Below are 57,671 nucleotides of genomic sequence, written 5' to 3' on the forward strand. Positions count from 1 at the left end.
CACCGACCAGAACGACCCGCTCCAGTCGAAGCTGCCGGTATTCGACCTCGGTGACATCGGTGAGTTCGGTGGACAGGCCCGCAACGCGCCGCAACGAGGCCCGATCGTCGAGTTGCAGGTCGCCGAGCGTGGGCCCCTTGTGGAAGTTCGGCAGGTGGACCTCTGGGGCGCGGGGCTCACGAACCTTCGAGTCCGGAAAGTCCGAGTCCGGGCTATTCGAGTCTGGGCTGTTCGAGTCCGGGCCGTCAGAAGCGGGATCGTCAGAGTGGAAAGTATTCGGATCGGCTTCGTTCAAGTCGCCTTCGTTCGATTCAGGTTCGTGTTCAGTCATGAGGTCACCATGGTTACATTCGGACATGCGCACTGCATAACGGATTTAGCGCCACCCTGCGTTGAGCATCCCGGCTCCGACCAAGACCGAGGGCCCACGGAGTTCGTTGTCGGTCTCACCGACAGTGACGGTCACCGCGCCACCGGGAACGTTGACGACCACCGCACCGGTGCTCCGGCCGACCGACCGCAGAGCTGCGTTCGCAGCCGCAACGGTGCCGGTGCCACAGCTACGGGTCTCCCCCACGCCGCGTTCGTGCACCCGCATCGACACCTCGCCGACCATGGCATCGTCGTCCGACTCGACCAGCGGTGTCATCAGTTCGATGTTGACACCTTCCGGAAAGTCATTGTGGTCAAAGGTGATCGGCGCCGTGAGATCGATGCTCCTCAGACGTTCGAGAGTGAGGCCCTCGACAACACAGGCCAGATGAGGGTTGCCGACATTGACCGACAACCCCGAATACGTCTGGTCTCCGATGGTGGCCTTGCTTTCGACGCCGCTACGGGCCCGGCCCATCAGGACACTGACGTCGGCCGTGGATTCGGACAGACGGTGGACGGTCACTTCGCGGCCACCTGCGCGCGAGCCGACCGTGAAGGTCCGCCCGGTCACCAGATCGTGTGCGGCGAGGTAATGCGCAAAAACCCGCACCCCGTTGCCACACATCTCCGCAACCGAGCCGTCACCGTTGCGGTAATCCATGAACCAGTCATCCGCGGCGACGCCGGTTGGCAGCGCCTCGAGGACACCTGCGCCGAGAAGCGCGCCTGCGGTGGCGACACGGAGCACACCATCAGCACCGATACCGCGGTGGCGATCACAGAGTGCCGACACGAAATCGGGTGTCAGATCCAGTTGCACGCCGGCATCGGGCAACAGCACGAAGTCGTTCTCCGTACCGTGCCCCTTCACAAAATCAACACGCCCGAACATTTCGTCAAGACTACCCGTCCCGGGGTCTGTCCGGTTCTCACCTACCTGCGGCGCGTAACGCCTGACCGAGCAGATCTGGGGTCGCCGCATCGAGCCAGTGCACCCGCGGGTCGCGACGAAACCATGACCGCTGCCTGCGCACGTACCGGCGGGTCCCGATGAACGTCAGTTCCTGCGCGTGCGCGAGATCGTGATCGCCGTCCAGGGCGGCGATGACCTGTGAATATCCGATGGCCCGCGACGCGGTGACACCCTCACGCAGGCCCTGCGACAACAACGCCTGCACCTCGTCGACAAACCCCTGCGAAAACATCTGTTCGGTCCGCAGCGCGATGCGGGCGTCAAGCTCTTCGGTGTCTCGATCAAGCGCGATGATGGTTGTGCCCCAACGTGGTTCACCGATTGTCGGCGCGGACGCGGCAAACGGCTGCCCGGTCAGCTCCACCACCTCCAATGCGCGCACGATGCGCCTGCCATCGGTATCGAGGATGTTGTGGGCGGCTTCGGGATCGACCGTACGGAGCCGATCGTGCAGCGCCAACGAACCCACCCGCTCCAGTTCGGCCTCATAGCGCCCACGGATCTCCGGATCGGTGGCCGGGAACTTCCAGTCGTCGAGCAATGCCTGGATGTACATCATCGACCCACCGACCACGACCGGTGTGCGACCTTGCGCCAGGAGCGATTCGACGTCGGCCCGCGCCGCCTGCTGATAACGCGCCACGGTCGCGGTCTCGGTGACATCGAGGACGTCGATCTGATGGTGAACGATGCCGCGGCGCTCGCCTGTAGGCACCTTTGCGGTGCCGATGTCCATCCCCTTGTACTGCTGCATCGCGTCGATGTTCACGATGTCGCCACCAAGCTCTTCCGCGACGTCGAGGGCCAGATCAGATTTGCCGCTTGCCGTGGGTCCGATCACGGCAATCGGGGTCACCATGCGTGGCCCCCTGGCGTCAGATCCCCCGGTGTCAGATCCCATAGGGCAACGCTGTAGCCGACCCCGAACGGCGCTCCGGCATAACGCAATTCGGGGGTGACCTCGAAACCCTGCGTCGCTGCGGCGGCGACCTGCCACGGGCCCCGACCATCCGCTCCGAAGAGCTCGCACTGCGGCTGCGCCAAGGCGGCGAGTGCAGCACGGTCCCCCGAACCGAGGGCACCGTCGATGGTGTCCTGGAACTCGGCGGACCCATCGGCGGCGCCACCGGGAGCCTTGGGGCCGAGCGTATTGGCGCCATCGGCCACCACCAGCAGCCCCACCGGGTACGGTCGCGTCGCCAGATGGCGGGCCAGCGCCTGCCCCTGCTGCGCGCAGGCCGACGCACCACTCGAGCTGAACACCAATTCGGTGGTCAGCCGGACCTCCGGATCGACCTGATTGCGAAGCCATCCGCCGATCAACAACGAAAGATCCATCTCGGGGTCTGCCGGGCCGCTTGCCTCGGAAACCAGATCGACTTGAACGTCCACCCCGAAGCCGACAAAGCTACCTCTCGGCGCGATCGGCTTCGCCGGATCCCCTGCTCCGACAATCACCCAATCGCGGCACCGAACGGCCAGATCTGCACATACCTGCAGCGTCGCGGCCCGAACAGGCACCAACTCCGGCACCTGCGACCCGGACAGTTCGGGCACCAGAGCGGGCGCGGAGGGCACAAAGGCAGCAGCGATCAACACCTTCGCAACGCTAGTCGACCGGCCGCAGGGCACACTGCCGAGCCATCGCAACCCGGGATCCGCCGGTCATTTGTCGGCGAGTGTCCCCACCCGTGCCGGTGACCTGCTTCAATGGGTGTGGGCGGTGGAGGTGAATCACCGTCGGCATCAGATGTGACTGGCAGCCGTGTCGCGCGGCAGGGATAAGGAATGACATGACCGACCACACGCCGCAGCCGGCAGCCACCGACAACCCCACCCCGTCTCCGGGCCCGAAACCGGGCCCCAAGCCAGGCCCCCGGCCCGGTCCGCGGCCCGGCCATCATCCGCCGGCCCACCCTCATCCCGCACCCGTCGAGCCCGGCAGGCAGGCTTCCGACCCGTCCGAGTTCGGACGGATCGACGAAGACGGTGCGGTGTGGCTGAAGAACTCCGCCGGAGAGCACCAGATCGCCTCCTGGCAGGCCGGCACCGCTGCCGAAGGTCTGGCCCACTTCGGACGCCGCTTCGACGACCTGGTCGTCGAGGTCGAACTGCTCGAGGAGCGACTCGACGCAGGCACCGGCGATCCGCGTAAGACCAAGATCGGCGCCGCGGCACTGCTCGAATCACTTCCGACCGCAGCGGTCATCGGTGATGTCGACGCCGTCGCGGTTCGCCTGCAGGCCATCATCGATTGGGCCGAAGGCGCTGCCGAAAAGGTCAAGCACGAACGTGACGAATCCCGGGCCAAGGCCGTCGCCCGCAAAAACGAACTGGCCGAAGAGGCCGAGACCATCGGCGCCGAATCCACGCAGTGGAAGGTCGCAGGCGACCGGATGCGCCAGATCCTCGACGAGTGGAAGACCATCAAGGGCGTCGATCGCAAGACCGATGACCTGTTGTGGAAGCGCTACTCAAAGGCTCGCGACACCTTCAACAGGCGACGCGGTGCCCACTTCGCCGAGATGGACCGCGAGCGAGCAGGCGCACGGTCCCGCAAAGAGGAGTTGATCGCAGAGGCCGAGGGGCTCTCGTCCTCCACCGAGTGGGCCGACACCGCAGCAAAGTTCCGCGACCTACTCACCCAGTGGAAGGCCGCAGGCCGCGCACCCCGCGATCAGGACGACGCACTGTGGGCCCGGTTCAAAGCTGCCCAGGACGTGTTCTTCGGCGCCCGCAACGCGGCGTCGTCGGAACGCGATGCAGAGTTCGAGGAGAACGCAGCAGCAAAGATCGAACTCCTCACCCGCGCCGAGAAAACAATCGATCCCGATGGCGATCTCGAGGCCGCACGTCGTGACTTCCGTTCGATCCGGGATCAGTGGGACGAGATCGGCAAGGTCCCCCGCGACCAGATGCACAGCCTTGAAGCCCGGATCAAAGCCGTGGAGAAGCGTATCCGCGATGCTGAGTCCGCTCAGTGGGAGCGCACCGATCCGGCTGTGAAGGCCAGGGCCCAGCAGTTCGCAGACCGCGTTGCCCAGCTCGAGGATCAGGCGGCCAAGGCAGAGGCGAACGGCAAGGCCAAGGACGCCCGCAAGCTCCGCGAGCAGGCCGAGCAGTGGCGTGAATGGGCCCGCGCGGCCGAAGGTGCGATCAACGACTGACCTGCACCAGATACAAAATGACCGGGCCGATGGCCCGGTCATTTTTTTGGTCAGTGCTGCTTGGTGTCGGTCAGTTGTCTTTCTTGGGATGCTTGGTCGCCGACTTGCGCTGCAGCGCAACAGCCTTCAGCTCCTGCGCGGCGGCATCGTCGCGTCGCTGCGCTTCCAAGGACAGCTGCACCGAGGTGCGTACCCACACCACGCGCGCCCAATGGAATGTCAGGACGAACATCGCCAGCCAACCGACAATGAGTCCGGCGCCGACACCGCTCGGCGGGTCGAAGCCCGATACGCCGGGGGTGTTGCGTGACCACCAGGCCAGCATCCCCGCGACACAGCCGACCGCGCAGCCACACAAGGCGATCCACGCAAAGAACCAACGCCGGGTGAGCAGGGCGAGCGTCGAGAAGCCGATGCCGAAGATCAGCTGGAGCCAGACCGAGATACGTGAGGTGACGGTGACGTTTTCCGCCACGGCCTCGGGGTTGAATGTCAGGACGTCGATACCGCTGACCGAACCGGTATGTGGCAACACCATCGACAACATCACCACCAGCACCGCGCCCGCGACCACCAGCGCGCGGGCGCCGGGATCGATCTCCCCCGCGACCTTGCGCTCGGCTTTGCGCAGGTCGCCTTCGAACTGTTCGAAATCGTCGCTTTGGTTCTTGCCTGCCATCAGATCTCACATCCCGAACCGCAGCCGGATTCGACCGGCGCTTCCATTGGTTTACCGATTGTCGGCAGCCCCAGGCCCACCCCGATCGGTGGGGTCTGGGGTGTGGTGCCCGCGGCATGCGCATCGCCCGCGCGGGTGCGGCGGTGGTTCCGCACACCCGAATCGGCCAGCAGGTAATGCGGTGCGGCCCCGGTCACGTCAGTGTCGATCAGATCACCGGGTCGGATCGCGGTGTCGCTGGTCTCGAAGTGCACCAGTCGCCCATCACGAGCACGTCCGGTCATCCGACCGGAATCCTTGCGTCCGTCGGCGGTCACCAGGACCTCGACCGGACTTCCGATCAACTTCTGGTTCTCTTCCAGGCAGATCCGGTCCTGCAGATCGGTCAGGCGCATATAACGCTCCGAGACAACCTCTTTCGGAACCTGGTCAACCATGTCGGCCGCGGGCGTGCCCGGCCGTGGTGAGTACTGGAACGTGAAGGCACTGGTGAACCGCGCCTTGGCCACCACGTCGAGGGTTGCCTGGAAATCCTCTTCGGTCTCACCGGGGAATCCGACGATGATGTCGGTGGTGATCGCCGCGTGCGGCATCGCCTCCCGCACGCGCTCGATGATTCCGAGGAACTTGGTGCTCCGGTAGCTGCGCCGCATCGCCTTGAGGATTCGATCCGAACCCGATTGCAGTGGCATGTGCAACTGGGGGCACACGTTGGTGGTCTGCGTCATCGCCTCGATCACGTCGTCGGTGAACTCGGCCGGATGCGGAGAGGTGAAGCGGACCCGCTCGAGCCCTTCGATCTCACCGCAGGCGCGCAACAATGCCGCGAATGCTCCGCGGTCACGACCGAGTTCGGGGTCGGCAAACGACATTCCATAGGCATTGACGTTCTGGCCGAGCAACGTCACCTCGAGAACACCTTCGTTCACGAGTGCCTGCACCTCGGCCAGCACGTCTCCGGGGCGGCGGTCGACCTCTTTGCCCCGCAACGCCGGCACGATGCAGAACGTGCAGGTGTTGTTGCACCCCACCGAGATCGACACCCAGCCCGAATACGCGGACTCACGCTTGGCGGGCAGGGTCGATGGAAAGGCCTCGAGCGAGTCGATGATCTCGACCTGCGCGACCTCGTTGTGGCGCGCCCGTTCCAGGAGGACGGGCAACGAACCGAGGTTGTGGGTACCGAAGACCACGTCGACCCATGGCGCCTTCTGGACCACGGTGCTGCGATCCTTCTGCGCCAGACAACCACCGACAGCGATCTGCATCCCCGGGCGCTGAGCCTTCACCGGGGCCAGGTGCGAAAGGTTGCCGTACAGCTTGTTGTCGGCGTTCTCGCGGACCGCGCACGTGTTGAAAACAACCAGATCGGGCTCGGTGTCGGCGTCGGCCCGGACGTAGCCGGCTTCCTCGAGCAACCCGGAGATCCGCTCGGAGTCATGGACGTTCATCTGACAGCCGTAGGTGCGGACCTCATAGGAACGGCCTTCGGCGATCTGGCCGACGGTACGGTCCGTGGCCTGCGGATCTGTCAACGAGATTGTCACCTGACCCAGGGTACTTGCCATCATCGACCTGGCGAAATGACGCCCGTCAGCTGCTTAGTCCGCTGCTAGACATCAGCAACCACCCAGGACCGGCCCAGGAGTGTTGCCGGGGTTGCGCTGCCGCGTGCCAGGTCATACCAATAAGGTCGGTATTCATGACAGCATTTTCGGACGGTTCGGACGCCGCGAAGTCGGTCCCGACTTCTCAGACCGGCACCGCGAACACCATGATCAGCATGAAGAACGTGCAAAAGCACTTCGGCGATCTGCATGTGCTCAAGGACGTCCAACTCGACGTGCCCGCCGGCCAGGTGGTCGTGGTCCTGGGCCCCTCGGGTTCAGGCAAGTCCACCCTGTGTCGCACGATCAACCGCCTCGAGCCGATCGACAGCGGAGAGATCTGGATCGACGGGAACGTCCTACCGAGTGAAGGCAAGGCGCTGGCGGCGCTGCGTGCCGACGTCGGTATGGTGTTCCAGTCGTTCAACCTCTTCGCCCACAAGACAATCCTGCAGAATGTCACGCTCGCACCGATCAAGGTGCGCGGCAAGAGCAAGGCCGAGGCCGAGAAACGCGGACTCGAACTCTTGGAGCGGGTGGGGATCGCCAGCCAGAAAGACAAGTACCCCGCACAGCTCTCCGGTGGTCAGCAGCAGCGTGTGGCCATCGCCCGATCGCTGGCGATGGCACCGAAGGTGATGTTGTTCGACGAGCCCACCTCTGCGCTCGATCCCGAGATGGTCAACGAGGTGCTCGACGTGATGGTCTCCCTCGCCAAGGAGGGCATGACCATGGTCGTGGTCACCCATGAGATGGGCTTTGCCCGCAAAGCCGCCGACCGGGTGATCTTCATGGCCGATGGGGCCATCGTCGAGGACGACGATCCGGAGACGTTCTTCACAGCGCCCAAGTCCGACCGGGCCCGTGACTTCCTCGGCAAGATCCTGGGCCACTGATGAGTGAGACGAACACCATGCGCCTCACGAACAGAGCACGACCAAGACGACTGACCACCCTGACCGGCCTGGCGCTCGCCGCGGTGCTGGTCACAGCCGGGCTCGCCGCCTGCGGCAACACCAGCCCGCGCAACCTGCTCGAGTCGATCGAGAGCGGGTCGGTGATCGCGGGCACGAAGTTCGATCAGCCCGGACTCGGTCTGCGCCACCCCGACCAGTCGTTCACCGGATTCGATGTCTCGGTGTCGGAATATGTGGTCAACAACATCGCCGAGACCAACGGCTGGGACAAGCCGAACATCAAGTGGCGAGAAACACCGTCGGCACAACGCGAGACGCTCATCGCCAACGGTGAGGTCGACATGATCGCGGCCACCTACTCGATCAATGCGGCGCGTTCCAAGAAGGTCGCCTTTGCCGGTCCCTACCTGATCAACTACCAGGGTCTGCTGGTCCGCGAAGACGATGATGAGATCCAAACCCTCACCGATCTCAACAAGGGCAAGAAACTGTGCTCGGTGACCGGCTCGACCTCGGCCCAGAACGTCAAGAACCAGTTGCCGAATGTCCAGCTGCAAGAGTTCGATTCGTACTCGTCCTGTGTCGAGGCCCTGCGCCGCGGCAAGGTCGACGCGCTGACCACCGACGAGGCGATCCTCGCCGGATTCTCGAACTTCTATCCCGGCGAATTCAAGCTGGTCGACATGACGTACCCGAAGGACGCCTGCGCGGGCAGTCCGAAATCGCTCAAGAAGGCCGGGACCCCGTTCTCGACCGAGCGTTACGGCATCGGTTTGGCCAAGGAGTACCCGGAAGCAGTGGCGGCGGTCAACCAAGCGCTCGTCAACATGATGACGCCGCCTCCCGGCGGTGGGCCGTCCGCATGGGAGCTCGCGCTGCGCGAGGCCATTGGTGATTCGGAGGTCGACGCGATGATCGCCCGTACCGAAACAACCGACTCCAAGTACACGTTCACCCCGACGCCGGGTGATCTGGCCTTCCTCGACTCCACACCGACGCCGTGCCCGGAAGGACTCTCATGAGCGAGCTGTGGTCCGACATCGGACCTGCACTGTGGCCTGCCTTCTGGGTGACCATCCAGCTGACGTTCTACTCCGCCATCGGCGCATTGATCTGGGGAACGATTCTCGCGGGCATGCGGGTGTCGCCGGTTCCGGTGATGCGCGTGTTCGGCACCTGGTACGTCAACATCGTGCGCAACACCCCGTTGACGTTGATCGTGATCTTCTGTTCGGTGGGGCTGTATCAGAACCTCGGTCTGGCGTTGGCACCTGAGAACGAGAACTTCGTCAAGAACAACAACTTCTGGTTGGCCGTTCTCGGGTTTGTGCTCTACACCTCGACGTTCGTCTGCGAAACTCTGCGATCTGGTTTCAACACCGTGCCGATCGGCCAGGCCGAAGCCGCACGATCGCTGGGATTGCCGTTCTCCAAGGTGTTTTCCATCATCGTGTTGCCTCAGGCCCTGCGATCGGTGATCGGACCGATGGGCAGCGTCCTGATCGCCCTGACCAAGAACACCACCATCGCTTCGGCGATCGGTGTGGCCGAGGCCTCGCTGCTGATGAAGGAAGAGATCGAGAACCACGCCGATCAGGTGGTCTGGATCTTCGTCATCATCGCCGCCGGCTTCATGGTGATCACACTCACCGAAGGCTTTGTCTTCGGCTACCTGGCAAAGCGATTGGCGGTCAAGCGATGAGCGGCGCAACTGTTCTGTACGACGCACCCGGACCGAAGGCCCGCAGACGTAATCTCTTGATCGCGATCGCGTTCGGCGTGGTCCTGCTCGCGGTGTTCGTCTACGTGATGGTGGCTCTCGAGGACAACGGTCAGCTCACTGCCGAAAAGTGGGATCCGTTCATCGAGGCCGACACCTGGACCACCTACCTGTTGCCGGGTCTGTGGGGAACGATCAAGGCGGCGGTGCTCTCCATCGTGTTCGCTCTGATCCTCGGCGCGCTGCTGGGCATCGGCCGACTGTCTGAGCACCGGTGGATCCGGATCCTCAGCGGAGGGACGGTCGAGATCTTCCGCGCCATCCCGGTGCTGATCCTGATGATCTTCGCCTACTACCTGTTTGCCGAGTACGCGGTGTTCCCCGCCGAACAGCTGGCTTTTGCGGCCGTGGTCACGGGCCTGACGCTGTACAACGGCTCCGTGATCGCGGAGATCCTGCGTTCCGGCATCAATTCGCTGCCCATGGGACAGTCCGAGGCCGCCCATTCATTGGGTCTGCGTAAATCGCAGACCATGCGAATGGTGTTGCTGCCGCAATCGATCACCGCGATGCTCCCGGCGTTGATCTCGCAGATGGTCATTGCATTGAAGGACAGCGCTCTGGGATACGCGATCGGTTACATCGAAGTGGTGCGCTCCGGAATCCAGTCGGCGTCGTTCTACGGCAACTACCTGCCGGCCCTGGTGGTTGTCGCGATTGTGATGATCATCCTTAACTTCGGATTGTCGAATCTGGCCACGCTGGTCGAGCGTCGTGTTCGAGAGGGCAAACGCAAGGGCACCGTCGGCAATGTGACCATCGAAGACGACGCGATCACCGCAGATCGCTGAGTTCGGTCTTCACCAGATCAAACGCCAGCGACGGCGCATAGCCGCGACGAGCAAGCATCGCCACCAGGCGGCGTGTGTGCTTGTCGCGGCTTTCGCGTTCTGACACGTCGTCGGCACTGAGCCGTGCTGTTTTGCGTCGGAGTAATTCTGCGGCCCGCTCACGCTCGGCATCGTCGTCGACCTGACTGATCGCCTGCTCGATCACCGTGTCCACCACGCCTTTCTGGCGTAGCTCATGGCGCAACGCGGTGCGTCCCTTGCCGCTGTGCAAGTGGCGTGAACGTACCCATTGCTCGGCAAAATCCACATCGTCGAGCAGACCGGCGCGTTCGAGCCGTTGCATCACCGAATCGATTTCGGCCGCCGGAAAATCCTTGTCCTGCAGCCGCCCTCGCAGTTCGGCACGACTGCGCGCCCGGACACCGAGCAAACGGAGCGCGGCGTCGTATGCCGATGCACCGGTGCTCGACGCAGACGATCTCGACTCGAATATGGATGCCGCCGGCGGCGGTGGCTCGGGGACCGGACCCCGACTCTCAGGTGCCGGGACGTCGATGGATACAGGTCGGGAGAGGATCTCCGCGGTCGCCGATCGCAGATCGGCAATGTCGGCGCGGATATCCTCTCCCCCAGGTTCATTCACCTGTTGCTGTCCCTCTAGAACTCGACCGGTGCCGGTGCCACGGCCTCGTCCTCGGTCAACACTGCACCGATTCCGAGCTTCTCTTTGATCTTCTTCTCGATCTCATCGCAGGTCTCGGTGTTCTCGAGCAGGAACTTACGTGCGTTCTCCTTGCCCTGACCCAGCTGTTCACCCTCGTAGGTGAACCACGAGCCGGCCTTACGGATGAATCCGTGCAGCACACCCATGTCGATGATCGAGCCTTCTTTGCTGATGCCGTGTCCGTACAGGATGTCGAACTCGGCCTGCTTGAACGGCGGTGCCACCTTGTTCTTGACCACCTTGACGCGGGTCCGGTTACCGACCGCGTCGGTTCCGTCCTTGAGGGTCTCGATCCGGCGGACGTCGAGCCGTATCGATGCGTAGAACTTCAGCGCCTTGCCACCGGTGGTGGTCTCCGGCGAGCCGAACATGACGCCGATCTTCTCGCGCAGCTGGTTGATGAAGATCGCGGTGGTACCCGAGTTACTCATGGCACCGGTCATCTTGCGCAGCGCCTGGCTCATCAGACGGGCTTGCAGACCGACGTGGCTGTCTCCCATCTCACCTTCGATTTCCGCACGCGGAACCAGCGCGGCCACCGAGTCGATGACCAGGATGTCGAGCGCACCGGACCGGATCAGCATGTCTGCGATCTCGAGGGCCTGCTCACCGGTGTCAGGCTGCGACACCAGCAGTGCGTCGGTGTCGACACCGAGCCGCTGTGCGTAGTCGGGGTCGAGTGCGTGCTCGGCGTCGATGAAGGCCGCGATACCGCCGGCTGCCTGCGCATTGGCAACCGCGTGCAGGGCCACGGTGGTCTTACCCGAGGATTCCGGGCCGTAGATCTCGACCACGCGGCCACGCGGCAGTCCGCCGATACCCAGCGCGACGTCCAACGCGATCGAGCCGGTGGGGATGGTGGCGATCGGCTGGCGGGCGTTCTCGCCGAGTCGCATCACCGAGCCCTTGCCATAGTTTTTGTCGATCTGGGCCAAGGCCAGGTCGAGTGCCTTTTCGCGGTCTGGTTGGGCTGCCATTTTTTCCCCTAGTGGTCTGGCCGAGTTCTCGGCGGTGGTACCGCCGGTCTGGCGGGAGCGAGCTTTCTTTCGCGTGTTCGGCATCTCTTTGCGCACTGACGTCACGCTAGATCAGCCCTCTGACAATTCGGCGAACTCGCAAGCCGGAGTGCCGACGTTTCCCATCGTTGCTTGCCCACCACTGTAGGCGAACATCTGTTCGAGTCAACTACCATCGCACGTGACACGCCGTAAGAGAATCTGACAAAGAGGGGTTCTACCAGCGATTCCGAGGGACATCGAAGTCCCGACACAGGGCCACCCACACGTCACGGGGGTCAACTCCGGATTCGATCGCCTGCGCTGCCGTCTTGCCGCCGAACTCGATGAGCGCATGGTCGACAAGCATCGAATCGGCCGTGGCGGCGCCGAACTCGGTGGTCAGAAGTTCGGTGAATTCGGTGAGTCGCACGTCGTCAAGGCTAGCGAAACGGTTGTAGGCCCGCCGCACGGGCACACACCGCCACCGGATCGAGGACGTCGGCATTGCTCTCACCCGCCCGGCGGGCAGCGATCGCAAATGAATTGTTCTGCAATATTTTTCGGATCGACGATGCCATCGCGGTCACGGTCGGCGGCCGGACGACCTCCGCGCAGCCCCATCGCCGGGCCCGCTGCGCGAGTTCCCACTGATCTCCGCCACCGGGAACCAGCACCTGCGGAACGCCGGCGAGCATTGATTTCGCGAGCATCCCGTGGCCTCCACCACAGATCACCAGTGACGCCTCGGCGAGCAACTCGTCCTGCCTACCGTGCCCGGCGACGGCCCAGGCGGGCAGCTCATCCACCTGAGGTGCCAGACCTGAGACAACGGCGCGGACCGGTATGTCGAGGACGTCCGGGTCCAGCGCCATCAACGCAACCTCGACCAAACCCACCGAACCCGTGGTTGCCGTGGACGGTGCGATGACGACCAGGGGCGCATCGCCTGGCGGACGGTCGAAGATCTTGTCGGTGGGTTCCCACAGCAGGGGGCCGATCAGCTCTGCGCCTTCTGGCCAATCCGGGCGCGGAACCTCCAACGCCGGCAGGGTGGCGATCATCCGGGCGGCGGGTTCGGGCGCCCGGGGCGGCAATCCCATCCCGGCGCGTACGGCTTCTCGTTGCCGATCGCCCTGCCTGATCGAACGTGCGGTGGCCGCTCGCATCAATCCGTCCCGGAGCCGCCCCGACAGACCGGTCCCCGGTTCCAGCCCGCTACCGATCGGCGGGAGGCCCACCGAGGCCCGGTAGAGCGGATGCGGGGAGAGTTCGATCCACGGGACTCGCAGCGACTCGGCCGCCCATCCCCCGCAGACGGTGATGACATCGCAGATGACGAGATCGGGCTCGAAGTCGGCGAGTTCAGGTACCAGCAACTGGCACATCCGCGCGGCCCGGGCACTGAGCTTGGCACCGGCGTCGCCGTCGTCATCGTCATCCTCTGCCGCCAGACCCGGTAGCTGCCGAACCTGCAGCCCCCGTGCCGCGGCTGCCTGCGCCCAACCTGAACCCGTGTAGACAACTGGCGAAAAACCGTTGCGCTGCAACAGATTCGCGAGGGACAGCATGGGAAACGCGTGACCGGCATCAGAGCCGGCCACCAGCGCTACCCGCACCTATGACTCCTCGCCGCTCGGCCCCGCCGTCACAGTCCGGTGTTCGTCGGACTCTTGTCAGAACTCGCCCACTTGATCACCGCGATCACGCCGATCACCACGAGGCCGATCACCAGAATTGTCAGCAGGCCCTTCACCAGCGCCATGATCAGGCCGAAAGCCAACCACACCACCAGAACTGCCAGCAGCACCTTCCACCACATGTCATCCTCCTCGTTCAACCATCCGTTGACATCAACGGTGCCACCACAGCACCCTTTTTGTCACCGGTGAACAGGCAAGATGGGGGAAAGTTCAGGGACTACCCCTACTACACGCTCAGTTCGCCTGAGGCTTCTCGACGTTGACCGGCGGTGCCGCCGGCTCCGCGGCCGGTGCGGTGGTGTTCTCACCGGCAGCCAGCGACTCACCGGCCATGGAGGCCCGGATCTGTTCGAGTCGGGAATGCCCGGCCATCTGCACGCTGGCCTGCTGAACCTCCATCATGCGGCCCTGCACCGAATTACGGGAGAGCTCGGCCGACCCGAGCGCGTTGGCGTAACGGCGCTCGATCTTGTCACGCACCTGCTCGAGATTGGGGGTGTTGCCGGGCGCGGCCAGTTCACTCATCTGGTTCAGCGACGCAGAGACCTGCTCCTGCATCTTCGCCTGCTCCAACTGGCTCAGGAGCTTGGTCCGCTCAGCAAGCTTGTGCTGCAACGTCATCGAGTTCTGCTCAACTGCATGCTTGGCCTGTTCGGCGGCTTGCAGCGACTGATCGTGGAGCGCCTTGAGGTCTTCGACGCTCTGCTCCCCGGTCACCAATTGCGCGGCGAAGGCCTCGGCAGCATTGGTGTATTCGGTGGCCTTGGCGGTGTCACCCGCCGCGGTTGCCTTGTCGGCCAGAGTCAACGCCTGCCGCGTGTTGGCCTGCAGCCGTTCGATGTCCTCGAGCTGCCGATTGAGTTTCATCTCGAGCTGGCGCTGATTGCCGATCACGGCCGCAGCCTGCTGCGAAAGAGCCTGATGCTGACGCTGTGCATCTTCGATCGCCTGCTGGATCTGAATCTTCGGGTCGGCATTCTCATCGATCTTGGCGTTTCCGAACGCCATCAAGTAACGCCATGCCTTCACAAACGGGTTAGCCATTGCCCCTGCCTTGTCTTCAGTACGATTCCGAGCAGTCCTCGACCCAATCTATCGTCTGAGCCCGCGCAGTGACACCGGCGAGTGTCAGGCGGCAGCCAGCGCCGAGGCCGGCTGCGGTATGACAACCTTCGTGTCGGTCGCGATCGATGCGCGCCCGGAAGGCTGCGAAGCGTGGTCCAGATCGGTGCGAAGTGTGTCGCGGACATCCAGTAGAACGTCGGCGATCTCTACCTCGAGGGCGTCGCAGATCGCAGCGAGCAGTTCACTGGATGCCTCTTTTTGGCCGCGTTCGACCTCAGAGAGGTAGCCCAGGCTGACCCGGGCGCTCGTCGATACCTCACGCAAGGTGCGACCTTGATCCATCCGAACCCGCCGCAGGCTGCCACCGAGTGCTTCCCGCAGGAGCAATGCCATATGAGTCCTCCTCAACACGTCAGTCTGTCCAACGCAGTACGGTCCGATTCCGTTCCCGGTCCGCAGACCCACGTTCATTCTTCTGTCCGTGGGTTCGCATTCTTTCGTCACTGCCGCGGATGCAGCACTCACCCGAACTCAGTCGAGCCAATCGAGTAGTTCACCGATCGACCGTGTGCACGACATTAGACGAATATCCCAGCGGTCGCCCTGCAGCGACATGCCGACAACCTTGGTGTCGAAACCGATGTTCCCGGCCGCCTTGCCGGAGCGCGCCCGAGCCAAGCCGCAGAACACCGTGCCCGGAGCTTTCCCATCCTGCGGATCAGGACCCGCCACTCCGGTCAGGGATATCCCGTACGTCGCGCCGCACCGGGCGGCCGCACCGATCGCCAACTCCTCGGCAGTTCGCTCCGCCACCGGTCCGAACTCCTCGAGCGTGTCGGCGCGAACCCCCGCCAGAGCCGCCTTGAGATCGGTTGCGTAGACGATCAGACCTCCGCGCAAGACCGCACTGGCACCGGGGATTCCCGCGATCATCGCGGACAGCAGGCCGGCCGACAGGGACTCGGCGGTGGCCACGGTTTCTTTGCGACGGCCCAATTCGGCCACCAACCGCCGCGCCGGCTCCCCGGCCAGCGGATCGGGGCTCAACGTCCCGAGCTGTCGCCGGGGTGCCCGGACCGCTCGTCCCGACGCAGCGTTGCCGCGTCCCGGCGCCGCTGGGCCCTCTTGGCGAAGGCCTGCCATACGTAGTCGATGCCCGTCACCACGGTCGCCACCAGCGCCGCGCCCATCAACACGATCGCGATCCAGTGCAACGGTCCGGACAACGGCAATATGTAGAGACCGATAGCAAAGACCTGTAGGAGCGTCTTGATCTTGCCGCCGCGACTGGCCGGGATCACTCCGTGCCGAAGCACCCAGAACCGCAGGACCGTGATCCCGAGTTCCCTGGCCAGGATCACGCCGGTCACCCACCAGGGCAGCTCACCGAGGATCGACAGACCGATCAGCGCAGAGCCGATCAACGCCTTGTCTGCGATGGGATCGGCGAGCTTTCCGAAATCGGTGATCAAGCCGCGTTCTCGTGCGATCCGGCCGTCGTAGTGGTCGGTGATCGCGGCCAGCGCGAAAACACCCCAGGCCAGGGTCCGCCACCACGGGTTGTCGCCACCGTCGATGAACAGGACCGAAACAAACACCGGCACCAGCGCGATCCGGAAGATCGTCAAGATGTTGGCCAGGTTGAGAATCGGTACCTCTTCGCTGACCAGATCCACAATCGGGTCCGGCTCGGCGCCGCTCACCTCGCGACGCAAACGATCAGCCACGCGATGCACCCTGCAGCGCCGAATCGAGATGCCCAATACCCACGTGCACAAGGATAGGTTGCCCCGACTGCAGCGAAGGCCCGGGGTACACAGGTATTAATGTTTCACGCATGGCATCTGACAACAGCTCGGCGAACGAGCCTGCTGCTGCAACCGATTCGAAGGTTGACGCGATCGTGCGCCGGGCACGAACCTCGGACGTGCCGCGCATCAAAGAACTGATCGACCAGTACGCGGGCAAGATCCTCCTCGAAAAGAATCTGGTGACGCTCTACGAGGCCGTCCAAGAGTTCTGGGTCGCCGAGGTCGACGGGCGCGTGGTCGGTTGCGGTGCACTCCACGTCCTGTGGGCCGACCTCGGCGAGATCCGTACCGTCGCCGTCGACCAGTCGATGGCCGGGCACGGGATCGGCCACCGATTGGTGAGCCGACTGCTCGACATGGCGCGGCAACTCCAACTGAGCCGACTGTTCGTGCTCACCTTCGAAACCCACTTCTTCGGCAAACACGGATTCGTCGAAATCGCCGGCACCCCGGTGACCGCCGAGGTGTACGAGGAGATGTGCCGGTCGTACGACGCCGGTGTCGCCGAGTTCCTCGACCTGAGTTTCGTCAAACCCAACACCCTTGGCAACACCCGGATGTTGGCCACCCTCTAAGACCTGATCGCTCTTCCAAACCGTCTTCCTCCAGCCGAAAGAAGCACCGTGGCAACGTTTCTCGTCGAGTACACCTTCTCCCCCGGCACCGCGGCGATCCGCGACGAGACCCGGCCCGCGCACCGCGCCTGGTTGTCGGGCCTGTGCGACGACGGCATCTTGAAGGCGTCCGGACCGTTCTCGGACGGCCTCGGCGCTCTGCTGATATTCCGGGCAGAGGACGAGGCCGCCGTGAAGGACCTGATCCAGGACGATCCGTACGTTCCGGTCTCGGCCATCGACGCCACGTCGATTCGCGGGTGGAACCCGGTCATCGGACCGATCAGCGACTAGTCGGGCGCGTCCCCGGATTTCTCAGACGCCGCTTTCCGTTCGTCCGACCTCGTCTTCAGCAAGCTGGCCACCGTGGTGATCACCAAGGTCCCGATGATCACGGACAGCGACACCGGCGTCGAGATGACCGGCACCGAGATGTGTTCGCCACCGTTGATGAATCCCAGGGTGTTCTCGTGCAACGCGTGCAGCACGAGCTTCACACCGATGAAGCCGAGGATGAACGACAGTCCGAAGGACAGGTAGACCAGCTTGTCGAGGAGTCCGCCGAGCAAGAAGTACAGCTGGCGCAGACCCATCAACGCGAACGCATTGGCGGTGAAGACGATGTAGGGCTCTTCGGTGAGGCCATAGATCGCCGGGATCGAGTCCAGCGCAAAGAGCACGTCGGTGAACCCGATGACGATCAGCACCATCAGCATCGGCGTCGCCAGCCGCTTACCGTTTTCGATGGTGAACAGCTTGTCGCCGTCGTAATTGTCCGAGGTGCGCAGAACCTTCTTCACCAAAATCGTGATGCGACTCTCACGCTCTTCCTCGGCTTCGACCACGTGGTCGGATTCGCGCAGGAGTTTGATGGCGGTGAAGATCAAGAACGCGCCGAACAGGTAGAACACCCATGAGTAGGCCTCGATGGCAGCGGCACCGACCGCGATGAACGCACCGCGCATCACCAGAGCCATCACGATGCCGAGGAGCAGCACTTTCTGCTGGTACTCACGCGGCACCGCGAACTTCGCCATGATGATGACAAAGACGAACAGGTTGTCGACCGAGAGTGCTTTTTCGGTGACGAATCCGGCGTAGTACTCGGTACCCGAGGTCGACCCCCATTTCCACCACACGAATCCGCCGAAGATCAGCGCGATCGTGATGTAGAAGGCCGACCAGAAACCTGATTCCTTGATCGACGGTGCGTGGGGCACCCGCACGTGGGCAAAGAAGTCGAAAACGAACAACCCCAGGATCACCAAACAGGTGACGATCCAGACGGTGGGCGAAACGTGCACGAGGGCAGCCTCCAAGCTGTCGAAGAAAGGTAAAGACCACTTTACCTAACAATTTCGAGAAACTCCGCCTGTCGGCTGCCGTCCCGCGACTCACAGACCCCTAGAAATCGTCCGTTTCGTCACTGGAGTCACTATCGCCACCACCGGTGATCGAGAAGATGACACCGGCGAGATCCTCGGGTTTGACGAGCACGTCGCGGGCCTTCGATCCCTCTGACGGACCGACGACCCCACGGCTCTCCATCAGATCCATCAGGCGCCCGGCCTTGGCAAAACCGACCCGGAGCTTGCGCTGCAGCATCGACGTCGACCCGAACTGACTCGACACCACCAGTTCCACCGCCTGCAGCAGGTCGTCGAGGTCGTTGCCGATGTCGGCGTCGATGTCCTTCTTGTCCGGGACCTTCTGAGCGGTGACACCTTCAGTGTAATCAGGCTCACTCTGGTCCTTCGCGAAATCCACGACGGCCTGGATCTCTTCGTCCGTGATGAAGGCGCCCTGCATTCGGACGGGCTTGTTGGCGCCCATCGGCAAGAACAACCCGTCGCCCATACCGATCAGCTTCTCGGCACCGGGCTGATCCAGGATGACTCGCGAGTCGGTCAGCGAGGACGTCGCGAATGCCAGACGTGAGGGCACGTTGGTCTTGATCAGACCGGTCACCACATCCACCGAAGGACGCTGTGTCGCCAGGACCAGGTGGATACCCGCGGCGCGCGCCTTCTGCGTGATCCGGACGATCGATTCCTCGACTTCGCGCGGAGCCGTCATCATCAGGTCGGCGAGCTCGTCGACGATCGCCAGGATGTACGGATACGGCTTGTAGACGCGCTCGGAACCGAGCGGGGTCGTGATCTCCCCGGAGCGGACCTTGGTATTGAAGTCGTCGATATGTCGCACCCGCGACGCCTTCATGTCCTGGTAGCGCTGTTCCATCTCCTCCACCAGCCAGGCCAGCGCAGCGGCAGCCTTCTTCGGCTGGGTGATGATGGGCGTGATCAGATGCGGAATGCCCTCGTAGGGCGTGAGTTCCACCATCTTCGGGTCGATCAGGATCATCCTGACCTCTTCCGGTGTCGCGCGGGTCAGGAGCGAGACCAGCATCGAGTTCACAAAGCTCGACTTACCGGAACCGGTGGAACCGGCCACCAGGAGGTGGGGCATCTTCGCGAGGTTGGCGGCCACGAAGTTGCCTTCGATGTCCTTACCCAGGCCGACCACGAGCGGGTGCTTGTCTTTGCGGGTCGAGGATGCGGTGAGCACGTCTGCCAGCCGGACCATTTCACGGTCGCTGTTGGGTACTTCGATACCCACCGCGGACTTGCCGGGGATCGGTGCCAGCAGGCGGACGTTGTCGGTGGCCGCGGCGTAGGAGATGTTGCGCTGCAGTGCGGTGATCTTCTCGACCTTCACGCCCGGTCCGAGTTCGACCTCGTACCGGGTGACCGTGGGTCCACGGGTGAAGCCGGTGACGGCGGCGTCGATCTTGAACTGCTCGAGAACCGCGGAGATCCGGTCGATCATCTCGTCGTTGGCGGCGCTGCCCAGCTTGGGCGGGTCACCTTCGATCAGCAGGCTGGCAGGCGGCAGCTTGTAGTCGCCCTCCACGGCCCGGTCGACCAACATCCCGTTCTGCGGCATGTCGTCGTCTTCGTCATCGGCCGGAGCCGGGGGCGGGGTGGGCTTGGCGACGGGTCGCTTGCGGACCGGTTTCGCTCCGGCCGGAGGCGTCTGCAGGGCTTCGGTGACTGCTGCGGGTGCACCGTTGTCGTCGATGATCTCTTCGGTCAATGCCTCCGCGGCGGTCACCGGCGGCGGGGTACGCCGCCGGGGCCGGCTCAGCGGTTCGCTGCGGGCAGGCAACGCGGGAAGATCAGGTGGGTAGTTGTTGTACGGGTCGCCGTAAGCCGCGTCGCCATATGAGCTCTCGGCGCCGAAGTCGTCGTCTTCATAGTCGTCGTCCTCATCCCATTCCTGGGCGACGCCGAGACCGAGGTACGAGCCGACCACAGCGAACAATTCGCGCACCGTCAGGCCGGACAGCAACAACAGACCAAACGCCATGCACAGCAACAGAATCGGCACTGAGATCCACGCGGTCAAGCCGTTGGTGAGAGGTCCGCCGACGGCAAACCCGATGAATCCACCGGAGTCCTGACGCTCCGACAGTTCAGCCGGACTGCCGGCGAAGATGTGCCACAGACCGGGCAGTGGAAGTCCGATCAACAATGCAGAACCGATGTAGCGACCACGGCTGCGCGGATTCGGGGCATGTCGCATGAGCACAAAAGCGGCAGCGATGAACACCAGCGGCAGCAGCATCGCCACGGTGCCGATGACAGCCCGGGCTGCGGAATCGACAAACGCACCGACCGGGCCGCCTGCGTCGAACCAGATCGCAGCGACGACCACGATCGACAGCGCGATCAGTACGAGCGCTAGTCCGTCGCGGCCCTGGGTGTGGACGTTCTGGTCCGCTCCCCCGCCCGACGAATCGTCGAAGGTGTCGTTCGGTTGGTCGTCCCAGCCGTCGTCGCCGCTGTACTGACGCTCGTCGTAGTGGGGGTCACCGCCACGCGAGCCGGACCGGGCGACCGCACCGACACCCTTGGCCAGCAGGCCCCATCCCGCGCCGACACCACCGCCCACGGCCTTGAGGGCCGAGCGTCGCGGTGGCGCCGATGCCTTGGTCCGGGCCGAGGTCGCTGCCGACCTGCTCGATGCCCGGGCACCGGCGGTCGACTTCTTGGCTGTTGTCGCCTTCTTTGCAGCGGGCCTCTTGGCCGCAGTCGAGTTGGCCGCAGCCGAGGCCTTCTTCGCCGGAGCCTTACGCGGGGCAGCCTTCTTGGCGGCAGGTTTCTTCCCGGCCGCAGAACTGCGAGCGGGCGCGCCAGAACGAGCGGTGGACTTGGTTGCCATGGGTGCCACCTTAGTCGGCAACAGTCACACAAACCTCATCTACAACACGTGTATCGGGCTTGCGTGTCGAATTCGTGATTGTTACTAAAAGCCACGCTTGGCCGACTTCACCGCCGCAACAGCGTCGGCGTCACCGTCGAAATCCAAACGGGTCTGGGCTCGTCCGAACGTGAACAACATCAGTTCCAGCGGTTCACCGGTGATCCGAACCGCCGGTCCCCTGCCCCCTGTTGCGATCTGCTCACCGTCCGGGGTGACCAATTCAACAGTGGCGGGAGACTTTGCGATCGCCCTTTTCGCCATCGCCTTCAGCGGCGTGAGAATCGCCTTGGTCGCATCGGCACCGAGGGTCCGAGGCTCCCATGCCGGCGCCGCGCGGCGGACATCCTCGTGGTGCACGAACATTTCCGTGACGTTCGCAAAACGGTCGAGCGGCTTCATCGGCGAATACAGCGGGGGCCCGGCGGCGAACTTTGCGACCATCGAATCCCAGTCGGCCTTCGCCGCCTTGTCCTGAACCGACTTAGTGTGCCCGGCGAAGGCCGGGATGAGAATCCCGGGCGCCGCATCGAGGCGGTACTCACGCACGATCATGTGCGCAGTCAGATCCCGGGTCGTCCATCCCTCACAGAGGGTTGGCGCGTCGGGTCCGACCGCACGAAGAGTGGTCACAAGCGCTGCACGTTCATCTCGGGCAATCGTCATGGCACCACCCTATGTGGCGCCGACCACCCTTGCGCCACATAGCACTAGCTGTTGCCGGAGTCGCTCACCGTCAGAACCGTTGGCACGATCATCGGCCGGCGGCGGTACTTGTCGGCGACCCAACGGCCGACCACACGACGGATGGTCTGCGCGATGCGATGCGCATCGGTGACACCTTCGTTGGCCAGTTGTTCGAGAGAGCTGTCGACCAGGTTGGCCGCTTCTTTGAGCGCCGCCGGATCGTCGGAGAATCCACGACCGGAGACCTCGGGCGGGCTGACCGCACGACCGGTGTCGGCGTCGATCACCACCGCGATGGCGATGAAGCCACCTTCACCGAGGACAAGCCGTTCGGACAAGGTCGACTCGCCGACATCACCGACAGAGAGTCCATCGACGTAGACGAAGCCCACCGGAACCCGGCCGGTGATCGACGCGCGCCCATCGACGAGGTCGACGATCACGCCGTCTTCGGCGAGGACCACGGCGTCCGACGGGACACCGGTGGCCTCGGCCAGCGCCGCATTGGCACGCAGGTGGCGCCATTCGCCGTGGACCGGCATCACGTTCGACGGCCGTACTGCGTTGTACAGGTACAGCAGCTCTCCTGCCGATGCGTGTCCGGAGACGTGCACCTTGGCGCTCTGCTGCGTGACCACGGTGGCACCGCGCCGCGCGAGGCCGTTGACAACGGCGAACACCGAGTTCTCGTTGCCCGGGATGAGCGACGATGCCAATACGACCAGGTCGTCGGCATGGATGTTGATCTGCCGATGTTCGCCCTTGGCCATCCGGGAGAGCGCGGAGAGCGGCTCACCCTGCGAGCCGGTCGAGACCAGCACGAGCTTGTTGTCGGGCAGTGCGGCGGCGGTGTCCATGTCGACCACCACGCCGTCGGGCACCCGCAGGTAACCGAGTTCCTGGGCGATCTGCATGTTGCGGACCATCGAGCGTCCGACAAACGTCACCCGGCGCCCGTGGGCGTGGGCCACGTCGACGACCTGCTGGATCCGGTGGACGTGGCTGGCAAAGGACGCCACGATCACGCGGTGCTTGGCCTTGCCGATCACCTGGTCGAGGACGCCACCGATCTCACGTTCGGGGGTGACGAATCCGGGAACCTCGGCATTGGTCGAGTCGACAAGGAAGAGGTCGACGCCCTCATCGCCGAGACGGCTGAAGCCGGCCAGGTCGGTGAGACGACCGTCGAGTGGCAGCTGGTCGAGCTTGATGTCGCCGGTGTGGAGGACCACGCCGGCACCCGTACGAATGGCCACGGCGAGCGCATCCGGGATCGAATGGTTGACCGCGAAATACTCGACCTCGAACGGACCGTGTTTGGTGAACTCGCCCTCGAACACCTCGATCAGCTTGGGACGCAGGCGATGCTCTTTGCACTTGGCCGCCAGCAGGGCAAGCGTGAACTTCGCGCCGATCACCGGGATGTCGGACCGCAACCGGAGCAAGAACGGCACGGCACCGATGTGGTCTTCGTGTCCGTGCGTCAGGATGATCGCCTCGACGTCGTCCATCCGGTCTTCGATGTACCGGAAGTCCGGCAGGATCAGGTCGACACCGGGCTGGGCATCTTCGGGGAACAACACACCACAGTCGACGATCAGCAGCTTGCCGTCGTATTCGAAAACGGTCATGTTGCGGCCGATTTCACCGATTCCGCCGAGGGCGACGATGCGCATACCGTTGGCCGGGAGTTTCGGTGGGGTGCCGAGCCTGTTGCTGTTCTCGACAACCCGGGCGTCGGTCCGTTTCGCTGCCGACTGTCCCTGACCGCCACGACGATTCCGCGGAGACCGCTTCTGGGCGACCGATTTTGATGACTTGGGTGCGTTCGATTCGGGGATGTTGTCCGCCTTCGGTTCCGCTGCAGCGGGGCTCGTCTGTGGTTTCGGCTCTGCCGGTGGTCCGGCCTTGCGACGGATCACTCTGCCGCGCTTACGCCCGGGCGAATCTGGAGTTGTCATGAAAGCACCTTCGCTGCACGCAGATCCGCGATCAGCGCTTCGATTTGTGGACCGTTCGCCGGCACCTGCGGTAACCGGGGTTCGCCGACATCCATACCCAGGATGCGCAACGCTGCCTTGACCATCGTGACGCCTCCCAGACGGCCCATCGCGTTGACGAGCGGGATCATCGACACATTGAGCTCGCGGGCCCGGACGAGATCACCCTTGTTGACCGCGTCGAGCATGTCACGCAGGCGATCGGGAACCAGGTGGCCGATGACGCTGACAAAACCCGCCGCGCCGATCGACAGCCACGGCAGATTCAGTGCGTCTTCGCCGGAGAAGTACTGAAGGCCGGTATCGGCCATCAGCGACGCCGCCGAGTTCAGATCGCCCTTGGCGTCTTTGACGCCACGAATGTTCGGGTGTCGCGAGAGCTCCAACAGAGTTCGGTGCTCGATCGGGATGACCGACCGGGGTGGAATGTCGTACAGCAACACCGGCACATCGGTGGCGTCGGCGATGGCGGTGAAGTGCGCAAGCAGACCTGCCTGCGGCGGCCGGGAATAGTACGGGGTCACCACCAACAGGCCATGCGCACCGATCGCTGCCGATTCCTTGGCGAACCAGACACTTTCTCGGGTGTCGTAACTGCCTGCACCCTGCACGATCCGGGCGCGGTCGCCGACCGCGTCCAGGACCACCCGGAGCAGGTCCAGCTTCTCGGCCGGAGTCGTGGTGGGCGATTCGCCTGTGGTGCCGGAGACAACCAGACCGTCGCAGCCGCCGGAAACGAGCCGGTCGGCAAGTTCAGCGGCTCGTTCGAGGTCCAGCGATCCGTCAGCGGTGAACGGGGTAACCATCGCAACACTGACAGTCCCGAAGGGGAAGCTCTGTGGTTGCGTCGCACCGGTGATCATGGTGGTTAAGGTTACCGGAGCACAGGCCAGTCGCTTAATCCGTGGCACCTGTGGGGTGCCGCGGGGTTTCAGCCTTCGAGAACAAACGGCGACGTGGCCACTTCTGTGCCGTCCGAGAGCGTCCCGATCTCGAAGTCCCCGAAAACCGTTGGCGCGACATCGGTGAGCTGGCGCAAGCATTCGATCGCCAGTTGCCGGATCTCGACATCGGCGTGTTCGGTGGCCCGCATACCGATGAAATGACGCCACGCGCGGTAGTTGCCGGTCACGACGATCTTGGTTTCGGTGGCGTTCGGAAGGACGGCTCGGGCGGCCTGCCGGGCCTGCTTACGTCGCAGGATGTTGTTGGGTACGTCCGAGAACTTCTCTTCCAACGCGGTCAAAAGTTCCGAGTACGCCTTACGGCTGGCGTCGGTGGCCTCGATGAACAGCGCCTCGAGTTCCGCGTCGCCGCGGATGGCCGGTGGCGGTACGACGTTCGAATCATGCTCCGGCACAAAGCGTTGCGAGAGCTGCGAATACGAGAAATGACGATGCCGGATCAATTCGTGGGTGCACGAACGCGAGATCCCGGCGATGTAGAACGTCACGGTCGCGTGTTCGAGCAGCGACAGATGTCCGACTTCCAAAATGTGGCGCAGGTAGCCGGCGTTGGTTGCTGTCCGGGGGTTCGGTTTGTCCCAGCTCTGATAGCAGGCCCGGCCCGCGAACTCGACCAACGCTTCCCCGCCGTCGACGTCAGTGCTCCACGGCACATCGGCGGGAGCGTCGAACGACGTCTTCGCCACCAGTTGCACCTTCAACGGCACCAATTCCGACACTGCACTTCCCTCTTTCCTGTGGGTTCGAGCCCCACCGATTGTCCACCACCTCGAAGTCGGACATGCTATCGACCTCACCTACCCGGACGACGCCCAGACGGCCACATCACCGGATCCGTTCGAGATCAAGGCTCAGGTGAACGCAGCTGAGCCGATGGCCCTTGCCAGCACCGGAGCCAGATCGCCCCGATCGCCGACCTCCACGCGACCGACACCGAGCCAGAGCGCCATCGCGTGGAGGTCAGCGGCCAGGGACTGCGCCACCACCGTGGGGTTGGCCCCGGATTCGCAGAAGGCTCCGAGAACCAGCAGCCGATCACCGACCCTGTCCGTCTTGAGGTCGACGCGGGCGACGATCTGGTCTCCCATCAGGTACGGGAGCACGTAGTAGCCGTGGACCCGTTTGGGCTCGGGTACGTAGATCTCGATGCGGTAGTGGAAGTCGAATACCCGCTCGGTACGGGGCCGGAAGAAGATCAGCGGGTCGAAGGGGCTGAGCAGCGCGCTTCGGGTCACCGTGCGTGGGATCCGCGCGGCCGGGTCGAGGTAACCCGGTTTGGACCAACCCTCCACCGTCACCTGCTGAATCTCCCCCGCCGACAGCAGGTCGGCGATCGCGTCCCGCGCGGGTTGGGGTTTGAGTCGGTAGTAGTCGCGGATGTCGGCCTCGGTGCCGACACCGAGCGCGGTCACCGAACCCCGCACCAGCTCACGAATCGCGTCGTCGCGTGCGATCTCGACGTTCGAGTGCTCCCCCACCACGTTCTCGGTGAGGTCGTAGTAGCGAGTGAATCCGTTGCGCCGCATCGCCGAGAGTTCTCCGGCGGCGAACATCACCTCGCACAGATGTTTGACCTGGCTGCGGTCCCACCAGGTGCCTTTCTTCGGACGCTTCTCGTGTCCGAGATGGTCTTCGATCAACCCACTGGTACTGGGCCCGATCTCTGCGATGGTGTCGCGGATGACCGCGCGCATCGCCATTGAATTCCGATCTCCCACCGCTTCGCGATAGCGGCCGTGCCGGAAGTCTTCCATCCGCCACCGGAACAGCGGCCAGTGTTCGATCGGGATCAGCGCCGCCTCGTGTGCCCAGTACTCGGCGAGCAGAGTTGGCCGGCGCGGGCCCGGCTCCCAGGCGGCTTGTTCGAGTACCGCGCGATCGTAGTTTCCGAGGCGACTGAAGATCGGCATGTAGTGGGCACGGACCGCAACAGTGACCGAGTCCATCTGCAGCAGTCGCGTGCGGTCGAGTACTCGTTGCAGGTGTTTGCGGGTCACCGCCCCGGCCGGCATCCGATCCGTGAATCCTTGCGCCGCCAACGCAATTCGGCGCGCCTGCGCACCTGACAACTGATCGCGACCGGCCACTGTTACGCCCTGGCCGTGTACTTGAGGAAACGGTAGCGAAGTCCGTTACCGGCTTCCTGCCACGGTTCGTCGGCGCAGAGTTGCCAGCGTTGCGGATCCAGATCCGGTGCCCGCGTATCTCCATCGGGAACCTCGACATCGATTTCGGTGACGTAGGCGGTGTCAGCCAGATCCAGTGCGGCCCGATAGATTTCACCGCCACCCATCACAAAGACCGTTGGGTCGAGTTCGCGCCCGGCAGCGATCGCCGAATCGACATCCGGAAAACTGCGAGCACCTTCGCCGAACCAGTCCCGCTTCCGGGTGACCACCAGGTTTTCGCGCCCCGGCAGCGGACGAAACCTTGCGGGCAACGAGTCCCAGGTGCGACGACCCATCACCACCGGATGTTTGCCGGTGACCTGCCGGAAGTACTTCTGATCCTCGGACAGCTGCCACGGCATGTCTCCGCCGCGGCCGATCACGCCGTCGACAGACTGCGCCCAGATGAGTGCGATGGTCACAGTGTCTAAACCGCCACCGGCGCTTTGATCCCCGGGTGGTACTTGTAGTCGAGCACCTCGATGTCCTCGTAGCGGTAGTCGAAGATCGAATCACGTTGCGCCAGAGCCAACGTCGGGTACGCGTACGGGTCACGCGAGAGTTGCTTGGTGACCTGTTCGACGTGGTTGTCGTAGATGTGGCAGTCACCACCGGTCCAGACGAACTCCCCGACCTCGAGGCCGGCCTGCGCCGCCATCATGTGGGTGAGCAGTGCGTAAGACGCGATGTTGAACGGCACCCCGAGGAACAGGTCGGCGCTGCGCTGGTACAGCTGGCAGGACAGTTTTCCGTCGGCGACATAGAACTGGAAGAACGCATGGCACGGCGGGAGCGCCATCTGCGGGATCTCTCCGACGTTCCACGCCGAGACGATGTTGCGTCGCGAGTCGGGGTTGGTGCGCAACATCTCGAGTGCAGCACTGATCTGGTCGATGTGCTCGCCCGAGGGCGTCGGCCAACTGCGCCACTGCACGCCGTAGACGGGTCCGAGTTCGCCGTTGGCGTCGGCCCACTCGTCCCAGATGGTGACGCCGTGTTCTTGCAGCCATCGCACGTTCGAATCGCCGCGCAAGAACCACAGCAACTCGTAGACGATCGACTTCAGGTGCACCCGCTTGGTCGTGATCAGCGGAAACCCTTCAGAAAGGTCGTAGCGCAACTGGTGACCGAACAGGCTCCGGGTGCCGGTGCCCGTGCGGTCGGCCTTGGGAGTCCCCGTTTCGAGGACCAACCGCAGCAGGTCTTCATAGGGGGTCGGAATCTTCACCGCGTCGCTCACGTGGCCAAGTCTAAAGGTCGACGCCGACAACCTGGACATGACGGCCCCAGCCGCGCTAGCCAGCGTCACTGGATCCGAGACAAATGCACCTGTTGCAGTCATTTACACACGTTGCAACGTGTGTAAATGACTGGAACGGGTGCATTTGTCTACCCCATCAACTGCGCAGCAACCGTCGCGCCGAGTTCCCAGCACGCCCCGAGATCGTCCTTGCTCGGTTTACCCGACACCACAACGTATTCGGCGGCCTTGGACCAGCCGAGGCCCGTGGTGATGGAATCGACAGCACGTTCGGCCCCTTCGGAGCCCTCGTTGCCGTGGAGGTAGAGCCCGAACGGACGTCCGCGGGTCGAGTCGAGAATCTGGTAGTACGCACCGTCGAACGCATGCTTGAGCGCGCCGCTGATGTAGCCGAGGTTGGCGGGAGTCCCCAGTAGGTAGCCGTCGGCTTCGAGCATCTCGGCGGGTGACACCGTGAGCGCGGCCCGGCGCACCACCTCGACGCCATCGATCTCGGGATCGCTCGCGCCGGACACCACGGCCTCGAACATCGCCTGGCAATGCGGCGACGGTGTGTGGTGGATGATCAACAAACGCGACATCAGCGATCCTTCTGTCTACGACCCGGATTCTTTCTCCTGCGCCACAGCACGTTTCATCATCTCGCGAGCACGGCTGCGGTCGCCTGCATAGTCGTAGGCGCGTGCGATGCGGTACGTCGACCGCCAGTTACTCGGGTCGGCTTCCCATTCCGCCTTGACCTGCTCGAAAAGCTCATCGGCAGCCTCACGTTCGATGCGACCCGAAGGACGCTTGGGCAGGGCTGAGACGTCGAGTTCCCTACCCTCCTCACGCATCCGGCGAGCCAGTCGCTGATGAGCGATACCGGACCGCAGCGCACCGACCACCATCCAGACACCGAGCAACGGCAGGATGATCACCCCGATACCCAGACCGATTCCGACCACCTCACCGGTGGCCATCAGGTCGATGGCACGGGCACCCAACAGGAAGAAGTAGAAGAAGAGCACCAGGACGAGTACGCCGATCCCGATGACGATGGGCCGTGCGTCTTTCTGCTTCTCGCTCACTACCTCGGACCCGCTCACAGGTCCATCAGGTCGTCGAGACCCACGGTGAGACCCGGACGGCCACTGATCTCACGGACACCGAGCAACACCCCCGGGACAAACGACGTGCGGTCGATCGAGTCGTGTCGGATCGTCAGGGTCTCACCCTGCGTCCCGAAGAGGACCTCCTGATGGGCAACCAGTCCGGCAAGCCGAACCGAGTGCACACGTACACCGTCGACATCGGCGCCACGGGCGCCCTCGAGTTCGGAGGTGGTCGCATCAGGGCTGACCGGCACACCCGCCTCGGCCCGAGCCTGGGCGATCAGGCCCGCGGTCCGGTACGCAGTACCCGACGGTGCATCAGCCTTATGTGGATGGTGGAGTTCGATCACCTCGACCGAATCGAAGAAGCGTGCCGCCTGCTGAGCGAATCGCATACTGAGCACCGCGCCGATGGCAAAGTTCGGTGCGATCAGGACACTGACGCCAGGATTGTCTGCAAGCCAACCGCGAACCGTGCCCAATCGCGCGTCGTCAAAGCCCGTCGTACCGACAACCGCGTGAATCCCGTTCTCTATCAAAAACTTCAGGTTGTCCATCACCACGTCCGGGTGGGTGAAGTCCACCACCACAGAGGTCGAGGTCTCGACGAACCGCGACAACGGGTCGCCCTTGTCGACGCCTGCGCTGAAGTCGAGGTCGGCTGCGGCCTCGATACCCGACACGATTGCCTGGCCCACTTTGCCGCCGGAACCGAGGACACCTACTTTGATCTGGTCAGTCACCTCGCCGAGTCTAGTCAGCTCGACGCGGCCACTCCGACCAGGGAGACCTGACACTCGATCAGAAGATCGGCGCCGAACCGCGAAGATGCTCGAACACCAACGACGTGGTCGTACCTGCCACCTCGGGCCGCGAATTGAGCATCTCGATGAACCTTCGTAGCGCCTCGGTGTCCGCCGTGGCCACATGCAGCAGATAATCGTCCGCCCCGGCCAGGAAAAAGACGTCGATGACCTCGTCTTTACGGCCGAGTTCAGCGACAAATCGCCGGATCTGTCCACGCGCATCCGACTGGAGACTCACCGCGACCATGGCGCGCAACGGCCGACCGACCGCAGCCGGATCGATGTCGGCGAAGAAGCCGCGCACCACCCCCATGTCGATCAGACGCCGGATTCGCCCATGGCATGTCGATGCCGCAATGCCCACCTCCGCCGCCAACGCACTGTTCGGCATGCGGGCATCGACCTGCAGCAGAGCGAGCAGTCGCCGATCGATGTCGTCGAGCCCGGCGTAACGAGCCCGAATATTGTTCGACTCAAGCGCCATCACAACCTCCATTCCCGCAATATCTTCACCAAAGGCTAGCTGTTTGAGAATCTTTATCACTGATCTTGCAGACTTTCCGCTGTTTCTTCACGCTGGTGTGAGGCCGATCCCACCACCATCGAGGAGCTATTCATGCGCGTCGGCATCCCACGCGAGATCAAGAACAACGAGTTCCGAGTCGCCATCACACCGGCAGGAGTTGCCGAACTCACCCGGCGCGGCCACGAAGTGATCATCGAGCACGAAGCCGGCACCGGATCGGCCATCGCCGACACAGATTTCAAGGAGGCAGGCGCGCAGATCCTCGGCACCGCCCGCGAGGTGTGGGAACAGGCAGAGTTGCTGCTCAAGGTCAAAGAGCCGATCGCCTCCGAATACGAACTCATGCGCGAGGGCCAGACGCTCTTCACCTACCTGCACCTCGCCGCCGGGCGCGACTGCACCGAAGCCCTCTTGAAGTCCGGCACCACCTCTATCGCCTATGAGACCGTGCAGGCGGCCGACGGATCACTGCCGTTGCTCGCCCCGATGAGCGAGGTCGCCGGACGACTCGCCCCGCAGGTCGGCGCTTACCATCTGATGCGCTCGGCCGGCGGTCGCGGCGTGCTGATGGGCGGCGTCCCCGGGACCGTTCCGGCGGAGGTTGTTGTCATCGGCGGCGGCGTCAGCGGCGTCAATGCGGCCACGATCGCGGTTGGGATGGGCGCCGAGGTCACCGTCTTCGACCTCGACATCACCAAACTCCGTGCCATCGACGCGCGTTGGGGCGGTCGGGTCCACACCCGTTACAGCACCACGTTCGACCTCGACGAGGCGGTCAAGCAGGCCGACCTCGTCATCGGAGCCGTATTGGTGCCCGGCGCGAAGGCGCCGGTCCTGGTCTCCAATTCCCTGGTGGCACAGTGCAAGCCCGGATCGGTGTTTGTCGACATCGCCATCGACCAGGGCGGCTGCTTCGAGGATTCCCGGCCGACCACACACGACGACCCGACGTTCATGGTTCACGATTCGGTCTTCTATTGCGTGGCCAACATGCCCGGGTCGGTGGCCCGCACCTCGACGATGGCACTGACCGGCGCGACCCTCCCCTATGTCCTGCGCCTCGCGGATCTCGGCTGGACCGAAGCCTTGCGCCGAGATCCGGCACTGGCCAAGGGTTTGTCCACCCATCAGGGTGAATTGCTCTGCCCGCACGTCTGCGAAGCTCTCGACATCCCGCTGGGCGTCTCACCCCTGCGGATCTGACCCGTCCGGCCCGGCCCATTGCCGGACCGACATGTAGTGAGACATATTGTCCATTCGCCGCTGGACTGCCGACACCTCCCGGACCGCTTGTCCGACGAGGCTGCGGTCCAGCGGCGAAAGGCGTTGCATGGTCAGTACGTCCGATGCCGCCTCACCATGATCGAGCTGCGCGACCTGGTAGGTCAGACGAATCTTCTGCAGCACCTCGAACACCTCGATGAGCGTGTTCGCGTTGTCCTCGCTGAGCATTGCGCTCCCGGCGGCCGCCGAGAGCCGCGCGCGGGTTCCGAGTTCGGGGCTCTGAACGCTCAGCGCTGCCCACCGGGCGATGTTGATCACCGGAACCAGGGCATGACCCTTGATGTCGAACGTTCCGCCCCGCCGCGCCAGCACGTCGCGCATCGACCGCAATTTCGCCTTGTAGGACAGTGATTCGGCAAGCAACAGCCGCATCGTGCCCGGATGTCGGCGCAGATCACGGAACACCTCGGAGACCGCGGTCGCACCCGGGTCGCCCCAGATCGGACGGCCGTCGAGCAGCAACGACGCCAGGATCATCCCCTTGTTGTCGAGCGGGGACTCGAGCCACTGTTCGGCAACCTCGCGCCATTGCCCGTGGGTTCTGGAGAACAGCGGCATGTCCGCAGTGGCACCGTTGGTGTCGACGCCGAGTCCACTGCCGCGCAGCACGTCGCCGACATCGGCGAACGCGCTCCGGTAGGCGGCAATCTGTTCGGGGTCGGACACCGACTCGTCGAACGAGACCGCCGAATCCACGTCGGAACTGAGCACCGACTCCCGACGTGCGTTGCTACCCAACGACAGCCAGGTCAGCGCGGCCGGGTCGAGGTCGGGACGCGAGTTCAGCACGATCTCCAACGCCCGCCGGACCACCGCGTCAGTCAGCACGGACAGGACTGCGGTCACCTCATACGACGGCCGTCCCCGGCGCAGGAGATCGGCCGCCACATAACGCATCCGCCGCCCCCGCTCGGCCAGCGTGTCGAAAGAGTCGGCGCGCGCGATCTGTTCGCGGAGGGAGACACCGGCGCCGGCCGGTGCATTGACGAAGTCCTCCGGAACGACCACACCGCGCAACGTCCCGTGTGGATCGATCACCGGTACGCACGTGACCCCGCGGTCCAAGATGTCCACCAGGACATCGGATGCCGAGGCCGTCGTCAGTGCCGTGACCGCCGGATAGGACATCACCTGATGGACCGGCTGAGACAGGTCCGCCCCTGTCGCCACCACGCGGGCACGGATGTCACGGTCGGTCAGTACCCCGAACCGGCCGTCCGGACACGGGATCACGATATAGCCGCTGTGGTGTTCGGTGATCTTCTGCGCGGCCTGCTGGACGGTCATATCGGCGGTCCCCACCACCGGCGGCGTCCGGATGAGTTCGTCCACAGTCCCGAAGTTGCTGACCAACGGTGAGTCTGCGCGTTGCGCGACCGTGAGCTTGCGTGCCAAGAACTCCGCACCGGCCAGTGACGAGAAGACCGGCCGCACCGTGTGGCCCGGAATCCGGCAGACCCGCACCGGACCGGCCGCAAGCGCCAGCGGTCCGATGGACGATCCGGTGAGCATTCCCGAGTAGCCGAAAACCCCGCCCGGACCCAGGATCTCGTCGGGTCCGTCGGGTTTGTGATCGGGAGAGTTCCACAGCTCGACCTGCCCGGAAACCACCACCGCAAGCTCTTCGATCGGCTCGGTGAAGCCGTTCATGATCGTGCTGCCGGACCCGTGGTCTTCCATCCGCGACGCGGCAGCGATCGCCGCCAACTCGTCGCCGGAGAGCGCATCAAAGGGCGGGTACCCGGAGAGGAACTCGGCGATCGACGTCATGGCGTAATCGTGCCAGGTCGCCGACCACAGCGCGCAACGCCCGTCAGTGCACCAGCGAGGTCAATGACTTCGGTAGCTGACGGTGGTTGCGGTACGGACCGATCACAGCCGCACCGAAGGGTTGTCCGAGCAGTTCCCTGGCGACCCTGGTGGTGTCGGCAGCGCTGACGCGATCGATCTTGCGCAATGCCTCGTCGACGGTCATCCGCTTGCCGTAATTGATCTCACCGCGACCATTGCGGTGCATCCGGGACTGCGAGTCCTCCAGGCCCAGGACCATGGCCCCGCGGAGCGACCCCTTGGCACGGGCGAGCTCTTCTGCGGTGATCCCGTGTTCTGCCACCTCGGTCAGGATCGTGGTCATGACCGACGTGACCTCGGCGAGATGGTCGGGCGAGCAGCCCGCATACACCGAGAACGCACCGACGTCGGCGAACGAATCGACCGACGAATACACCGAATAGGCCAGGCCCCGGGCTTCCCGAATCTCTTGGAAGAGCCGGGAACTCAGTCCCCCACCGACTGCGGTGTTGAGGACCGACAGTGCCCATCGGTCGCCACTGCCACGACCCGGCGCGCGCACACCGAGCAACAGGTGCGCCTGCTCGGAGTCGCGATAGGACACCTCGAGCGTGGGTCGGCCGCCGATCGCCTTGGCACCCAATCGAATCGGTGCCGGTTTTGCTTCCTTGTCGAGATGTCCGGCGAACGTCGCGCGGGCGGCGGCAAGAACCTCGGCGTGGTCGACGTTGCCCGCGACCGACAAAACCATCTTGTCGGGGGTGTAGCGGCGCTGATGGAAGGAACGCACCTGCGTGCGCGTCATCGACGTGATCGACTCGGCCGAACCGATGACCGGCCGTCCGAGCGGATGATTGCCGTACATTGCCGTCATGAACAGGTCGGCGAGCAGATCCTCGGGATCGTCGTCGCGCATGGCGATCTCTTCGAGGACCACCGCCCGCTCGATCCCGACGTCCTCGGTTCGGCATTCGCCCCGCAGGACGACGTCGGCGACGATGTCGATGGCTGTTGCCATGTGCTCGTCGAGGACGTGGGCGTAGTAGCAGGTCTGCTCTTTGCCGGTGAAGGCATTGAGTTCTCCGCCGATTGCATCGATCTGCTGCGCGGTGTTCGCCGCAGACCGGGTCGGCGTCGACTTGAACAACAGGTGTTCAAGGAAATGTGCGGCCCCGGCGACCGAGGGCTTCTCGTCTCTAGATCCAACCGCGACCCACAGTCCCACCGACGCCGAACGCACGCCAGGAAGATACTCGGTGACCACCCGGAGCCCACCGGGCAGTACGGATCTCCGTACTGCCCGGTGGGTAACTGAGGACACAGACTTATGCGTCCCGGTTAAATCTGCTGTGCGGCTCAGGCTTTCGCCTCTGCAGCAGCGTCGGCGGGAGCAGCGGCCTCGTCTTCGACGGGGACCAGGCTGATCTTGCCGCGATCGTCGATGTCGGCGATCTCGACGCGGATCTTCTCGCCGACGTTGACAACGTCTTCGACCTTGCTGATCCGCTTGCCCTTGCCCAGCTTCGAGATGTGGACGAGGCCGTCGCGGCCCGGAAGCAGCGAGACGAACGCACCGAAGGTGGTCGTCTTGACGACGGTTCCGAGGAACCGCTCGCCCACCTTGGGCAGCTGCGGGTTGGCGATGGCGTTGATCATGTCGATCGCGGCCTGGGCAGACGGTCCATCGGTGGCGCCGACGAACACGGTGCCGTCGTCTTCGATGGAGATGTTCGCACCGGTCTGCTCGGTGATCGAATTGATCATCTTGCCCTTGGGCCCGATGACCTCGCCGATCTTGTCGACAGGGACCTTGACCGTGGTGACGCGCGGCGCGTACGGGCTCATCTCGTCGGGTGCGTCGATGGCCTCGGCCATGACCTCGAGGATGGTGCTCCGTGCGTCCTTCGCCTGTGCCAGCGCCGAAGCCAAGACACTCGAAGGGATGCCGTCGAGCTTGGTGTCGAGCTGCAGGGCCGTCACGAAGTCCTTGGTGCCTGCGACCTTGAAGTCCATGTCACCGAAGGCATCTTCGGCGCCGAGGATGTCGGTCAGTGCCACGTAACGGGTCTGTCCGTCGACCTCGTCGGTGACCAGGCCCATGGCGATACCGGCAACCGGCGCCCGCAGGGGAACACCGGCGTTCAGCAGCGACATCGTCGATGCGCAGACCGAACCCATCGAGGTTGATCCGTTGGAGCTGAGCGCCTCGGACACCTGGCGGATGGCGTACGGGAATTCCGCGACGGTCGGCAGCACCGGCATCAGAGCGCGCTCGGCAAGTGCGCCGTGCCCGATCTCGCGACGCTTCGGCGAACCGACGCGACCGGTTTCACCGGTCGAGTACGGCGGGAAGTTGTAGTGGTGCATGTAGCGCTTGCTGGTCTCGGGTCCGAGCGAATCGACCTGCTGGGCCATCTTGACCATGTCGAGGGTGGTGATGCCCAGGATCTGGGTCTCGCCGCGCTCGAACAGGGCGCTGCCGTGTGCACGCGGGATGATCGCGACCTCGGCGGACAGCGAACGGATGTCGGTGACACCGCGTCCGTCGATCCGGAAGTGGTCGGTCAGGATGCGCTTGCGCACGAGCTTCTTGGTCAGCGAGCGGAATGCAGCGCCGATCTCCTTCTCGCGGCCTTCGAACTTGCCTGCGAGGTCGGTCAAGATGTCCGACTTGAGCTCATCGGTCTTGTCGTCGCGCTCGGACTTGCCCGCAATGCTCAGGATCTCTCCGAGACGCGCGGCTCCGGCAGCTTCGACAGCGGCGAAGACGTCGTCGCCGTACGGCGGGAACAGCGGGAAGTCGCCGGTGGGCTTGGAAGCCTCGGCGGCCAGCTTCTGCTGTGCTTCACAGAGGCGGGCGATGAACGGCTTGGCTGCCTCGAGGCCCTCGGCGACAATCGCCTCGGTCGGCGCCTGGGCGCCACCTTCGATGAGCTCGATCACGTTGTCGGTGGCCTCGGCCTCGACCATCATGATCGCGACGTCGGCGCTGTCACCTTCACCGGAGACGATGCGGCCGGCGACAACCATGTCGAAGACTGCGCCTTCGAGCTGCTCGACGGTGGGGAATGCAACCCACTGGCCGGCCTTGTTCTCGTCGGTCGGGATGAGGGCGACGCGGACGCCACCGACAGGTCCGGAGAACGGCAGTCCGGCGATCTGGGTGGACGCAGAAGCCGCGTTGATCGCGACGACGTCGTACAGGTCTTTGGGATCGAGGCTCAGGATGGTGACGACAACCTGGATCTCGTTACGCAGGCCGTCGACGAACGACGGGCGCAGCGGCCGGTCGATCAGGCGGCAGGTCAGGATCGCGTCGGTGGACGGACGGCCTTCGCGGCGGAAGAACGATCCGGGGATGCGGCCTGCGGCGTACATCCGCTCTTCGACGTCAACCGTCAGCGGGAAGAAGTCGAACTGTTCTTTCGGGTGCTTGCCGGCGCTGGTGGCCGAGAGCAGCATGGTCTCTTCGTCGAGGTAGGCGACAACTGCGCCGGCTGCCTGCTGCGCGAGACGTCCGGTCTCGAAACGGATGGTGCGGGTGCCGAAGGTGCCATTGTCGATGATGGCGGTCGCTTCGGTGATCTCGTCGTCGTACTCCACAGCGTCTGTGCTGGTGACGTCGGTCATGTGTGGGAATCTCCTACTGTTGGCTTTCAGGTTCGCGACCGACCTGCAAACAGTCGGCCGGCTCGCGGGCAAACACACGCGAGTAGGCCCTGCGCCAGGAGAATGTGCGGCTGTCGCCGTGTGACGGCCGTCGATCGAAGCCGCCGGACGAACGTACCTACGTTCCGGGAGCCACTACCGAAGACCGCTCACCAGTGCGGACGCACAGACGAACATTTTCCTGACACAAAAGCCAAGCCGAGGATATCACTTGACATCCTCGGCTTTGACGATCTTGGGGTTTACATCTGTCCGGCCTGGCCGGTCAGAGGCGCTTTACCTGGCGAATCGCCGGGGCGAGTCGCCGTCGGCAACTAGCGGCGCAGACCCAGGCGCTCGATCAGCGTGCGGTAACGCTGCACATCGACCTTGGCGACGTACTTGAGCAACCGGCGGCGCTTACCGACGAGCAGCAGCAGGCCACGACGGCTGTGGTGGTCATGCTTGTGCTCTTTGAGGTGCTCGGTGAGATCGACGATCCGCTTGGTCAGCATTGCGACCTGAGCCTCGGGGGATCCGGTGTCGGTCTCATGCAAGCCGTACTCGGCGAGAATGGTCTTCTTTTCTTCAACGGTCAGTGCCACAAAAACTCCTGGTTATGACGATCGCGCGTGAGTGTGAGAACACCCGGCGGTCTTTCGACCGCCGCATGAACCGGTGCGGCCACCGCGAACCGCAGCGCACACCAACGGACAACTCTACCGGCGGCGGGACCGCCCGGCCAAATCGTCGCGACCGGACCGGCTGTCGGCAGGGCTACGGGAGCAGCAGTCGGGTCTGGTCCACATCTGCGGAGATCTGGTCGGTCAGGTTCGAGACCTCGTCGTACTTCGCCTGACCTCGGATCCGGGCCACGAAGTCGACCGCCACGTGCTGGCCGTACAGATCGGCCGAGGTGTCGAGGACATACGCCTCGATGGTCCGGGTACGGCCGGAGAACGACGGGTTGGTACCCACCGACACCGCTGCTCGGTAGCTCTCCCCCGGTTCGACCTGGCCAACCACCGGGCCGGCGCCGAGGACCGTGAACCAGGCGGCGTACACACCGTCGGCCGGGATGGCCGAATACATCGGCGGGGCGATGTTGGCCGTCGGGAATCCGAGGTCGCGGCCACGGCCGTCGCCGCGCACGACAACACCTTCGACGCGATGTGGCCGTCCGAGCGCTTCGGTGGCCGTCGCGACGTCACCGGCATCGACACAGGACCGGATGTACGTGGACGACAACGTGACCGCGTGTTCTCCGAGGAGCGAGACCGCCTCGACCTCGAAGCCGAATCGCTCGCCGAACTTGCGCAGTGTCTCGACGTTGCCTGCCGCCTTCTTACCGAACGTGAAGTTGTCACCGACGACCACAACTTGGGCATGCAACCGCTCCACGAGCACCTCGTGCGCGAAATCCTTGGGTGTCTGTGCGGCCAGAACAGGCGTGAACGGCATGACGCAAAAGACGTCGATCCCGAGCTCTTCGGCCAGTTCGGCGCGCCGCGTCAGGGTCGAGAGCTGCGGCGGATGGGTTCCCGGACGCACGACTTCGGCCGGATGGGGATCAAATGTCATCAGGACCGCGGGCACGCCACGTTCTTTGGCCGCCCGGATGGCCCTGGTGATCAATTGCGCATGTCCACGATGGACGCCGTCGAAAACGCCGATCGTGACCACACATCTGCCCCAGTCCGCGGGGATATCGTCGAGCCCTCGCCAACGCAACACCGCACAAGCCTACGACCCCGCACCGACCGATGCGACAGCGCACACTCTCTGCCCCTTCGTGAGCACAGAAACGATGCGTTGTTGGTGCGGCAATGACACAGATCCCAGTCGGTCGTCATAAACTCGGTCGGTGCCCTCTTCAGAGACCCCCTCCGAATCCACGGTGGACGCCGCCACCCTGGCCGGGCTGAAGGCGGTTTCCGAGCTGTCGACGGTCACCCAGGACTATCTGAAGGTCATCTGGACCGGGCAGGAATGGAAGCCCGAGAAGATAACCACCAAGATGCTGGCCGAAAAGCTCGGTGTGTCCCCCTCCACGGCCTCTGAAGCGATCCGCAAACTCGCCGACCAGGGCCTGGTGGTGCATGAGCGCTACGGGTCGATCACCTTGACCGACACCGGCCGTACCGCCGCGATCCTGATGGTCCGCCGCCACCGTCTGCTCGAGACCTTCCTCGTCCGAGAACTCGGTTACAGCTGGGACGAGGTCCACGACGAGGCCGAGGTTCTCGAACACGCGGTCTCCGACCGGTTCATGGCACGCCTGGACATCAAACTCGATCACCCGACCCGCGACCCGCACGGCGATCCCATTCCGTCCATAGACGGTTCGGTCCCCACCCCGGATGCCTCACTGTTGGCCGATCTAGAAGTCGGGGCCGGGGGACGCATCGCGCGGATCGCCGACACCGATCCAGAGATGCTGCGCTACTTCGATTCCGTCGGTATCGCTCTCGACCGCAAGGTCACCATCCGCGAACTGCGGCCCTTCGCCGGCACCATCGAGATCAGCATCGACGAAGGCACACCCATCGACCTGGGAGACATTGCCGCCCGGGCGATCTGGCTCGTCACCGCCTAGCGGGTCTGCCGGCGCAGTAGCGGCCCCGCAAGCCACCGGTCGACCTCACGTTGCGAACGCAACCGGACGACGACAAGGTGCGGAAACTCCGAAGCGAGAACCGGCACGAGATCCGTGTACTTCTTTCGTGTTGCCACGGCCCAGCGAAGCACGTGCACCCGCTCGGTGAAGATCGTATACAGCGGCGGTTCGATATTCCCGTTCCAGAGCAGTTCGCGTCGCACCCTCCGCCGCACCGTACGCCGCAGCAGTCGCGGAAATGTGGTGCGCCAGAACGGGAGATCGAGCCAGACCAGAAGATCTGCATGCTCCACGAGCATCCGGCGAGCAACCTCGTACTGCCACTCCGTGACCCACGCGTCGGTGTCCACCAGGGCTCGGACATCGCTCAGGAACTCCGGCCGCGGTGTCCAATCCGGGCCATGGAACAGCGCGTCGATCTCCGTGTGGGGCGCACCTATGAGAGCCGAGATCTGACCGGCGAGTGTCGTCTTGCCGCTCCCCGATACCCCCGCCACCAGAACGCGTTTCGGGCGTCGCCCGGCGCTCAATGCCCGCGCAGGGTCGCGGGCCGCACCACCATGACCGAACTGGCGCGACGGCCCTTCTCCTGTAGCAATGCGATCGTGTGACCGTCCGGGTCGATGGCGGCGTAGGTGCCCTCCAGACCGAGGGGCTCCAACCAACGGCCCTGGCTGATCGATTCGGCCTCTTCGGCGGTGATGTTCCTATGCGGGAAGGCGAACTGTGCGGCCGCGTCGATGTCGAGCGAGACACCCGGGTCATCGGCGAGTTCTTCGAGCGTGCGGGCGACATCCAGCCCGAAAGGCCCAACCCTGGTGCGGCGCAGGGCCGTCAGGTGTCCCCCGACGCCCAGTGCGCTTCCGAGATCGCGGGCCAGTGACCGGATGTACGTGCCGGCCGAGCATTCGACCTCGACATCGACATCGGTGTAGGTGACCCCATCGGGATCGTTGTCGCCGGGCGGCACCGGGCGGACCTGACCGACCTCGAAACGGGACACGGTGACCGGCCTGGCCTTCAATTCGAACTCGGCACCGTCGCGGGCCAGTGCATGCGCCCGACGGCCGTCGACCTTGATGGCGCTGACCCGCGCCGGGATCTGGCTGATGTCCCCGGTCAGGGCCTCGACCTGTTCGACGATCTGGCCGACGTCGATGTGCCCGGCGTCGGTCGACGAAATGACCTGCCCCTCGGCATCATCGGTGTCCGTTGCCGCCCCGAGGCGGATGGTCGCCGTGTACGCCTTGGTGGTCAGGGACAGCAGACCCAGCATCTTGGTGGCCCGCTCGACCCCGATCACCAGCACGCCGGTGGCCATCGGATCAAGTGTGCCTGCGTGGCCGACCTTCCTGGTCTTGAGCAATTTTCGGCACTTGGAGACCACGTCGTGGCTGGTCAGCCCCTGGGCTTTGTCGACGATCAGCAGTCCGGCACCGTCGAGACCCGAACTCAAGGTGCTCACAGCGAGATCACCGCGATGATCAGTCCGCCCTCGACAAGCCACCGGCCGTCGAACCCGAGAAGCGGCTCACCTCCGTCGATCGTGGCACCGTCGACGAGCAGATCGCTGCGAAACGTGCCCATGGTCCCCGTTTCTGTCTGTTGAAAAGTGATGTGTGCGTCCTCGAAACCGAGCCATCGTTTGGTCAGCGGAAACCAGGCCTTGTACGTTGCCTCCTTGGCGCAGAACAGGAGTCGATCCCAGTGGACTGAATCATCCCGTGCCGCCAAGACCTCCCGTTCGGGTTCCAGACTCACCGCGTCGAGCACCCCTTCGGGCAGCGGTGCGTGCGGTTCGGCATCCATACCCAGCGACCGCACCTGCATCGCATATCCCGCGATGGCGGCGCGATAGCCGTCACAGTGGGTCAGGCTGCCGACGACCTGACGCGGCCACAGTGGCTCACCCTTCTCACCGCGCATGATCGGCACCGGCTCGATACCCAACTGGCCCAGAGCTTCTCGTGCACAGTTTCTCGTGGTGACGAATTCCTTGCGACGCTTTTCGACAGCCCGCGCAATCAACCCGGCCTCGGCGGCCAAGGGTGCAAGATCGGGCATCTCACCAAACGATTCGGCCACCGCAACCCCGGAGGGCAACAGCTTTTCGATCATGGTGTCCCGCCTCGATTCTCGTCACGCTGCGCTCTGCGCGCCTTGATGTCCTCACGCTTGCGCGTCAATTGTTCGGCGAACTCCGCAGCCCGCTCCCGATAGTCGGGTGGCAATTCGAACCGGGCACCGTGTTCGGGCAGGTGCTCGGGCCGCAGACCCTCGTCGGGTGCAATCTTGCGGAGCAAGGGTTCGGGCAGACCACGACGGTTCCATTCGCGGGGGTAGCCGACCGAGACCTCTTCGAAGCGGACGTCGTCGTACCAGGTGGTCCGTGGGATGTGCAGGTGTCCGTACACGCAGCACGACGCGTTGTACCGCGTGTGCCAGTCGTCGGTCAGCTCACTGCCACACCACAACGCGAACTCGGGGTACATGAGCGCGTCGGTCGGTTCGCGCCGCAACGGCCAGTGGTTGATGAGTACCTTGGGCTCGGTCCGATCGAGTTGATCCAACCGCTTTCGGGTCTGCTCGATCCGGGCGCGTCCCCATGCGTCACGGGTCGGGTAGGGCTCGGGCGAGAGCAGGAACTCATCGGTGGCCACCACGTTGTTCTCGCGGGCCACAGCCAGCGCCTGGAGCTTGTTCGTGGTTCCTGCCGGCCGAAAGGTGTAGTCGTACAACAGGAACATCGGGACCACGCGGACCGGGGTCGACCCGTCACCGGCATCGAACAGCGGGTAGATGTCTTCGGGCGTCACGACGCCGAGGTCGCGGCACATCTGGACGAGGTAGTCGTATCGCGCCACCCCGAAGATCTGCATCGGGTCTTTGGCTGTGGTGTACAGCTCATGGTTGCCCGGAACCCAGATCACGGTCTCGAACCTCGCCTTCAGGCGACGCAGCGTGTCAGAGAGGTCATCGGTGCGCTCACTCACATCACCGGCGACGATGAGCCAGTCACCTTCACCTTGCGGCTGGATCCTGTCGATCACCGATTCGTTGCCGCGATGTGCGACATGTAGGTCACTGATCGCCCACAATGTCGCCATGAATATCCCTTCGCGCGCCTGCCGGGGGCGGTTTGCCCCAACACGCGAGGGTAGCCGACTACACCACGGTGGTGTGTCCGGGCTCTTCGGCGGCCCGCGTCGTCAGCTGTGCTGCGACGGTTTGATACCGGTCGTCACCGACGCCGTCGATCCACCACTTGACACCGGCGACCGGCAGCGAGCCACCGTTCTCGACAACCCACCGCCGATACACATCGTCAGCCAGATCGACGGCGACGTCGGCGTCCTGATACGTCCCGGCGCTGCGTTCGAGTATCCGCCATCCGCGCTGGAATCGTGATCCGAACCGTTTCGCAGGCGTCAGCGAATCGACCATCGCACCCAGTGCGTTCAGTACCCGGTAGGGAACTTTCAGAGTCTTGTGCAGCATCACATCCTGCGGCTCGGTGACGAGCCGATTGTCCGCGAACACCAGACCTGCTGCGCGTGCCTCGGCGACCATCCACTTGAGCGATCTGTTCGCCAGCTCGCACTGCTCGTAGCCCCCGCCGACATCGCTGTGCACACCGTCGAACCAGATCTGTTTGACGTCGGGGGTCGCCTTCTTTTTCTTGTTCTCCGTCCACAGGGCCGGCGCGAAAGCCCGCCGGCGCTCGTGAATTGCCAAGGCGTGCCTGGCGGTCGCGACCTGGGGTGTCAGCGACACGTTGTGAAAGCGGTAGTTCCGGCGTGTCACACCCGGAACACCCAGGGTTCCGACGGTGTCGAACACGCCGAGGAATCGAACGATGACGTCATTCTGGTCGTAGCAGTCGGTCTGGAAATCGGCTACATCCTCAGACCATTCGGGGGTGGGCTTCTCACCCTCGGCCGGTCGTCCCCGATAGAGCGGCATCACTTTCGACAGTTTGTTCTCCGCCAGTCCATCGGGTTTGAGCAGACCGATCGCATCGATCATCCCCACCAGACTCCGCGCCGTGTATGCGCCGCGACTGAATCCGAACACATAGATCTGGTCTTCCTTTTCGTAATTCAATGACAGGAACCGGTAGGCCCCGACGATCGCCGCGTCGAGTCCCAGCCCGAATGCACCACCGACGAGCTTCTCGAATCGCGTGGCACCGGTACCGACTCCGGCGGCGTAGTAGACGATCTGGACGGGATGGTCTTTCGGTGTGGTTTCTATCGCCCTGGCGATCTTCTCGATGTTCGAGACGTCCTTGTCATCGGCGTTCTTCCATGTGCCGTCACAGCACACGACCAGGTTCTTCACGTCTATGCCCTCCCCCGAAGCAGTTGTCAGTTCTCGTTTTTCAACAACGTCGCCAAGTCCGCGCGGTCAGAGAGATCGAGTTTGGTGCATGCCCGGTAGATGTGTCCTTCGACGGTGCGCACAGACACCGTCAACCGCTCGGCGATCGCCTTGTTCGACAAACCTGCCGCGACCAGCGTGGCGATCTCGCGTTCGCGGGCGGTCAGCGGCAACGGATGGGCGGCCGCAATCATCGCCGGTGTGCGCAGCCCACCACATTCTGCGGAGAGCCGGGCCGCAGTGGACGCCGACGCCGCCATCGCTGCCCGTTCGCCTGCGGTGTCGTGGACGGTTGCGGCCTGCGCAGCTGCGTCTGCGGCGGATACGAGCGCACCGATCTGCGCGAACTCGTCGACGCTGGCGTCCAGTGCCGCACCATCGCCTGCGGCCACCGCAGCAGCATGACGTGCGTACGCACCGACGAGTACACCGTCGATCTGACCTGCCAGTTCGGTCAGCCGCGGTGCCGCGGTCTCGTCGCCGAACCGGGCCGCGGCATGCAGGGCCTCGGCCTCGATGCTGAACTGCCCGGCATCGGCTGCCTGCTCGGCCGCCGCGCGGGCCTCCGAAATCGCTTCGCCGGTCACCCCCTGTGCCGCGGCGAGCCACGCCGCGGTGAGCTGGACCTGCGGGCCGAACACGCTCACGTAGCGACCACTGCGCTGCTGGGCGTCGGTCAGGACGCGAAGCGCATCGGCGTCACGACCCAGCGCCGAATAGCATTGGGACACCATAATTCTGGCTGGAAAGGTCCAGGCCGCAGCCGAGGTGGTCTCAAGGGCGGCCAGAGACTGTTCGAAGCGGCCGGCGGCCGACTCCAGGCGACCTCGGGCCAGATCCACCAGACCCATCACGATGTTGGCTATCGCCCAGCCCAGGAACTGCCCCGCCGCAGTGAACTGCAGATTGCGACCTGCCTCTTTCTCGGCCTCGTCGAATCGCCCGGTGTAGACCAAGCCCATGACGCCGCCGTATCCGGCCATGAACTTCAGCAGGCCATCGATCTTCAGTTCCACCTCCCGGCCGCGGGCGGAGATTTCGGCGACCTCGGAGCCATGTCCACTCAGTGCCCGCGCCCATCCACCACCAAAGCAGGCCCATTCGAGCGCCCAGGGAGATGTCTGCGGCGCCCCGAGTACACGCTGCGACCGCTCCAGGGCCTCGTCCAGGCGCCCTTCGAACAGTGCGCAGGCCGACGCGATTCCGTCGACCACCTGCTCCAGCGCAGGATCGTCGATCCGCTCGGACACCAGCGCGAGCACCTCATCAGCTCGACGGCTCTCGCCCATCGACCACAGCAGATTGCTGATCCGGGTCAACCCCCACTGCACCAGCTGCACCGGATCCATCTCGTCCGGGTCGAACGCGGTGAGAGTCTTCTCCGCGGCTTCGGTCCGCCCCTGCCAAAGCAGCGCCCGGGCAAGCAGATTCGCTGCGGTGAGCCCGCCGCCGGCATCGAGCGCCGCGTTCGCAAAACGTTCACCCAACGGCACATTCGCCAACATGATCGCATCGTTGGCCGCTCGGCAGAGCAACTCGGCGTCCACCTTCTCATCACTGTCGAGCGAGAGCTCCGCCAACCGGATCCGCTCCGCCGGGCCGCCGACCTCCCGGCCGGCCAGTGCTTTCACCAATTGACCGCGCAGCCGGCGTGACGACGCGATACCGAGCCGGCGACGGATCACATCACCGAACAGCGGATGTGTGTAGTGGACGTTGAACCGCGAACCCTCGCGCGCGACCCGGATCAGTCCTCGGGCCTCGGCGTCGTCGACCGCGGCGTCGCCGACCAGTTCACTCAGGACGTCCATGTCCAACGGCTCGCAGAACGTCAGAAGCTTGAGCACCTGCAGCGACGAGTCGTCGAGCTGATCGATCCGGCTCTCGAGCAACGATGCCAGCTCGGATGTGACCGCCGCCCGCCCTCGCAACTGCCACACACCCCGAACCTGGCGCAACGCACCGGAGTCCAACGCACCTTCCACCAGGTGGTGCAAAAACAGGGCGTTACCGCCGGAGGCGTCCCAGATCACGTCGGCGCTCAGACCCTCGAGGTGGCCGCCGAGGACCGATTCGATCAGCTCGACACTCTGCTCCTTGGAAAACGGTGAGAGCACCAGACGCACCAGGTGCCGGTCTTTCCAGAGTGAGGTCACCGCATCGGGAACCACTTCACCGCTGCGCACGGTCGCGATGATCCGGACCGCCCGGTCGATGGCGAGCTGATGCAGCAACGTCGCGGACAGCTCATCGAGCAGGTGCGCGTCGTCGACACCGATCACCGTGTCGCCCCCGGCCAGCAGGGCTGCACGCGCCGCGGACATGAATGTGACCGGATCGGTCGACGTCGCAGGCCCGACGAGATGGGCAAACGCACCCAACGGGATGCTCCGAGCCGATTCGGTTCCGGCCACCCAGCGCACCTGCCCCGACATCGTGCCGGTGGCGTAGCGCGCCAGAGTGGTCTTGCCCACGCCGGGTTCACCCGTGAGGACAACACCGAGGTCTGGTGCCTCGGACGCGAGAGCCGATTGGATCGTCTTGAACTCCCGCTCGCGTTCTATCAACGGCCATGTGCGAGCCACGGATAAATACTAGGCCGCAAATACCCAGGTTGGAGGTTAACTTTGCGGTGAATGCCCGTTCGCCACCGCAGTCCACCGGCCACCACGGACCCGCCACACGCCCGTGATCAGTCGAAGTGCCATGAACACAACCAATCCCGACCAGATTCCGGCCAGACCCCAGTCGAAGATCAGCGACAACCAGATCAACGGAAAGAACCCGAACAGTGCACAGGCCAATGTCGCATTTCGCAGGAATGCCGCATCCGCGCTGCCAAGGAGTACGCCGTCAAGAGCGAACACCACGCCGGCAACCGGCAACATCGCGACGAAGAACCACCAGGGTGTGCTGACCGCATCGAGCACATCGGGATCGGAGGTGAAGATCTTCGGCACCAGCGAACTCCCCAGCGCAAACAGCGCGGCCAGCACGATCGACACCCCGACCGACCACTGGGTCACGCGGCGGGTGACCCGCCAGGCGGCCGGAACCGCACCGGCACCAAGCGCCGCACCGACCAGCGCCTGGGCCGCGATCGCAAACGAATCGAGCAACAGCGCGACAAAGTTCCACAGCTGCAGCACCAACTGATGCGAGGCCACCGCCGCAACCCCGAAGCGACTGGCCACCGCGGCAGCCGACAGAAAGCAGATCTGGAATGACAGACTCCGCAGAATCAGGTCACGCCCCAATGCCAATTGCGAAATAATGACCGACCACCGGGGCCGACGACTCGGCACGTGTTCTCGCGTACATTCGGCGAGCACACGTACCGCGAACAACACCCCGGCCACGCCCTGCCCGATCACGTTCGCGACCGCGCTGCCCTCCAGGCCCATCTCGGGTGCACCCAGCAGTCCGTGTACCAGCAGTGGACACAGAACAGCTGAAATACCGAGCCCGACAACCACATACACAATCGGACGACGGGTCTCCTGCACACCTCGCATCCACCCGTTTCCTGCCATCGACAACAGGATCAGTGGCACCCCGCACACCGCGATCCGAAGCCACGCAGTCGCCTCCTGAGCCACCGACCCGCCACCGGTCAACGCGTCCAGAATCCATGGCGCACCGAGCTGGACCACCGCAACAATGGCGGTTCCCACCCCGAGCGCGATCCAGGACGCCTGCATTCCTTCGAACACGGCGCCGGCTCGATCACCCGCACCAAACTTCTGTGCGGCGCGCGCAGTTGTCCCATACGACAAGAACGTCAGCTGGGTACTGACCACCCCCAGCACCAGAACCCCGACACCCAGTGCGGCCAGATCGGTCCCACCGAGCCGGCCGACCACAGCCAGGTCGAGCATCAGATACAGCGGTTCGGCGATCAAGACCACCAGGGCCGACATCGACAGTCGCAGGATCCGCCTATTGGTCGGATTGACTTCTGGTGCGAATTCAGCGACCCCGGACGCTCCGGATTCCGTACTCACACGGAGGCGAGGAACTGCTCGACCACCTCGGCAGCGGTCCCGGAGGCTCCGAAACCGGCCGCGAGCTGATGACCACCGCCACCATGCGTCAGTGCGATCGGCACCAGATCAACCTTCGACTTCGCCCTCATCGACACAGTCCACTGACCGGGGGAAGATTCTTTGAACACCACTGCGACTTCCGCTTCAGCGGTGGTCCGGACGATGTCGACCACGCTTTCGCTTTCTTCCCAGCCCAATTCGGCAGCGGAAGCATGGTCGACCACGGCGTACACCAGTCCGAGTCCGTCAAAGGCCGACTTCACCAGTACCGCGGATTCGAGTGCGGCGGCGACCATGGCGAGCCAGCCAAATCTGTGGGTGTCGAGCAGAGTCCTGGTCCATCGCCGACCGTCTACACCGACCTCGAGCATTCGCGCAGCGATCAGGTGCGACTTCGGCCGGCCCCACTTGAAGGAACCGGTGTCCGTGACAACGCCGGCGTAGATGCAGGTCGCCATGTCGGGCCCCACACCGACACCGAGCGCATCGATGATCGACAAGACGAGCTCTGCGGTGCAATCAGCTTGAGGATCAATGTAATTGATCGTTCCGAAGCCGGCATTGGACACGTGGTGATCGACGACGATCGAATGCGTCGCCGCCTCGACCACCGTCGAAAGCGCTTCGAGGCGGTAGATGCTCGCACAGTCGACTGCGACCACCACGGGATAGCCGACAATGTCCGCGGGGTCGATGATCAGATCTGCGCCGGGTAGTTGGGCCAGTGCTGTCGGCAGCTCCGTCGGTCCGGCAAAACTGACCTCGACGACAGCACCCAACTGCCGCAACGCATCCGCCATCGCCAGACCACTGCCGATCGTGTCGGCGTCGGGCCGGGTATGGCAGAGAACCGTGACCTCCGGAGCCGCGGACAACACCGCTGCGACAGAGCGCAACACCGGGTCGGTCGGAACCGGTGCGCTACTCACCGCTCGCCTGAACCCGTGGCTTCGTCCCCGGAATCCTCATCGTCATCATCGGCGCGTGGTTCACGGTACGGATCGGCGTCACCGGCCGGAGCGGCATCCCGCGCAAGTCGGGCCACCTCTTCGTCCTGAAGACGGGCACGCTCGAGGAGCTCTTCCATCTCCCGTGCAGTGTCCGGGATCCGGTCGAGCACAAAGGTCAGCGTCGGGGTGAACCGCACACCGGTTCCCGCACCGACTTTGGACCGCAGGACACCGGTGGCCTTGGCCAATCCGGCCGCCGCGGACGAATAGTCGGGCGGTGTATCAAGCGAGGGGCCCATCACCGTGTAAAAAATCGTTGCCTCGTGGAGGTCGCCGGTGACCTTGGCGTCGGTCACCGTCACATAGGCGAGCCGGGGATCCTTGATCTCACCCGCGATCGCCGACGCGACGATCGTCGAGATCCGCTTGGCCAGCCGCTGTGCCCGTGCTGGGTCTGCCATGGCAGCTCACTCTCCTGGTTTCCGGTGTATCCGGCCGCCGGCCGGACCACCCATTGTCTCTCATCCGCAATCGTCGTTGTCGCAGCCACTTCGCCAAGCGTCGCCGCCGCGACGGTCTTTCAATCGTCGCTGCCGCGAACAGTCTCAATCGTCGCTGCCGCGAACAGTGCGTCGAACCGACAGTACTTCGATCTCGGGGCGACCCGAGACCAAGGCCTCGCAGGCGTCGAGCACCTCGCCGACGTGCCGGGTGTCGCCGGCAACTACGGCGACACCGATACGGGCACGGCGGTGAAGGTCATGATCGTCGACCTCGGCGACCGACACCCGCAGACGCGCCAGTGATGCGACGATGGGTCGCACCACTGAGCGCTTCTGCTTGAGTGAGTGGATGTCGCCGAGCAGTAGGTCGATTTCCAGTGAACCGACGAACATCTCAGCCTGCCGGGACTATCAGTCCCGTGCCTTCTCCCGCAACTCGTAGGTCTCGATGACGTCGTCGACCTTGATGTCGTTGTACGTAATCGTCAGACCACATTCGTAACCGTCGCGAACCTCGGTGACATCTTCCTTCTCACGCTTGAGCGAGGAGATGGTGAGGTTCTCGGCGACGACCTTGTTGTCACGCAGCAGACGCGCCTTGGCGTTACGCCGCATGATGCCCGAGGTGACCAGACAGCCGGCGATGTTGCCGACCTTGGACGACCGGAAGATCGCACGGATATCCGCCCGGCCCAGCTCGACCTCTTCGTAGACCGGCTTGAGCAGACCCTTCAGCGCGCTCTGGATCTCGTCGATGGCCTGGTAGATCACCGAGTAGTACCGGATGTCCACGCCTTCGCGGTTCGCCAGCTCCGTCGCCTTGCCCTCGGCCCGGACATTGAACCCGATGATGATCGCGTTCGACGCCGACGCCAGGTTGACGTTGGTCTCGGTGACGCCACCGACACCGCGGTCGATGACGCGCAACTGCACCTCGTCGTCGATCTCGATACCCATGAGTGCCTCTTCGAGGGCTTCCACGGTTCCCGAGTTGTCGCCCTTGAGGATCAGGTTCAGCTGCGAGTGCTCCTTCAGTGCCGAATCCAGATCTTCCAGGCTGATCCGCTTGCGGCTACGTGCGGCCAGCGCGTTGCGCTTACGCGCATTGCGGCGGTCGGCGATCTGCCGGGCGATCCGGTCCTCGTCGACCACGAGCAGGTTGTCGCCTGCACCGGGGACCGACGTGAAGCCGATGACCTGGACGGGACGCGACGGCAATGCCGCGGTGACGTCTTCGCCGTGCTCGTCGACCATTCGACGAACGCGTCCGTAAGCGTCACCGGCAACGATCGAGTCGCCGACGTGGAGCGTTCCGCGCTGGATGAGCACGGTGGCCACCGGGCCACGACCGCGGTCGAGGTGCGCCTCGATGGCAACACCCTGCGCGTCCATGTCCGGGTTGGCCCGCAGGTCAAGCGAGGCATCCGCGGTCAGCAGCACTGCTTCGAGCAGTGCGTCGATGTTGGTGCCCTGCTTGGCCGAGATGTCGACGAACATCGTCTCGCCGCCGAAGTCTTCTGCGACCAGCCCGTATTCGGTGAGCTGGGCACGGATCTTCTGCGGATCGGCGCCTTCCTTGTCGATCTTGTTGACCGCCACGACGATCGGCACGTCGGCCGCCTGTGCGTGGTTGATCGCCTCGACCGTCTGCGGCATGACACCGTCGTCGGCCGCGACCACGAGGATCGCGATGTCGGTGGCCTTCGCACCACGGGCACGCATGGCGGTGAACGCCTCGTGACCGGGGGTGTCGATGAAGGTGACCAGGCGCTCGTTGCCGTCCAGTTCGGTAAGGACCTGGTAGGCACCGATGTGCTGCGTGATGCCGCCGGCCTCGCCCTCACGGACGTTGGCCTTACGGATCGTGTCGAGCAGTCGGGTCTTACCGTGATCGACGTGACCCATGACGGTCACCACCGGCGGACGCTGCTCGAGATCTTCCTCGCCACCTGCGTCCTCGCCATAGGTGAGGTCGAAGGAGTCGAGCAGTTCGCGATCTTCGTCTTCCGGGCTGACGACCTGGACGGTGTAGTTCATCTCGCCGCCGAGCAGCTCCAGCGTCTCGTCGTTGACCGACTCGGTCGCCGTGACCATCTCGCCGAGGTTGAACAAGGCCTGCACAAGTGCTGCCGGGTTCGCATTGATCTTGTCTGCGAAGTCGGACAGCGAAGCTCCACGAGCAAGGCGAATGGTTTCACCGTTGCCACGTGGCAACCGGACGCCGCCGACTGCGGGAGCCTGCATGCTCTCGTACTCGGCGCGTTTTGCCCGCTTCGACTTGCGGCCACGACGAACGGCACCGCCGGGGCGACCGAACGCGCCGGCTGCACCGCCGCGACCACGGCCACCGCCACCGGGACGACCCCGGAATCCACCGGGAGGGCCTCCGGTCGGAGCACCGGTCGGAGCTCCACCGCCGCCACCACCGGGTCCACCACGGTAGCCACCGCCACCGCCTGCGCCGCCGGGACGACCGCCGCCGCCACCGGGTCCACCGCGGCCTGCGCCGGGTCCACCACGAGCGCCGCCGGGTCCACCGGGACCGCTGGGACGTGCCGAACGTGCCGGCATCGCACCCGGGTTGGGGCGAGGAGGCATGCTGCCGGGGCTAGGACGAGGTCCGCCCTGTCCCGGTGCGGGACGAGGACCACCCTGACCTGGGGCCGGACGGCCACCACCGGCGGCTGCACCACCGGCGCCGGGACGCTGTCCCCCACCTGGGCGGGGTCCACCGGCACCCGGTGCCGGACGTGCAGCGGGGCGCTCTACCGGTGCTGCACTCGAATAAGGGTTGTTGCCGACACGCGGTGCACGCGGGCCGGGCTTGGGGCCACCGGGGCGCGGTGCCTGAGCCGGACGCGAAGGAGCTGCGGCAGCCGGGGCTGCTGCGGCCGGGGCTTCGGGCGCGGCCGGAGCGGGAGTGCTCTTGGCCGGTGTTGCCGGTGTTGCCGGTGCACTCGGCGCCGGCGCGCTCGAGACGGGCTTCGACGGGGCCGGAGTCTGCGCAGCGGGGCGCGGGGCCGGGGTCGGAGCTGCCTTCGGCGCAGGGGTCGGCCGCTGTGCACCGGGCTTGGCACCGGTGGACGGTGCTGCCGGAGCACCTGCATTGCTTGTGGATACCGGTCCCGGACGCGCTGCGCCCGGTTTTGCCGGTGATGGTTTTCCGGCCGGGGCGTTGCCTCCGGCGGATCCTGATTGTCCCCCGGCGTTACCGGCGGGGGTGTCCTGTCCTGGGAAGGACTGGCGAAGTCGCCGGGCCACGGGGGCCTCAACGGTCGACGACGCAGATTTTACGAACTCGCCCTGCTCGCTGAGACGTGCAAGCACTTCCTTGCTTGTCACTCCCAGTTCCTTGGCCAATTCATGCACGCGGGCCTTGCCTGCCACTGCTCTCCTCACTTGGAGGTCGAGCGGCATTGCCCGCTACGACCTCGGTTTACGTCCGAAACGTGCTCATCGCAAGAACTTCACGGTGTGCTCATGTCTTCTGCTACCTGTTCCTTAGTGGCCGACTGATGCCGGCCTCTCTGTTTGGCTACCGATTCGATTTCTCGGCTCAGTAGATCGGTGTCGACGGTCAACCCGCCGATCCGAAATGCCCTTGCGAAGGCCTTGCGCTGAATCGCGGTTCCCAGACAATCGGGATCCGGATGCAGCCAGGCGCCACGCCCTGGCATGGTCTTGCGATGGTCCAACACAACCACCTTTGCGCTGTCGTCGCGCCGCACGACCAGCCGAACGAGTTCGGCGGCCGGGTGACACTGTCGACATCCGACGCACGTACGCATCGGCAGATTTTCGCGGTGGCGCGAAGGATCACTGTGGACCATCGACGAGTCTACCGTCCACTGCGAGTTAGATGCTAATGACACCCGTCTCGGCGCGTTTCCGCTCAGCTCGCACCTGCCGCAGATGGCTCGGAATCCGAGTCGGTCTGGGCGTCGCTGCGGATGTCGATGCGCCATCCGGTGAGCCGGGCAGCCAGGCGGGCGTTCTGCCCTTCCTTGCCGATGGCCAGCGACAACTGGTAGTCGGGCACCACGACTCTGGCGGCTTTGGCCACCGGATCGACGACTGTGACCGATACAACCTTCGACGGTGACAGTGCATTCCCGACAAACACGGCCGGGTCTGTGTCGTAATCGATGATGTCGATCTTCTCACCGGCGAGCTCGCTCATGACGTTGCGGACGCGTTGCCCCATCGGTCCGATGCAGGCACCTTTGGCGTTGAGTCCGGCAACCCCGGTGTGGACGGCGATCTTCGACCGATGACCCGCCTCCCGGGCAACCGCCACGATCTCGACCGACCCGTCCTCGATCTCGGGGACCTCGAGGGCGAAGAGTTTGCGCACCAGATTGGGGTGCGTGCGCGAGAGTGTGATCTGCAGGCCGCGGGATCCGCGTGCGACGCCGACGACGTAGCACTTGATCCGCTCGCCGTGCACATAGGTTTCACCGGGTACCTGCTCGGCGGGCGGCAGTACACCTTCTTGGCCCGTGGCCTCGCTGCCGATGCGCACGACCACCATGCCGCGGGCGTTGGCGCGGGCGTCCTGCTGCACCACGCCACCGACGATCTCACCCTCATGGGTGGAGAACTCGCCAAAGTTCTTGTCGTGCTCGGCATCTCGCAGACGTTGCAGGATCACCTGGCGGGCCGTGGTGGCCGCGATGCGTCCGAAACCTTCAGGGGTGTCGTCCCATTCGGAGATGACGTTGCCATCGGCGTCACGCTCTTGCGCCATCACGCGGACCTTGCCGGACTTGCGGTCGACGTCGATGTACGCGTGTGGTGCAAACCCGTCGGTGTGCCGGTAGGCCGTCAGCAATGCCGACTGGATGGTCTCGATGACGGCATCGATCGTGATGCCCTTTTCGGCCTCGATCATGCGAAGCGCTGCAATGTCGATATTCATTTGTTCCCTTTCCTTCTTGCCTCGATCTGCTCGGGATCAAGGCCGCACACCTCGAGTTCGGCAGCACTGGGCTCACCGAAGTCGACCTGTACAAACGCTTTGCGTACTGATGCCAATGCCACGGTCGTGGTGGCGAAACCCTTGCTTGTCTTCGTGACCAGTTGCACGCTGGTCTGATCCTCGTCGAGAGCCCCGATCCGGCCGGCGAGTCGCTCTGGCGGATCGGCGATGAGGTCGACAACCACTTTGCGTCCGGCTGCGCGGCGCCAGTGCCGCGGCTGTGTCAGCGGGCGGTCGACACCCGGTGAGGTGACCTCGAGGGTGTAGGTCGGCAATGCGGCCAACGCGTCGTCACCCTCGGCGCCGGTCTCGTCATCCGTACCGTCGAGGATCGTCGAGACCGAGCGGCTCAGCTCGGCCAGCTCGTCGAGCGACGCACCGCCGTCGCGGTCGACGACCAACTTGACCAGATTCTCCGGGCCCGTCGCCACCACCGACAGTTCCTCGACGTCGTATCCCTTGTCGGTGACTGCCGGTTCGATCAGTCCACTGATCCGTTCGTGGTCGATTGCCCCGGACATCGGTGTCTCCTCCATGTGCAGTTGTCAGGTCTTTACTCCGAACAGCTTAACGCCCCGGAGCGCCTGTCCTTGACCATCGACTGCGCCATCCGGTGACGAATGGGCCACAGTCGAACGGCGAACCGCCGAGCGGTGCGCGGGATCTGCCCTCGCCGACCCGGGCTGGCACTATTGACCGTGTGACGGTCAGTGAAGTTTCACCATCAGATGGCATTCGGGGAATCACGTCCTCCCGCCGCACTTTCCTGCAATCGGCAGTGGCGCTCGCCGCGGGCGCGACGGCGATCTCCGCGGTCGCGGCCTGCGGATCGGACGGCACGACGAGCGCGCAGCAACGACTGGCCGATCAGCTCCTACCTCAGGTCACCGCGGCCAACACCGACGCCGCCGCCGCGACGGCGGCGATTGCGGGCAACCCGGACCGGGCGGCGGCACTCACCGTCATCGCCGAACAACGGACAGCGCATTCGGTCGCCCTGACCGACGAGATCACCCGGCTCGACTCCGGCCGGGCTGCGACCGCGTCGAGTTCTGCCACACCGAGCCCCGCGGTGACCGCGCCACCGACAATCGATGAACTCCGAACGCAGCTCACGGCGTCTGCGAACTCCGCCGGAAACCTGGCCATCGAACTCTACGGTTACGTTGCCGGCCTCCTCGGGTCGATCAGCGCCGGGACCACAACTCTTGCGGCGGTGCAGCTCTCATGACCCCAACCACCGATGCACTCGCCGTTGCCGTGACCGCGGAGAACGCCGCAATTTTCACGTACGGCGTAGTTGCGGCACACGCGGCGCCCTCGCGCCAGCAGGCGATCAGCGAATACACCGCCGAACACCGCGCACTGCGAACGGAATTGGAAACGGCTCTGACCGCGGTCGGCGCCCCGGTACCACCGGCGGCGGCCGGCTACAACCTGCCGATCACCGTCACCGATCCCGCGTCGGCGCTGACAGTCGCGCTGGCCGCCGAAGAGGACTGTGCAGTGGCCTATCGCAGCCTGCTCGAGCGGGCGTCCGATCTGGGCAGTCGCCGGCTCGGCCTTCAAGGACTGACCGGCAGTGCCCTCCGGGCAGCGAATTGGCGGGTGGTCCTGCGGATCTCACCGGCGACCGTCGCGTTGCCCGGCGGAGATCCAACTTAGCCCGAGTTGCGGATCGGCCCGGTCGATGACCGGGCCGATCGCGCGAACCGACTAGCGATTGGCGAGCAGTGCCTCGACCGCGGAATCGGAGGCGACCTCGGTCGCCTCTCCGGTGAAACGGTCGCGGATCTCGACGGTGCCGTTGGCCCAGCCGCGTCCGACGACCACGACCACCGGCATGCCCAGCAGCTCGGCGTCCTTGAACTTCACACCGGGGCTGGCCTTGCGGTCGTCGAGGAGCACGGACATACCGGCGGCGTCGAGGTCGGCGGCAAGACTCTGCGCACCGGCCCAGGCCTGCTCGTCCTTGTTCGCGATGACCAGGTGGATGTCGTACGGCGCCACAGACTTCGGCCAGCGCAGGCCTTTCTCGTCGTGTTGCTGTTCGGCGATGACGGCAACCATCCGCGAGACGCCCACACCGTACGAGCCCTGGATCAATCGGACCGGCTTGCCGTTCTCACCGAGGACGTCGACCTCGAAGGCATCGGTGTACTTGGTGCCGAGCTGGAAGATGTGACCGATCTCGATGCCGCGGGCCGCGACAAGGGTGCCCAGACCGTCCGGCGACGGATCACCGTCGCGAACCTCGGCGGCCTCGATGGTGCCGTCCGGCACGAAGTCCCGGCCGACGACCAAGTCGACAACGTGCTTGCCCTTTTCATCTGCACCGGTGATCCAGGCCGTACCCTCGACGATCCGCGGGTCCACCACGTAACGCACACCGTTGTCCTGCAATGCTTTCGGACCGATGTAACCGCGAACCAGGAACGCGTTGGCGGCGAAGTCGGCGTCGCCGATCATTTCGACGGAGGCCGGTTCGACGGCAGCTTCGAGT

The 57,671-nt window shown here is 64.5% G+C and carries 59 protein-coding genes (2 of these 59 cut by a window edge); 11 read left to right on the plus strand and 48 right to left on the minus strand.

Annotated features, from left to right (window positions below; translation table 11 throughout):
- The 4 genes in view from hflX to AC1D75_RS18035 are tightly spaced (at most 45 nt apart) and all read right to left on the minus strand, a layout consistent with a single transcriptional unit that may run on beyond the window.
- On the minus strand, window positions 1-331 hold the beginning of the coding sequence (gene hflX, locus AC1D75_RS18020; RefSeq protein WP_495516671.1) for a GTPase HflX. Its footprint begins 1,259 nt before the window's first position; 331 of the gene's 1,590 nt are visible here — the first part of the coding sequence; its start codon is at window positions 329-331; its stop codon lies off the left edge, out of view.
- Window positions 332-376: 45 nt separating this feature from the next.
- Window positions 377-1,267, minus strand: a complete 891-nt coding sequence (dapF, locus tag AC1D75_RS18025) for a diaminopimelate epimerase (protein ID WP_495516672.1) — start codon at window positions 1,265-1,267, stop codon at window positions 377-379.
- Window positions 1,268-1,304: 37 nt separating this feature from the next.
- Entirely contained in the window at window positions 1,305-2,207 is a 903-nt protein-coding gene (gene miaA, locus AC1D75_RS18030) for a tRNA (adenosine(37)-N6)-dimethylallyltransferase MiaA (protein ID WP_495516673.1), read from the minus strand.
- On the minus strand, window positions 2,201-2,947 hold the full coding sequence (locus AC1D75_RS18035; protein WP_495516674.1) for a class III extradiol ring-cleavage dioxygenase family protein: 747 nt from the start codon (window positions 2,945-2,947) through the stop codon (window positions 2,201-2,203). The genes miaA and AC1D75_RS18035 overlap by 7 nt, the downstream gene beginning before the upstream one ends.
- Window positions 2,948-3,141: 194 nt before the next feature.
- Between AC1D75_RS18035 and AC1D75_RS18040 the strand changes: the two genes are divergently transcribed.
- Window positions 3,142-4,515, plus strand: a complete 1,374-nt coding sequence (locus tag AC1D75_RS18040) for a DUF349 domain-containing protein (RefSeq protein ID WP_495516675.1) — start codon at window positions 3,142-3,144, stop codon at window positions 4,513-4,515.
- A 70-nt stretch (window positions 4,516-4,585) separates the two neighbouring features.
- On the opposite strand, the gene AC1D75_RS18045 is transcribed toward AC1D75_RS18040, so the two are convergent.
- Both AC1D75_RS18045 and miaB read right to left on the minus strand, forming a co-directional pair.
- Entirely contained in the window at window positions 4,586-5,194 is a 609-nt protein-coding gene (locus AC1D75_RS18045; RefSeq protein WP_495516676.1) for an Rv2732c family membrane protein, read from the minus strand.
- The gene (gene miaB, locus AC1D75_RS18050) at window positions 5,194-6,765 is read right to left on the minus strand and encodes a tRNA (N6-isopentenyl adenosine(37)-C2)-methylthiotransferase MiaB (RefSeq protein ID WP_495516677.1); all 1,572 of its coding nucleotides are present in this window, start codon (window positions 6,763-6,765) and stop codon (window positions 5,194-5,196) included. Before miaB ends, AC1D75_RS18045 begins: the two co-directional genes overlap by 1 nt.
- 203 nt (window positions 6,766-6,968) lie before the next feature.
- Between miaB and AC1D75_RS18055 the strand changes: the two genes are divergently transcribed.
- Genes AC1D75_RS18055 through AC1D75_RS18070 form a run of 4 tightly spaced genes read left to right on the plus strand, consistent with a single transcriptional unit; the run spans window position 6,969 to window position 10,289 of the window.
- On the plus strand, window positions 6,969-7,697 hold the full coding sequence (locus tag AC1D75_RS18055; RefSeq protein WP_495516924.1) for an amino acid ABC transporter ATP-binding protein: 729 nt from the start codon (window positions 6,969-6,971) through the stop codon (window positions 7,695-7,697).
- Window positions 7,697-8,740, plus strand: coding sequence for a glutamate ABC transporter substrate-binding protein (locus tag AC1D75_RS18060; RefSeq protein WP_495516678.1), 1,044 nt, complete (start codon window positions 7,697-7,699; stop codon window positions 8,738-8,740). The genes AC1D75_RS18055 and AC1D75_RS18060 overlap by 1 nt, the downstream gene beginning before the upstream one ends.
- On the plus strand, window positions 8,737-9,420 hold the full coding sequence (locus tag AC1D75_RS18065) for an amino acid ABC transporter permease (RefSeq protein WP_482139206.1): 684 nt from the start codon (window positions 8,737-8,739) through the stop codon (window positions 9,418-9,420). The genes AC1D75_RS18060 and AC1D75_RS18065 overlap by 4 nt, the downstream gene beginning before the upstream one ends.
- Complete coding sequence (locus tag AC1D75_RS18070) at window positions 9,417-10,289, plus strand: amino acid ABC transporter permease (protein WP_495516679.1); 873 nt, start codon at window positions 9,417-9,419, stop codon at window positions 10,287-10,289. The genes AC1D75_RS18065 and AC1D75_RS18070 overlap by 4 nt, the downstream gene beginning before the upstream one ends.
- Here AC1D75_RS18070 and AC1D75_RS18075 read toward each other — a convergent pair.
- The 9 genes from AC1D75_RS18075 to pgsA form a co-directional block, all read right to left on the minus strand.
- On the minus strand, window positions 10,273-10,932 hold the full coding sequence (locus AC1D75_RS18075; RefSeq protein WP_495516680.1) for a regulatory protein RecX: 660 nt from the start codon (window positions 10,930-10,932) through the stop codon (window positions 10,273-10,275). The genes AC1D75_RS18070 and AC1D75_RS18075 overlap by 17 nt on opposite strands.
- 14 nt (window positions 10,933-10,946) lie before the next feature.
- Window positions 10,947-11,990, minus strand: coding sequence for a recombinase RecA (gene recA / locus AC1D75_RS18080; protein WP_495516681.1), 1,044 nt, complete (start codon window positions 11,988-11,990; stop codon window positions 10,947-10,949).
- 256 nt (window positions 11,991-12,246) lie between these two features.
- Window positions 12,247-12,441 (minus strand): DUF3046 domain-containing protein, encoded by a 195-nt coding sequence (locus AC1D75_RS18085; RefSeq protein ID WP_495516682.1) that lies wholly within the window; start codon window positions 12,439-12,441, stop codon window positions 12,247-12,249.
- Between the two features lie 10 nt (window positions 12,442-12,451).
- A complete protein-coding gene (locus tag AC1D75_RS18090) occupies window positions 12,452-13,627 on the minus strand; it encodes a glycosyltransferase (protein ID WP_495516683.1) in 1,176 nt (391 codons plus the stop codon).
- A gap of 29 nt (window positions 13,628-13,656) precedes the next feature.
- A complete protein-coding gene (locus tag AC1D75_RS18095; protein WP_495516684.1) occupies window positions 13,657-13,830 on the minus strand; it encodes a hypothetical protein in 174 nt (57 codons plus the stop codon).
- Between the two features lie 115 nt (window positions 13,831-13,945).
- Entirely contained in the window at window positions 13,946-14,755 is an 810-nt protein-coding gene (pspA, locus tag AC1D75_RS18100) for a phage shock protein PspA (RefSeq protein ID WP_495516685.1), read from the minus strand.
- Between the two features lie 84 nt (window positions 14,756-14,839).
- On the minus strand, window positions 14,840-15,169 hold the full coding sequence (locus AC1D75_RS18105) for a helix-turn-helix domain-containing protein (protein WP_495516686.1): 330 nt from the start codon (window positions 15,167-15,169) through the stop codon (window positions 14,840-14,842).
- A gap of 138 nt (window positions 15,170-15,307) precedes the next feature.
- Window positions 15,308-15,823: a CinA family protein gene (locus AC1D75_RS18110; RefSeq protein WP_495516687.1), complete on the minus strand. Its 516-nt coding sequence runs from the start codon at window positions 15,821-15,823 to the stop codon at window positions 15,308-15,310.
- Complete coding sequence (gene pgsA, locus AC1D75_RS18115) at window positions 15,820-16,503, minus strand: CDP-diacylglycerol--glycerol-3-phosphate 3-phosphatidyltransferase (protein WP_495516688.1); 684 nt, start codon at window positions 16,501-16,503, stop codon at window positions 15,820-15,822. Before pgsA ends, AC1D75_RS18110 begins: the two co-directional genes overlap by 4 nt.
- 110 nt (window positions 16,504-16,613) lie before the next feature.
- Here pgsA and AC1D75_RS18120 point away from each other — a divergent pair, with 110 nt between their 5' ends.
- Together AC1D75_RS18120 and AC1D75_RS18125 are read left to right on the plus strand one after the other, a co-directional pair.
- Complete coding sequence (locus tag AC1D75_RS18120) at window positions 16,614-17,162, plus strand: amino-acid N-acetyltransferase (RefSeq protein ID WP_495516689.1); 549 nt, start codon at window positions 16,614-16,616, stop codon at window positions 17,160-17,162.
- A 48-nt stretch (window positions 17,163-17,210) separates the two neighbouring features.
- Entirely contained in the window at window positions 17,211-17,495 is a 285-nt protein-coding gene (locus AC1D75_RS18125; protein WP_495516690.1) for a YciI family protein, read from the plus strand.
- On the opposite strand, the gene AC1D75_RS18130 is transcribed toward AC1D75_RS18125, so the two are convergent.
- From AC1D75_RS18130 to AC1D75_RS18190, 13 genes are all read right to left on the minus strand, one after another.
- Complete coding sequence (locus AC1D75_RS18130) at window positions 17,492-18,505, minus strand: TerC family protein (RefSeq protein WP_495516691.1); 1,014 nt, start codon at window positions 18,503-18,505, stop codon at window positions 17,492-17,494. The genes AC1D75_RS18125 and AC1D75_RS18130 overlap by 4 nt on opposite strands.
- A 100-nt stretch (window positions 18,506-18,605) precedes the next feature.
- Window positions 18,606-21,425 carry an FtsK/SpoIIIE family DNA translocase gene (locus AC1D75_RS18135; RefSeq protein WP_495516692.1) on the minus strand — a complete coding sequence of 940 codons (2,820 nt, stop codon included), beginning with the start codon at window positions 21,423-21,425 and terminating at the stop codon, window positions 18,606-18,608.
- A gap of 84 nt (window positions 21,426-21,509) precedes the next feature.
- The gene (locus tag AC1D75_RS18140; protein ID WP_495516693.1) at window positions 21,510-22,130 is read right to left on the minus strand and encodes a TIGR03085 family metal-binding protein; all 621 of its coding nucleotides are present in this window, start codon (window positions 22,128-22,130) and stop codon (window positions 21,510-21,512) included.
- 44 nt (window positions 22,131-22,174) lie between these two features.
- The gene (locus AC1D75_RS18145) at window positions 22,175-24,112 is read right to left on the minus strand and encodes a ribonuclease J (RefSeq protein ID WP_495516694.1); all 1,938 of its coding nucleotides are present in this window, start codon (window positions 24,110-24,112) and stop codon (window positions 22,175-22,177) included.
- Window positions 24,109-25,014 (minus strand): 4-hydroxy-tetrahydrodipicolinate synthase, encoded by a 906-nt coding sequence (gene dapA, locus AC1D75_RS18150; protein ID WP_495516695.1) that lies wholly within the window; start codon window positions 25,012-25,014, stop codon window positions 24,109-24,111. Before dapA ends, AC1D75_RS18145 begins: the two co-directional genes overlap by 4 nt.
- Window positions 25,015-25,082: 68 nt before the next feature.
- On the minus strand, window positions 25,083-25,835 hold the full coding sequence (thyX, locus tag AC1D75_RS18155) for an FAD-dependent thymidylate synthase (RefSeq protein WP_495516696.1): 753 nt from the start codon (window positions 25,833-25,835) through the stop codon (window positions 25,083-25,085).
- A gap of 132 nt (window positions 25,836-25,967) precedes the next feature.
- Window positions 25,968-27,203, minus strand: coding sequence for a winged helix-turn-helix domain-containing protein (locus AC1D75_RS18160; protein ID WP_495516697.1), 1,236 nt, complete (start codon window positions 27,201-27,203; stop codon window positions 25,968-25,970).
- Window positions 27,204-27,205: 2 nt separating this feature from the next.
- The gene (locus tag AC1D75_RS18165; protein WP_495516698.1) at window positions 27,206-27,706 is read right to left on the minus strand and encodes a dihydrofolate reductase; all 501 of its coding nucleotides are present in this window, start codon (window positions 27,704-27,706) and stop codon (window positions 27,206-27,208) included.
- Window positions 27,707-27,711: 5 nt separating this feature from the next.
- The gene (locus AC1D75_RS18170) at window positions 27,712-28,512 is read right to left on the minus strand and encodes a thymidylate synthase (RefSeq protein WP_495516925.1); all 801 of its coding nucleotides are present in this window, start codon (window positions 28,510-28,512) and stop codon (window positions 27,712-27,714) included.
- Window positions 28,513-28,673: 161 nt separating this feature from the next.
- Entirely contained in the window at window positions 28,674-29,126 is a 453-nt protein-coding gene (locus AC1D75_RS18175) for a flavodoxin family protein (RefSeq protein WP_495516699.1), read from the minus strand.
- Window positions 29,127-29,141: 15 nt separating this feature from the next.
- The gene (locus tag AC1D75_RS18180) at window positions 29,142-29,615 is read right to left on the minus strand and encodes a hypothetical protein (RefSeq protein WP_495516700.1); all 474 of its coding nucleotides are present in this window, start codon (window positions 29,613-29,615) and stop codon (window positions 29,142-29,144) included.
- 14 nt (window positions 29,616-29,629) lie between these two features.
- Window positions 29,630-30,382 (minus strand): 4-hydroxy-tetrahydrodipicolinate reductase, encoded by a 753-nt coding sequence (dapB, locus tag AC1D75_RS18185; RefSeq protein ID WP_495516701.1) that lies wholly within the window; start codon window positions 30,380-30,382, stop codon window positions 29,630-29,632.
- A gap of 58 nt (window positions 30,383-30,440) precedes the next feature.
- Window positions 30,441-30,929: an Lrp/AsnC family transcriptional regulator gene (locus AC1D75_RS18190; RefSeq protein WP_495516702.1), complete on the minus strand. Its 489-nt coding sequence runs from the start codon at window positions 30,927-30,929 to the stop codon at window positions 30,441-30,443.
- Between the two features lie 132 nt (window positions 30,930-31,061).
- Between AC1D75_RS18190 and ald the strand changes: the two genes are divergently transcribed.
- Entirely contained in the window at window positions 31,062-32,174 is a 1,113-nt protein-coding gene (gene ald, locus AC1D75_RS18195; RefSeq protein WP_495516703.1) for an alanine dehydrogenase, read from the plus strand.
- On the opposite strand, the gene AC1D75_RS18200 is transcribed toward ald, so the two are convergent.
- From AC1D75_RS18200 to AC1D75_RS18220, 5 genes are all read right to left on the minus strand, one after another.
- A complete protein-coding gene (locus AC1D75_RS18200) occupies window positions 32,157-34,025 on the minus strand; it encodes a putative nucleotidyltransferase substrate binding domain-containing protein (protein ID WP_495516704.1) in 1,869 nt (622 codons plus the stop codon). The genes ald and AC1D75_RS18200 overlap by 18 nt on opposite strands.
- Window positions 34,026-34,068: 43 nt before the next feature.
- Window positions 34,069-35,367, minus strand: a complete 1,299-nt coding sequence (locus AC1D75_RS18205; RefSeq protein ID WP_495516705.1) for a M16 family metallopeptidase — start codon at window positions 35,365-35,367, stop codon at window positions 34,069-34,071.
- A 35-nt stretch (window positions 35,368-35,402) separates the two neighbouring features.
- Window positions 35,403-37,676: a polyribonucleotide nucleotidyltransferase gene (locus AC1D75_RS18210; RefSeq protein ID WP_495516706.1), complete on the minus strand. Its 2,274-nt coding sequence runs from the start codon at window positions 37,674-37,676 to the stop codon at window positions 35,403-35,405.
- Window positions 37,677-38,029: 353 nt separating this feature from the next.
- Window positions 38,030-38,299 (minus strand): 30S ribosomal protein S15, encoded by a 270-nt coding sequence (gene rpsO / locus AC1D75_RS18215; RefSeq protein ID WP_482139146.1) that lies wholly within the window; start codon window positions 38,297-38,299, stop codon window positions 38,030-38,032.
- Between the two features lie 172 nt (window positions 38,300-38,471).
- On the minus strand, window positions 38,472-39,428 hold the full coding sequence (locus AC1D75_RS18220; RefSeq protein ID WP_495516707.1) for a bifunctional riboflavin kinase/FAD synthetase: 957 nt from the start codon (window positions 39,426-39,428) through the stop codon (window positions 38,472-38,474).
- A 163-nt stretch (window positions 39,429-39,591) separates the two neighbouring features.
- Between AC1D75_RS18220 and AC1D75_RS18225 the strand changes: the two genes are divergently transcribed.
- On the plus strand, window positions 39,592-40,290 hold the full coding sequence (locus AC1D75_RS18225) for a metal-dependent transcriptional regulator (RefSeq protein WP_482139884.1): 699 nt from the start codon (window positions 39,592-39,594) through the stop codon (window positions 40,288-40,290).
- On the opposite strand, the gene AC1D75_RS18230 is transcribed toward AC1D75_RS18225, so the two are convergent.
- From AC1D75_RS18230 to rimP, 14 genes are all read right to left on the minus strand, one after another.
- Window positions 40,287-40,808, minus strand: a complete 522-nt coding sequence (locus AC1D75_RS18230) for a P-loop NTPase family protein (RefSeq protein ID WP_495516708.1) — start codon at window positions 40,806-40,808, stop codon at window positions 40,287-40,289. The two genes, AC1D75_RS18225 and AC1D75_RS18230, sit on opposite strands and share 4 nt — an antisense overlap.
- 29 nt (window positions 40,809-40,837) lie before the next feature.
- Entirely contained in the window at window positions 40,838-41,776 is a 939-nt protein-coding gene (gene truB / locus AC1D75_RS18235; protein ID WP_495516709.1) for a tRNA pseudouridine(55) synthase TruB, read from the minus strand.
- Window positions 41,773-42,429 (minus strand): 4'-phosphopantetheinyl transferase family protein, encoded by a 657-nt coding sequence (locus tag AC1D75_RS18240; RefSeq protein ID WP_495516710.1) that lies wholly within the window; start codon window positions 42,427-42,429, stop codon window positions 41,773-41,775. The genes truB and AC1D75_RS18240 overlap by 4 nt, the downstream gene beginning before the upstream one ends.
- Window positions 42,426-43,418: a metallophosphoesterase family protein gene (locus AC1D75_RS18245; protein WP_495516711.1), complete on the minus strand. Its 993-nt coding sequence runs from the start codon at window positions 43,416-43,418 to the stop codon at window positions 42,426-42,428. The genes AC1D75_RS18240 and AC1D75_RS18245 overlap by 4 nt, the downstream gene beginning before the upstream one ends.
- Window positions 43,419-43,476: 58 nt before the next feature.
- Window positions 43,477-44,652 carry a T6SS phospholipase effector Tle1-like catalytic domain-containing protein gene (locus AC1D75_RS18250; protein ID WP_495516712.1) on the minus strand — a complete coding sequence of 392 codons (1,176 nt, stop codon included), beginning with the start codon at window positions 44,650-44,652 and terminating at the stop codon, window positions 43,477-43,479.
- Between the two features lie 26 nt (window positions 44,653-44,678).
- Complete coding sequence (locus AC1D75_RS18255) at window positions 44,679-47,276, minus strand: LuxR C-terminal-related transcriptional regulator (RefSeq protein WP_495516713.1); 2,598 nt, start codon at window positions 47,274-47,276, stop codon at window positions 44,679-44,681.
- Window positions 47,277-47,312: 36 nt separating this feature from the next.
- On the minus strand, window positions 47,313-48,695 hold the full coding sequence (locus AC1D75_RS18260; protein WP_495516714.1) for an MATE family efflux transporter: 1,383 nt from the start codon (window positions 48,693-48,695) through the stop codon (window positions 47,313-47,315).
- Complete coding sequence (locus tag AC1D75_RS18265; protein WP_495516715.1) at window positions 48,692-49,666, minus strand: DHH family phosphoesterase; 975 nt, start codon at window positions 49,664-49,666, stop codon at window positions 48,692-48,694. The genes AC1D75_RS18260 and AC1D75_RS18265 overlap by 4 nt, the downstream gene beginning before the upstream one ends.
- Entirely contained in the window at window positions 49,663-50,148 is a 486-nt protein-coding gene (gene rbfA / locus AC1D75_RS18270; RefSeq protein ID WP_495516716.1) for a 30S ribosome-binding factor RbfA, read from the minus strand. The genes AC1D75_RS18265 and rbfA overlap by 4 nt, the downstream gene beginning before the upstream one ends.
- A 144-nt stretch (window positions 50,149-50,292) precedes the next feature.
- The gene (locus AC1D75_RS18275; RefSeq protein ID WP_495516717.1) at window positions 50,293-50,583 is read right to left on the minus strand and encodes a DUF503 domain-containing protein; all 291 of its coding nucleotides are present in this window, start codon (window positions 50,581-50,583) and stop codon (window positions 50,293-50,295) included.
- 18 nt (window positions 50,584-50,601) lie between these two features.
- Window positions 50,602-53,577, minus strand: coding sequence for a translation initiation factor IF-2 (gene infB, locus AC1D75_RS18280; RefSeq protein WP_495516718.1), 2,976 nt, complete (start codon window positions 53,575-53,577; stop codon window positions 50,602-50,604).
- 80 nt (window positions 53,578-53,657) lie between these two features.
- Window positions 53,658-54,155, minus strand: coding sequence for a YlxR family protein (locus tag AC1D75_RS18285; RefSeq protein WP_495516719.1), 498 nt, complete (start codon window positions 54,153-54,155; stop codon window positions 53,658-53,660).
- Complete coding sequence (nusA, locus tag AC1D75_RS18290; protein WP_482139122.1) at window positions 54,083-55,108, minus strand: transcription termination factor NusA; 1,026 nt, start codon at window positions 55,106-55,108, stop codon at window positions 54,083-54,085. Before nusA ends, AC1D75_RS18285 begins: the two co-directional genes overlap by 73 nt.
- The gene (gene rimP / locus AC1D75_RS18295; protein WP_495516720.1) at window positions 55,105-55,689 is read right to left on the minus strand and encodes a ribosome maturation factor RimP; all 585 of its coding nucleotides are present in this window, start codon (window positions 55,687-55,689) and stop codon (window positions 55,105-55,107) included. The genes nusA and rimP overlap by 4 nt, the downstream gene beginning before the upstream one ends.
- Window positions 55,690-55,868: 179 nt before the next feature.
- On the opposite strand from rimP, the gene AC1D75_RS18300 reads away from it, so the two are divergent.
- Window positions 55,869-56,399, plus strand: coding sequence for a hypothetical protein (locus AC1D75_RS18300; RefSeq protein WP_495516721.1), 531 nt, complete (start codon window positions 55,869-55,871; stop codon window positions 56,397-56,399).
- Window positions 56,396-56,833, plus strand: coding sequence for a ferritin-like domain-containing protein (locus tag AC1D75_RS18305; protein ID WP_495516722.1), 438 nt, complete (start codon window positions 56,396-56,398; stop codon window positions 56,831-56,833). The genes AC1D75_RS18300 and AC1D75_RS18305 overlap by 4 nt, the downstream gene beginning before the upstream one ends.
- 51 nt (window positions 56,834-56,884) lie before the next feature.
- Here AC1D75_RS18305 and AC1D75_RS18310 read toward each other — a convergent pair whose 3' ends face one another.
- A protein-coding gene (locus tag AC1D75_RS18310; protein ID WP_495516723.1) for a proline--tRNA ligase crosses the window boundary here: on the minus strand, window positions 56,885-57,671 show its end. It continues 953 nt past the right edge of the window; 787 of the gene's 1,740 nt are visible here — the last part of the coding sequence; its start codon lies off the right edge, out of view — the gene reads right to left on this strand; its stop codon occupies window positions 56,885-56,887.

The sequence above is a fragment of the Williamsia sp. Y712 genome, assembly GCF_059445525.1.

Excerpts from the sequence above, each read along its gene's own strand:
- miaB (WP_495516677.1), bottom strand. The coding sequence starts at position 6,765 with ATGATGGCAAGTACCCTGGGTCAGGTGACAATCTCGTTGACAGATCCG.
- AC1D75_RS18070 (WP_495516679.1), top strand. The coding sequence starts at position 9,417 with ATGAGCGGCGCAACTGTTCTGTACGACGCACCCGGACCGAAGGCCCGC.
- AC1D75_RS18095 (WP_495516684.1), bottom strand. The coding sequence starts at position 13,830 with ATGTGGTGGAAGGTGCTGCTGGCAGTTCTGGTGGTGTGGTTGGCTTTC.
- AC1D75_RS18040 (WP_495516675.1), top strand. The coding sequence starts at position 3,142 with ATGACCGACCACACGCCGCAGCCGGCAGCCACCGACAACCCCACCCCG.
- pspA (WP_495516685.1), bottom strand. The coding sequence starts at position 14,755 with ATGGCTAACCCGTTTGTGAAGGCATGGCGTTACTTGATGGCGTTCGGA.
- miaA (WP_495516673.1), bottom strand. The coding sequence starts at position 2,207 with ATGGTGACCCCGATTGCCGTGATCGGACCCACGGCAAGCGGCAAATCT.
- AC1D75_RS18105 (WP_495516686.1), bottom strand. The coding sequence starts at position 15,169 with ATGGCATTGCTCCTGCGGGAAGCACTCGGTGGCAGCCTGCGGCGGGTT.
- ald (WP_495516703.1), top strand. The coding sequence starts at position 31,062 with ATGCGCGTCGGCATCCCACGCGAGATCAAGAACAACGAGTTCCGAGTC.
- AC1D75_RS18305 (WP_495516722.1), top strand. The coding sequence starts at position 56,396 with ATGACCCCAACCACCGATGCACTCGCCGTTGCCGTGACCGCGGAGAAC.
- dapA (WP_495516695.1), bottom strand. The coding sequence starts at position 25,014 with ATGATCACCGGTGCGACGCAACCACAGAGCTTCCCCTTCGGGACTGTC.
- AC1D75_RS18140 (WP_495516693.1), bottom strand. The coding sequence starts at position 22,130 with ATGACGATTGCCCGAGATGAACGTGCAGCGCTTGTGACCACTCTTCGT.
- AC1D75_RS18145 (WP_495516694.1), bottom strand. The coding sequence starts at position 24,112 with ATGACAACTCCAGATTCGCCCGGGCGTAAGCGCGGCAGAGTGATCCGT.
- AC1D75_RS18175 (WP_495516699.1), bottom strand. The coding sequence starts at position 29,126 with ATGTCGCGTTTGTTGATCATCCACCACACACCGTCGCCGCATTGCCAG.
- AC1D75_RS18210 (WP_495516706.1), bottom strand. The coding sequence starts at position 37,676 with ATGACCGACGTCACCAGCACAGACGCTGTGGAGTACGACGACGAGATC.
- AC1D75_RS18045 (WP_495516676.1), bottom strand. The coding sequence starts at position 5,194 with ATGGCAGGCAAGAACCAAAGCGACGATTTCGAACAGTTCGAAGGCGAC.
- AC1D75_RS18120 (WP_495516689.1), top strand. The coding sequence starts at position 16,614 with ATGGCATCTGACAACAGCTCGGCGAACGAGCCTGCTGCTGCAACCGAT.
- rimP (WP_495516720.1), bottom strand. The coding sequence starts at position 55,689 with ATGTCCGGGGCAATCGACCACGAACGGATCAGTGGACTGATCGAACCG.
- AC1D75_RS18200 (WP_495516704.1), bottom strand. The coding sequence starts at position 34,025 with ATGACGTCGATCGCCGAGTTCCTCTCCGGGTACCCGCCCTTTGATGCG.
- AC1D75_RS18275 (WP_495516717.1), bottom strand. The coding sequence starts at position 50,583 with ATGTTCGTCGGTTCACTGGAAATCGACCTACTGCTCGGCGACATCCAC.
- AC1D75_RS18240 (WP_495516710.1), bottom strand. The coding sequence starts at position 42,429 with ATGATCGAAAAGCTGTTGCCCTCCGGGGTTGCGGTGGCCGAATCGTTT.
- dapF (WP_495516672.1), bottom strand. The coding sequence starts at position 1,267 with ATGTTCGGGCGTGTTGATTTTGTGAAGGGGCACGGTACGGAGAACGAC.
- rbfA (WP_495516716.1), bottom strand. The coding sequence starts at position 50,148 with ATGGCAGACCCAGCACGGGCACAGCGGCTGGCCAAGCGGATCTCGACG.
- recA (WP_495516681.1), bottom strand. The coding sequence starts at position 11,990 with ATGGCAGCCCAACCAGACCGCGAAAAGGCACTCGACCTGGCCTTGGCC.
- AC1D75_RS18285 (WP_495516719.1), bottom strand. The coding sequence starts at position 54,155 with ATGGCGCATCGACATCCGCAGCGACGCCCAGACCGACTCGGATTCCGA.
- AC1D75_RS18245 (WP_495516711.1), bottom strand. The coding sequence starts at position 43,418 with ATGGCGACATTGTGGGCGATCAGTGACCTACATGTCGCACATCGCGGC.
- AC1D75_RS18190 (WP_495516702.1), bottom strand. The coding sequence starts at position 30,929 with ATGGCGCTTGAGTCGAACAATATTCGGGCTCGTTACGCCGGGCTCGAC.
- AC1D75_RS18065 (WP_482139206.1), top strand. The coding sequence starts at position 8,737 with ATGAGCGAGCTGTGGTCCGACATCGGACCTGCACTGTGGCCTGCCTTC.
- AC1D75_RS18055 (WP_495516924.1), top strand. The coding sequence starts at position 6,969 with ATGATCAGCATGAAGAACGTGCAAAAGCACTTCGGCGATCTGCATGTG.
- AC1D75_RS18135 (WP_495516692.1), bottom strand. The coding sequence starts at position 21,425 with ATGGCAACCAAGTCCACCGCTCGTTCTGGCGCGCCCGCTCGCAGTTCT.
- AC1D75_RS18060 (WP_495516678.1), top strand. The coding sequence starts at position 7,697 with ATGAGTGAGACGAACACCATGCGCCTCACGAACAGAGCACGACCAAGA.
- nusA (WP_482139122.1), bottom strand. The coding sequence starts at position 55,108 with ATGAATATCGACATTGCAGCGCTTCGCATGATCGAGGCCGAAAAGGGC.